We start from the raw sequence: 57,443 nt of genomic DNA, 5'->3' as shown, positions 1-57,443 counted from the left end.
GTCGGGCGGCAGCCAGCTGACAGGCTGCGCGCCGCCCCGGAGCCAGCCCGACGCGCCATGCAGCGTGCCGGGAATGATCGCATGCAGGCTCACGCCGCGCGCGCCATGCCGGCCTTGAACAGCGGCAGCATGTCCCGCCAGTTGTCCACGACGGCGCCATGCGCGCTGGCCAGCATCGCGGGGTCCAGCCGTGCCAGCAGGGCGTCCATTGCGGCATTGCCCTCGGCATTGTCGGTGAAGCGCGGCCAGTGCAGAGCCTTGCTGTTGAAATCCTGCATCAGTGCCACCTCGGGCGCCGCGACCTCGCTGCTGAAATGGTCGCTCTGCCCCGGCGTGTGCGGATGGAAACAGGCGCAGGCGTCGGACAGGAACAGGATCCGCGTCACCGGGTCGAACCCCCACAGCGTATCCGGCAGGTCGCGCCACACCGGCGGCACGAACAGGAAGTGGCGGTCGCCGAGGTCCAGCGTCTCGCCGCCTTCGACATGCCGCATCCGGTCGGTCAGGTGCGGCAGGTACAGCGGCCAGTCGCGCAGATCACCCACCGCCACAGCCTCCGGCCAGCGGGACAGCCAGCGCTCCAGCAGCCCGGAATGGGGCAACTCCGCATGGGTCGGGAAGATGTAGTCGAGCGGCCGACCGGCCAGCGCCGCGACCACATCACGCTCCACCTGTTCGGCATGCGCCGGGTGGCCGGTGTCGATCAGGATGCTGCGCTGCGACCCCATCAGCAGGAAGCAGGAATAGTGCGCCAGCATGCCGCTGACGCTGGCCGCCATGCAGCCACCGGTCCACAGGCAGCCCGGCGCGATCAGCCGCGGCAGCGTCCCCGTTGCCTTATCCATACAGCACCCTCCACACCCGCTCCGGCGTCAGCGGCATGTCGATATGCGCAACGCCCAGCGCATCGCAAGCCGCCGAGACGATGGCCGGCGGCGCACCGCAGGCTCCACCCTCCCCCGCGCCCTTCACACCGAGTTCGTTGATCGGCGTGGGGACGATGTTGAAGCCGATGGCGAGGTCCGGCAGATCCGCCGCGCGCGGCATCGCGTAGTCCTGGAAGGTTGCTGTCAGGAACTGGCCGGAGTCGCGGTCGTACAGCGCATGTTCCAGCACCGCCTGGCCGAGGCCCTGGGCGATGCCGCCATGCGACTGGCCGTGCACCAGCATTGGGTTGATGACGTTGCCGACATCGTCCACCGCGGCGTAGCGGTCCACCGTCAGCAACCCGGTCTCCGGATCGATCTCGACTTCGGCGACGTGGCAGCCATTGGGGAAGTTGCATTCGGTGCTGCGCTTGTAGAGCACGCGCTCATCGAGGCCAGCTTCCTCGCCGGCGGGCAGCTTCGCAGGATCGGAGGCCGCCGCCGCCACCTGCTGCCAGGTCACGCCGAGATCGGTGCCGGCAACGGAGAACCGGCCGGCGTGGAACTCGATATCCGCGACGCCGGCTTCCAGCAGATGCGCAGCGACGCGCTTCGCCTTGGCCAGTACCGCTTCCGAGGCGCGGGAGCTGGCGACGCCGCCCATCTGGGACGACCTGGACCCGCCCGTGCCGAAGCCCTGCTCAACCGTATCGGTGTCGCCCTGCACCAGCTCGATATCCTCGAACGGGATTCCGAGGCGGGCATGGACGATCTGCGCGAAGGCGGTCTCATGCCCCTGGCCGTGGCTGAAGGTGCCGACATGCAGGCGGGCCTTGCCATCTGGGGCGATGTTCAGCCGCGCCCATTCCTGCGGTTGGCCGCCGGAGGCCTCGATGAAATAGCCGATGCCGCGCCCCCGCTTGCGCCCGCGCGCCTCGGAAGCCGCGCGACGTGCGTCGAAGCCGTTCCAATCCGCCAGGTCCAGCGCCATTGCCTGTGTGCCGGCGAAGTCGCCACTGTCGAGTTCGTTGCCGACGCAGTTCACATACGGCATCTGGTCGGGCCGGATGTAGTTGCGCCTGCGGATCTCGTCCTTGCCGATGCCGAACAGACCGGCGCCGACATCCAGCAGGCGTTCGACGGTGTAGGCGATTTCCGGGCGACCTGCGCCGCGATAGGCATCGGTCGAATGGGTGTTGGTGAAGACGCACTGCACCTGCAGGTTCACCGCCTGCAGGTCATAGACGGTGCCGGCGATCCGCGCGCCGGCCACGGTCGGGATGCGCGGGCCGAAGTCGAACAGGTACGCGCCCATCGCCGCCATGGTCTTCGTCCGCATGCCGAGCGCCTTGCCCTGCGCGTCAAAGGCCATCTCGGCTTGCGTCACATGATCGCGGCCATGCGGGTCGGACAGGAATGTCTCCGTCCGGTCCGCCCGCCACTTCACCGGCCGCCCCAGCTTCTTGGCCGCCCACAGCACCATGGCGGATTCCGGGAAGTTCTTGCCGCGCAGGCCGAAGCCGCCGCCGACGTCGGGAGAGACGACGCGCAGCTTGTCCATCGGCACCTTGAAGATGAACTTCGCCAGTGATTCCCGCACGCGGATCACGCCCTGGCTCGGGCTGTGCAGCTCGTAGCGATCGCGCTCCGCGTTCCAGGCGCCGACGGCGACGCGCGGTTCCATCGGGTTGCCGACGAGGCGGTTCTGCACCAGCTCGACCTTGGCGATCCTGTCGGCCTTGGCGAAGGCGGCATCCGTCTCGGTCTCGCGCCCGTTGGACCAGGTGACGCAGAGATTGCTGCCGCGCTCCGGCCAGATCACCGGCGCATCCGCGTCCAGCGCGCGTGCGGTTTCGGTCACCGCTGGCAGCATCTCGTAATCCACGGCGACGAGTTCCGCCGCATCCATCGCCTGGGTCCGCGTCTCCGCGATGATGGCGACGACAGGATCACCGACGAAGCGCACGGCCTCCGTCTGCAGTATGCTGCGCGGCGGGGCGAACAGCGGCGCCGTTCCCGCCATCGGTGGCACCTCCACCATCACCGGGAACAGCCCGAGGCCATCCGCCGCCGCATCATGCCCGGTCAGCACCAGCAGCACGCCGGGCGCGGCGCGGGCGGCCTCGACATCGATCGACAGGATGCGGGCATGCGCGTGCGGGGAGCGCAGGATGGCGAGATGCGTCTGGCCGGGCAGGTCGATGTCGTCGGTGTAGGTGCCGCCGCCCGTCAGCAGGCGCACATCCTCCTTGCGCCGCACGGGCTGGCCGATGCCGAACTGGTCCATCTTGTCGTTCCCTACCCGTTCATCAGAGCCGCAGCCGCCTCGCCCGCAATGCGGCCGAGCGTCACCGCGCTGAGCAACCCATTCCCCGAGAGATAGCCCGAAGCCTCCGGCCCCGATACGCCGCAGGCCGCGCCACCCGCCGCGAAGAGATTCGGGACGATGCCGCCCGCCGCAAGCCGGACCCGTGCATGGTCGTCCACCGCAAGCCCGCCCTGGCTGTGGAACAGCGCGCCGGTGACGCGCACCGCGCGGTAGGGCGGCGCCAGTTGCGCAACACCGGCCCAAACGCGCCCGAAGCCGTCGGTGGCGCCGGCCGCCTTCAGCGCATCCACCTGCGCGACCGTGTCGGCAAGCGGCAGCTTCGTGAGCCGGGCGAGATCTTCGACGCTGTCAGCCGTCAGCACCGCGCCCTGCGCCTCCGCCTCACGGTAGTCCGCGAATTGCCGCGCCACGCCGGCGATGCGTTCATCGAAGATGTCCCAGGCTATGCCGCCGGGCTGGCGCAACACCGCGACGCCGGCCTCCGAATAGCCGCTGGCCTCGTTCCAGAAGCGCGCACCCTGCGCGTTCACCTGGAAGCCGCCCTCCATGATGACGGCCCAGGACACCAGGATGCCCTGCGGGTGCGCGACGGAGCCATGGCCCTGGTGCCCTGTCATGTCGCGCAGCTCCAGCCCCAGCGCCTCCGCCCAGCCCACCGCCTCGCCCTCGTTGCCCGCATGGCCGAAATACACGGCATCGGCGAGGTCCGGGATGTAGCGCCGCACGAGCGCCTTGTTGCCGGCATAGCCGCAGCAGGCCAGCACCACCGCCCCGGCGCCGATGCGCTCCGCGCTGCCATCCGGCCGCCGCACCACCAGGCCGCGCAGCGCGCCGTGCTGGTCCAGCACCAGCGTCGTGGCGCGGGCTTCGGTCAGCAGCGGGATCTCGGCGGCCTCGGCCGCGGCACGCAGGCGGTCGACCAGCTCCGCGCCGCTGCGGCTCGGCAGGCCGTGCATGCGGCGGCGGCTGTGGCCGGGGTAGTCGAAATCATGCACGACGCTGAAATCCAGACCATGCGCGCCTGCCAGCCATTCCAGCGTCGGCCCGGCGGCTGCCGCCACCAGCCGTACCAGCCCGGCGTCAGCCTGCCCGTGCGCCTTGCGCTGGATATCCGCGGCGAAGGCCTCGGCATCATCCGCGATGCCATACGCCGCCTGGAACCGGGTGCCCGCCGCCGGGATCAACCCGGCCGAAAGCGAGGTGCTGCCGCGCGGCACCGCATCCCGCTCGATCACCAGCGGCTCCACCCCCGCGCCACGACAGGCCACCGCCGCGACCAGTCCGGCGGCGCCGGCGCCGATGATGGCGACCGGCACCTCGGCGTCGAAGCGCGGATCGACTTCGCGGCTGACGCTCATCCCAGGCGCGCCAGTTCGTCCGCCACCGTGCTGATCCGCGCCACCGGCGCCAGCGCCGCGATCGCGGTCTCATGCACCTCGATGGAGAAGGCCGCGCAGGCGTCGCGCAGCACGGTCACCTCGAACTCCCGCACATGCGCGCCGCGCACCGTGGACGCCACGCCGCCATTGGTCACGATGCCCGCGACGAGCAGCTTGCGGATGCCCGCCTTGCGGAGGATCCATTCCAGCCGGGTCTGGTAGAACGCGTCATAGCCCACCTTCTCCACGGGCAGGTCCGAGGGCGCCAGCTCATCGACCACCGCATGGCCCCAGCCGCCCTGAACGAAGTCGCCCTTCTTCAGGAAAGGCCGCAGGTGGCGCAGATGCGGGTCGATGAACGGTTCGCCACCCTTGCCGGTGAACAGGGTGAAATGCGTCGACGCGATCCAGCCGCCTCTCGCCCGCACCGCGTCAGCCAGCGGCTTGAGCCGCGCCGGGATTGCCGCGATTGCCGCCGCCCCCTGCCCGGCGCGACCATAGGCGCCGTCCGGATGGAGGAAATCGTTCTGCAGGTCGCACAGCAGCAGCGCGGTATCCGACAGCATCGCCCTACTCCCGCTCGATGATCAGGTTGCCGAACTCGTCGACCCGCGCCACCAGGTCCGGGTCCACCACGACCGTCGCGTCCGGCTGTTCCAGAATGGCGGGCCCATGCACCCGCGCGCCCACCGGCAGGTCCAGCCGCGACCAGACATTGGCGGCGTGCCAGCCGCCATCGAACCAGACCTGCCGGGCCCCGCGCGCGGCCCCCTCCACCGTCGCATCCGCCGGCGGTGCCAGCGCGCGCAGGTCGAAATCCGGCCGCACGCCGATGGCCGCGGTGCGCAGCGAGACGATGCGGATCGGCAGGCCGGGCAGCAGCCGGCTGAAGGCGGTGCGGTAGGCCGCTTCGAAGGCCGTGCGGATGATGGCTTCCGAGACGCCGGTGGTGCCGTCCCGCACATGCACGGGCACTGGCACCGCCACGGTGTGCGTCTGGCCGGCGTAGTGCATGTCCAGCTCGAACCGGATCAGTGTCTGCGAGACCGGCAGACCGGCCTGGTCCACCACCGCCTGTGCGGAGGCTGCCTCCGCCACCATGCGCGCGTCCAGCGCGGCAGCGTCGATGCCGTCCAGCGACAGGTTCAGCGTCCGCACCTGGTCGTGCCGAACATCGGCGATGACGCAGCCGAGCGCGGAGGTCACGCCGGGGAAGCGTGGCACCAGCGCCGCCCGCAGGCCGACCTCCTTGATCAGCGCGCCGACATGCAGCGCGCCGCCGCCGCCGAAAGGCAGGGCCACGAATTTCTGCGGGTCGTGGCCACGCTCGATGGACACCAGCCGGATCGCGCCCGCCATCTTCGCATTCGCGACGCGGACGATGGCTTCGGCCGCTTCCATTGCACCGAGGCCAAGTGGCTGTCCGATATGCTCCGCGATCGCCGCCTTCGCCCCCTCCACATCCAGCCGCGCCAGCGCGCCGCCGATGGGACGTTCCGCGTTGATGCGGCCAAGCACCACATTCGCATCCGTCAGCGTCGGACGCGTGTTGCCCTGGCCGTAGCAGACTGGGCCCGGCCGGCTGCCCGCGCTTTCCGGCCCGACCTGCAACAGCCCACCACGATCGACATGCGCGATGGAGCCACCGCCGGCGCCGATCGTGGTGATCTCGATCATCGGGCTGCGGATCACCAGGCCGAAATCGATGGTGGCCTGCGCCGCCAGTTCCATGCGCCCACGGCTGACCAGCGACACGTCGAAGGAGGTGCCGCCGAGGTCGCAGGTGATCGCGTTCTCGAACCCGGCCGCCTTGGCAATGGCCGCCGCCGCGATGACACCCGCCGCCGGCCCGGACAGCGCCGTCCGTACCGGTACGCCGCGTGCGGTCGCAGTCGACATGATGCCGCCATTCGACTGCACGATGTGGAAGCGGCCGGCAAAGCCATCCTCGCCCAGCGCCCGTTCCAGCTTGCCGAGGTAATTGGCGACCACAGGTTGCAGGTAGGCGTTCAACGCCGTGGTGGAGGCACGCTCGAACTCGCGGATTTCCGGAAGGATCTCGGAGGAGACGGAGACATGCGGGTTGGGCCACATCGCCCGCACCGTCATCGCCGCGGCGCTTTCGTTGCGCGGATTGGCGTAGGCGTTGATGAAGACGATGGCGCAGGCTTCCGCGCCGCGCGCCAGCAACTCCCGCGCCGCGCGCTGCACATCGGCCGCCTGCACCTGGGTATGGATGGTGCCATCGGCGAGCACGCGTTCCGGCACCTCGATCCGCATGTCGCGGTCCGTCACCGGCAGAAACTCGCCCCACAGGCCCCAGGTATGGCGCCGGTCACGCCGGCGCATCTCCAGCACGTCGCGAAAGCCGGCCGTGGTGATCACGCCGAGCTTGGCGCCCTTGCGTTCCAGCAGCGCATTGGTGCCGACCGTGGTACCGTGGACGATCGCCTCGAACCCGGCAGGGCCACCCAGCGAGTGCAGCCCGGCCATGAAGCCCACCGCCTCGTCGCCACGGTTGGACGGCACCTTGGCGACGCGGAAGGTGCCGAGCGTGGGGTCGAACAGGAACAGGTCGGTGAAGGTGCCGCCGACATCGACGCCGACAACCGGCCCGACCAGGGAATCGCCGCTCATGCCTCGTATCCATAATCGCGCTTCGCAGCGGCCGCGCTGACGAAGCCGAGCCGTACGTCGCGCGCCACCGCCTCCCGCGGCCGTTGCATCGGGTCACCCCAGCCGCCACCGCCGGGGCTTTCCAGCCGCAGCCGCTGCCCGCGGTTCAGCTTCACGCCGACGATCTTGCTGGCCATCGGCGGCGACTGCCAGCCGCCCACATCCTGCCAGGCGAAGCGGTTCAAGGCACCCTCCCCACCGCCCGCCACGCCGAACGGCGCGAAGCGGCCGCGTTCGCCGAGCAGCGCCACCTCCGTCAGCGCGGGCGACAGCGCCTCGATCTCGTACACGGCACCGACGCCGCCGCGGTGCAGGCCAACGCCGCCACTGTCCGGACGCAGCGCCCATTGCGTGAACATCACGGGATAGGCGGCCTCCAGGATTTCCGCCGGCGGGATCGTTGCGGTCGAAATGGGATTGTTGGCGTGGTGCAGTCCGTCGCTTTCCGGATTGCCGCCGAGTCCACCCCCGAAGAAGGAGAACATGACCCAGCGCGTGCCGTCCGTACGCTGTCCGGATAGCGACAAGGCGTTAATGGTCCCGAACGGAGCCGCCGTCGCCCGCTCCGGCACCGCCTTGCCCAGCGCGCCGAAGATCACGCCGATCAGGCGAAGGATCGTCTCGGTGTACCCCGCCACCGGTCGCGGCGGTCCCACGCCGAGCAGCGAGGTGTCCGGGATGACGAAGTCGATCGGCCGCAGCACGCCGGCATTGGCCGGCACATCCGGGAAGGCGTGCTTCAGGGCCACGTAGCAGGCGGCCACCGTCGTCGCATGGCTGATGTTGATCGGCCCCAGGCAGGCCGGCGAGGATCGCGAGAAGTCCAGCTTCATGCGGCCGTCGCGCAGCGTCATGTCGAGCGCGATGGTCAGCTTCTCATCCACCACGCCGTCATTGTCGAGGTAGTCCTCGAACGCATAGGCGCCCTCGGGCAGTGCCGCGATTTCCGCTGCCATCAGCGCCGCGGCGCGATCGGCAAGCGCGCCGAAGGCCTCCCGAACAACATCCTCGCCGCTTTCGTCCAGCAGTTCGGACAGGCGCCGGTCGCCGAGGTCGAGCGCGTTCAACTGCCCGTTCAGGTCGCCCCAGTTGGATTGCGGCACGCGCGAATTCGCAGCGAGGATATCGACGATGTCCTGCTGCATGACGCCGGCTCGGATGAGCTTCACGGGCGGGAAGCGCACACCCTCCTGGTGGCTTTCCGTGGCGCGCGGGTTGTAGTTGCCGGGCACGTTGCCGCCGATGTCGAGCCAGTGGCCGACGCTCGCCAGCCAGCAGAACAACGCGCCGCCCCGGAACACCGGCCGCACCAGCCGGAAGTCGTTGAGGTGCGTGCCGCCCTCATAGGGATCGTTGAAGATGAAGGTGTCGCCTGGCTCCAGCCCGGCACCCGCCTCCACGCGACGGATCACCGCCTGCACCGCGAAGGACATGGCGCCGACGAAGATCGGCAGACCCTTGGTCCCCTGCACCAGCGTCGCGCCCGTCTCCGCGTGGTATAGGCCGTGGCAGGCGTCGCGCGCTTCCGCGATGATCGGGTTGAAGGCGCTGCGGTACAGCGTCGCGTCCATCTCATCGGCGATCTGTTCCAGCCGTCCCTTGAGGACGGCCAGCGTGACGGCATCCAGCGTCATGATTTCAGCAGTTCCACCAATGCGAAGGCCTCGTCATGCGGCGCCATGCCCATGACCGCATCCTCGATCGCCGCGGCACGGTCCCGGCCATAGACCGGTCCGGCGAGTTCCTGGAACTTTTCCCGGACCTCAATTTCCGTGTAGGGGTCTTCCGTGTCGCCGCGGTTGGTGCTGGCTGCCGCCTCGTGCCGCGTGCCATCCGCCAGCACCAGCGTGACGCGCGCCGGCCGCAGGCCCGGCAACTGCGCCGTCATCGCCGGATCCTCGTCCACCGTCACGCGCGATGCCAGCGCCAGGATGTCCGGATCCTCCCGCGCCGGTCCGCGGAAGGCCGGCACCGTTGCTGCACCATGCGCCAGGTAGGTCGCCATGGCGAAGGGAATGCTGAACTTCGCAGCCAGCATGTTCGGCGCTGCCGGGCTGTCGAGCTGCGCCGCCCAGACATAGGTCTCGACCCGGATGGAGGCGACATCGGCCGGCCGCAGCGGCCCGGTACGCGCGACGATCGCGGACAGCGCATCCAGCGCGCCATGCGTGTAGCGGCAGGCGGCGTGGCGTTTGAAGTAGTTGCGCGCGATCTCCCACCTCGATCCCAGGTCGCGCACCATCTCCGCCGGCTGCCAATCGGTCGCCGAGACCTGGCCGAAGATGGTGGCGACGCCGTCACGCTCGCCGATGAAGCCGGCGCGCACCAGGTCCCACACCGTCAGGCCCAGCATGTTGGAGACGCCGGCATAGGTGTTCCGCACCGTCCCGCCCTCCAGCATCGTGCGGCGGGAGGTCGCGAGTCCGAGCGTGCTCGCCATGTTGATGGCGCCGGCGAACTCCTCCGCGCTCGCGCCGTGCAGCTTGGCGATGCCCACCGCGGCGCCGAGGGTGCCCCAGGTTCCGTGCGGGTGCATGGCGACGTTCAGCTTGCTGGCGATGCCGACGCGCGCCCCCATCTCGTAGCCCAGCGCCAGTGCCACCAGCAGTGCCGCACCATCGCCACGCGGCGCGGCCAGCAGCGCTGGCACCACATGGATGGCGGGGTGGCCGCGGGCGTACTGGTTGCCCTCGTCGAGTTCCAGCATCGTGCCCGCGGTGCCGTTCAGGAAGGCCGCCGTGCCGGGCCGGGCGCCGGAGGCATGGCCAATGACGGCGGCGTCGCCGTTGCCCTCCCGCGCAATCATCCGCCCAGCCAGCGTCTGCGCCTCCGCCTCCTGCGCCCCGGCCGCGATGGCGCCGATGCAATCCAGCAGCACCAGCCGCGCCCGCTGCGCCACCTCCGCCGGCAGGTCGGCGAAGCGCGTGCCGGCGGCGAAGCGCGCCCATTCGCCGAGCCAGCGCGGCGGCGGTGCCGCCAGCAGTGCCGAGGCGGGTTCGACCCCCTGCGTCACGATGCCCATGCTTCCGTTTCCTTCCCTAGAGACCGAGATAGGCGCGCTTCAGCTCCGGGTTCTCCCGCACCTCCGCAGCGCGCCCGGACAGGGCGAAGCCGCCATGTTCCAGCACATAGGCACGATCCGCCAGGTCGAGGGACTGCGCGACATTCTGTTCCACCAGCATGATGGCAAGCCCCTCGCCATGCAGTCGCCGCACCAGGCCGAACATCTCCTCCACCAGCAGCGGTGAGAGGCCGAGCGAGGGCTCGTCCAGGATCAGCAGCTTCGGCTCCGCCATCATGCCGCGCCCGATGGCGAGCATCTGCTGTTCGCCACCCGAGAGCGTTCCGGCCGCCTGCGCCACCCGCTCCCGCAGGCGGGGGAAGACGGAAAAAACCCTCTCCAGGTTCCGCGCCCGGTTCACCTTGGCGCGGCGGTAGGAGCCGAGTTCGAGGTTCTCCCGCACATCCAGGTTGGGGAAGATCTTGCGGCCTTCCGGCACCTGGATGAGCCCGCGCGCCATCACCTGTGCCGGCGACAGGCCGGTGATCCGCTCGCCCTCGAAGCGCACCTCGCCGGACCGCGGCTTCACCAGGCCGCTGATGGCCATGTTCAAGGTGGTCTTGCCGGCGCCGTTCGAGCCGAGCACGGCGACGATCTCGCCACCCGTCACGTCCAGCGAGACGCCTTCCAACACCCGCGTCAGCCCATAGCCCGCAACCAGGTCCCGAACCTCAAGCATGCGCGTTGCCCGAAAGCCGCGCGGCCGCGCCATGCCCGAGATAGGCCTCCACCACCGCCGGGTTCGCCACCACTTGCGCGGGCGTGCCGCCGGCGATGATGCGGCCCTGCGCCAGCACATGCACCGATTCGCACAGGTTCATCACCGCCTGCATGACATGCTCGATCATCAGTACCGTCACACCGCTGTCGCGGATGGCGCGCACCACCGGCACGATGTCACGCACCTCGGAGGGGTTGAGCCCGGCCAGCACCTCGTCCAGCAGCAGCAGCTTCGGCTGCGTCGCCAGCGCCTTGCCGAGCTCCACGCGCTTGCGGCCAGACACGGTCAGCGCCGCGGCGGGCTTGTCGAGTTCGCCACGCAGCCCGACCTGCTCCGCCACCTGTTCCGCCGCCGCGATCGCATCGGCACGCCGGCGGTGCCGCAGGAAGGCGCCCACCGCGATATTTTCCCGCACGCTGAGCCCGGCGAAGGGCTGCACAATCTGGAAGGTGCGCGACAGCCCCTCGGCCGCCAGCAGATGCGGCGCGCGGCCGGTGATGTCGGCACCCCGCCACAGCACCTGGCCGCTGGTCGGCTTCTGGAAGCCAGAGGCAATGGCGAACAGTGTCGTCTTGCCGGCGCCGTTCGGCCCGATAAGTCCGGTGATGCTGCCCTCCGCAACGGCGAAGCTGGCGTCGTTCACCGCCAGCAGGCCGCCGAAGCGCATGGAGACGTTGCGGACCTCCAGGAAGGCACTCATCGCCGCCACCGCACGAAGCGCAGCAGGTGGCGCGGCGGGAACCGCACCACCAGGATCAGGAGCACGCCGAAGATCACCAGGTCGATGCCGGGGATGCGGCCGACCAGGGTGCGGGTGAACTCCGCCAGCGTGTGAAGGATGACCGCGCCGATCACCGGCCCGAACACCGTGCCCGCGCCACCGATGATCGGCGCCAGCAGCGCTTCCACGCTGATCCAGGTGCCGTAGGCAATGGTGCTGTCGAGGTACAGGAAGTACTGCGCATACAGCCCGCCCGCAGCGCCCGTGATGCCGGCGGACAGCGTGATAGCGGAGAGCTTCACGCGCAGAACATCTACGCCGACGGCCCGCGCCGCCTCCTCATTTTCCCGCACCGCCACAAGCTGCGCGCCGAGGCGTGACTTCTCCAGCGCTCGCGTCAGCAGCAGCGCGAGGGTCACCAACGCCAGCACCGCCAGGTAGAACCAGCCACGCGATTCGAATTGGAAATTCGCCGCGCGCTGGTCCAGCGGGATCAGGATGCCCGCCGCGCCGCCGGTGACCGGCATGGCATTGGCCAACACGCGGAACACCTCGGCGAAGGCCAGGGTGACAAGCGCGAAATAGCTGCCGCGCAGGCCGGAGCGGAAGGACAGGGCGCCGATGACCCAGCCCACCAGCGCCGCCACGGCGATGCCGGCGAGGAAGGTCACATACGCATTCACCCCATAGCGCACCTGCAACACCGCGGTCAGGTAGGCGCCCGTGCCGAAGAACGCGGCATGCCCGAAGGAGTACTGCCCGCCGAACCCGCCCAGGATGTTCCATCCCTGCGCCGCCAGCGCCAGGATCAGCGTGAAGATCGCAAAGTTCAGCAGCGTCCCGGCGGTGACGAACACGGGCAGCAGCGCCGCAACGGCGCCGAACAGCAGGATGGGCCAGACATCGCGCGGGCTCACGCCTTCGCCCCGAACAGGCCGGTCGGCTTGAACAGCAGCACCAGGATGAAGATGACGAAGATGCCCAACTGGCCGAGGCTGTCGCCGAGATACAGCCCGGACAGGCTCTCCACCACGCCGATCACCAGCCCGCCCAGCAGCGCCCCCGGCACGCTGCCCATGCCGCCGAGCACCACGATGGTGAAGGCGACCAGCACGAAGGCGTTGCCGACGCGCGGGTTCACGTAGAACGAAGGCAGCAGCAGGCAGGCCGCCACCGCCAGGCAGGCCGTGCCAATACCGAATGTCACCGCGTAGACATGGCCGACATCGATGCCGACCAGCGCCGCCCCGGTGCGTTCCTTCGCCACCGCCCGGATCGCCCGCCCGGTATCCGTCATGCGCAGCAGCACGAACAGCACGCCGGCCACCAGGAACGCCACGCCGAAGCCGACCAGCCGCGGGAAGGACAGCAGCATCGGGCCGAGTTCCACCACCTCCATCGCGTAGTCCAGTTGCACCGACAGCGTGTCGGACCGGAAGATCGCCAGCATGGCGTTCTCCAGCACGATGGAAAGCCCCAGCGTCACCAGCAGGATGTTCTGGTCGTCGCCGCGGCTCGCCGGGCCGATCACCAGGCGCTGCACGGCGTAGCCGAGTGCGAAGAAGATCGGCACCAGCGGCAGGATCGCGACGTAGGGGTCAAGCCCGAAGGCCGCCCAGGCCACCCAGGCTGCGTACATGGCCAGCGTCAGCAGCGCGCCATGTGCGAAGTTGATGATGTGCAGCACGCCGTAGACCAGCGTCAGGCCCAGCGCGACCAGCCCGTAGACCGCACCGGTGAGAAGGCCGTTCGCCACGGCCTCCATCACGATCTCTGGCGGAAATTTCAGCATGCGGCGCGCCTAGTTCAGGCGCGCCGGGCGGCCGAATGGCCGCCGCCGCGCATGCGGCGAAGCCAAGGCGGCCGCATGGCCGCCGCCCGGCGTCCGAGCGTTGGGCAAGATATCAGGCCGGCCAGGGGAAGACGGCCTGCGCATCCGCGAAGTCGCGCGGGAAGATCACCTTGATGTCGTTGTCCTGCACCTGCGTGTTCACCGCCTGGCCGGCCTGGTTCTGGCCGTTGACGAAGCGGGTGGGGCCATAGGGCATGATGTGGCGCGTGAATTTTTCGTCTGTTGCCGCCAGCGCCTCGATCACCTTGTTGCGGTCGGCCGCACCCGCGCGTTCCAGCGCATCGGCCACCAGCATTACCGCGGAATAGTTCATCGGCGTGTTGTACAGCCAGAAGCGTCCCTGCGCCTCAACCTGCCGGCGCAGTTCCGCCGTCTTCGGCTTGCGCGGGTCGGCCCAGTGGTTGACGTCCATGACCAGGTTCGCCGCTTCCGGGAATTCGCGCACGAACCGGTGGTTGGACGCGGCGCCGTTCAGAACGCAGTAGATGCCCTTCGGCCGGATGCGGCGCTGCTGCAGGGTACGCGACAGCAGCACGAACTCCGCATAGTAGCCGGATGGGATGATCAGGTCCGGGTTTAGCGCGCGGATGCGCAGCGCGATGTTGGACATGTCGCGCGCCGGCGTCGGGTGGCTGATCGTCTCCAGCACCTCGAAGCCGCGCTTCGGCAGTTCCGCGCCCATCAGCCGCGCCATGCCGGACCCGAACAGGCCATCCTCATGCACCACGACCACGGTCTTCGCCGGCTTGCCGGCCGCGTCGTTGATCGTGACCAGGTTGTCCAGCGCCGCGGCCGTGATGCTGCCGAAGCCCGGGCTGAAGCGGAAGGTGTTGCGCAGCCCGCGCGTCACGATGGCATCGGAGACGCCGACATCCGCCACATAGGGCAGGTCGTAGCGCGACGCCGCCTGGGACGACGCCAGGCAGATGGGGCTGGCGAAACCGCCGACGACGGCCACCACGCCCTCCCCGTTCATGCGCTCCACCTCGGCGGTGCCACCCTCGGGCGAGGACCGCGCATCGCCGAACACCATCTGGATCTGCGCGCCGCCGAGCGCCTTGATGCCGCCGGTCGCGTTGATCTCCGCAATCGCCAGTTCGGCGCCGAGGCGGCCATACTCGCCGTCCTGCGCCAGCGCGCCGGTCACCGGCTGCAGGATGCCGAGCTTGATGGCGGCCGGCTGCGCCCGCAGCACTCCGGGCGCGGCCAGCGCGCCCAAGGATGCGCCCGCGGCGCCCAGCAGCACCGCGCGGCGGGAAGCCGTGGCGGAGGTTATGAATGCGTTCGGCATTGTTCTCGTTCCCCGTTCGTCGTCCCAGCCCGCGGTGGCCCGCGCAGGCGGAATATCTGCGCCTGACCGGTGCCGGAGGCAAGCGGCCGCGCCTGTGCAAACCCGCAGCAAAGGCGCATCCTGATGCCCCGAGAGGCACAGTGCCGCCCGGTTGGGCAGTCCGGGCGCCGCGCGTTGACGCCCGCCGCGCCTGCCCCTAACCCATGCCCTCAACAACAGCCCTGGGAAGGTCACGCCGATGCGCTCGCATGAGGGCCAGTTCTCCGACAACCGCCCGATCCGTCGCTCGCCACAGGAGAAGCGCCGCCTGCTGGCCGAGCTCAAGGAAACCCTGGCGGGAATCAAGCCGCACAACTCCCCGGCGCTCCGCACCACGCTGCTGGCGCGTATCAAGGAACTGGAGGCGGAACTCGCCCCCGAACGCAAATAGGCGTGCCGGCGGCGTCTCCATCCTCGGCGGAGGGGCGCCGCGCCCTGGCGGGCATGGGCCTGATGCTGGCCTGCTGCCTGGTCTTCGCCGTGATGGGCGCCTGCTTCCGCGCCGCGATGCAGGATGGCCTGCCGGTGCCGCTGGTGCCCTTCGCCCGCGGCGTCTTCACCATCCTGATCCTGCTGCCCTGGCTGCTGCGCGCTGGCCCCTCCGCCCTCGCCACCCGTCGCCCCGGCGCCCATCTGGCGCGCTGCGCTGCCGGGTCGCTGAGCTTCATCCTGTCGATGTACGCGCTGCTTTGGCTGCCGCTGGCGGATGCGGTGGCGATCCTGCACGCCAAGCCGCTCTGGGCGCTGCCCTTGGCCTTCCTGCTACTGGGGGAGCGGATTGGCTGGGACCGCGCCGCGGCCGGGGCGGTCGGCTTCGCCGGCGTGCTTGTGATCGTCGGGCCGCAGGATGCGCTGACCTCGGCGCCCTCGGCTGGCACGCTCGCAGCCCTCGCGGGCGGGGCGTCCGGGGCCATGGTGCTGGTCGCGGTGAAGAACCTGTCCTCCAGCGAGCCACCCTCCCGCGTCGTTGCCTGGTATGCGATCGCCTCCGTACTGGTCTGGGCGCCGGTCTCGGCCTTCGTGTGGGAAACGCCTTCGCTCCGCGCGCTGCTGCTGCTGGCCGCCGGATCCGTCTGCGCCGTGCTGGGCGATTTCCTGGCCTCCTGGTCGGCGCGCCGGGCGCCGGTCGGCGTGCTGGCGCCGATGGAGTACGTGCAGATCCCGGCCGCTGCCCTGATCGGGCTGTTGGTGTTCTCCGAAGTGCCGGGCTGGAGCCTGTTGTGGGGCACCCTGATCATGGTCGCCGCCACACTGTACATCGCGCATCGCACGCATCGCGGCGGTTGATGTTGCCCAGATTTTAGGCCTAAAGCCTATCCCGAAGGCAGACCGCTGCCTGCCGGGGCGCTGCGACTTTGCCTCGGACGATGACAGTCGTGGATTCCAGGTTATGTTGCGCCCGACCCCCCGGAGGACGCCCGCCCCATGCTGAACCGTCGCACCCTGCTCGCCACCGCCGCCGGCGCTGGCCTAGCCCTGCCTGCCATCCGCACCGCCCAGGCGCAGACCGCGGTGCGGTTCACGCTGGATTGGGCACTCCAGGGCAACCACGGCATGTGGGCGCTGGCCGAGGATCGCGGCATCTTCCGCCGCGAACAGCTCGCTGTACGCATGGACCGCGGCTTCGGCTCCGGCGATGCGCTGGTGAAGGTGGGCTCCGGCGCCTACGACATCGGCTTCGCGGACTTCTCCGGCGCGGTGAAGTTCAACGCGGAAAACCCGGCCAGCCGCCTCGTCATGCTGTATCCGGTGTTCGACCGCACGGCGGCCGCCATCGTTACCATGAAGGGGCGCGGCATCGAGAAGCCGCAGGACGTGGCGGGCAAAAGCCTCGGCGCGCCCGAGGGCGAAGGCTCCCGCCTGCTGTTCCCGGCCTTCGCCAAGGTCGCCGGCATCGATGCCTCCCGCGTCCGCTGGACCTCGATGGCAGCCAATCTGCGCGACACCATGCTGCGCACCGGGCAGGTGGATGCCGTGACCGGCTTCCTGTTCACTGTCCACTTCAACCTGGTCGGCCTCGGCATCCCCGAGGACAACATCCTGTCCTGGCCCTATGCCGAGAACGGCCTCGACCTGTACGGCTCCGGCGTCTTCGCCCGCGCGGACTGGATCGAGCGGAACCCTGAAGTCGCCGCCCGCTTCGTCAAGGCCTCGATCGATGGCCTGAAGCTGCTGCTGAACGACGTGCCCGGCGGCATGGCGGCGCTGAAGCGGCGCGAGGCGCTGTTCGACGAGGCGTTGGAATCCCGCCGCTTCGCCATGACGCGCGACCGCTCCATCATCACGCCGAACAGCCGGGCCGGCGGCATGGGCCATCTGGACATGGCGCGCGCCCGGCAGCTGGTGCAGGTGAATGCGGAGGCGCTGGGCGTCGCCACCCCGCCGACGGCCGAGAGCATGTTCACCGACCGCTTCCTGCCGCCGCAGTCCGAGCGGATGTTCTGATCCGTGGCCAGGACCCTTCTGACCGGCGCGCGGGTCCTGGCCCCGGATGCGCTGTCCTCCAGCTTTTCCGAGATCCTGGTCGAGGATGGCCGCATCGCCGCCCTGCTGCCGCCCGGCAGCACGGTGGAATCCGCGCGGCCCTACGACGCCAGCAACCGCCTGGTGATCCCCGGCTTGGTCAACGGCCACAGCCACAGCCATGGCGGGCTCTCCAAGGGTGCGGGGGACAAGTGGGACCTGGCGCTGCTGCTGGTGCACGGCGCCTGGATCAGCGGCGGCCGCCTGTTGCAGGACAAGTACCTGTCCAGCGCGCTGAATGCGGTGGAAAACCTGAAGAAGGGCTGCACGGCCGTCTACGATCTGCCGGCCGAACTGCCCTGCCCGACCGTGGATGGGCTGGACGCGATGGCGGAGGCCTATGCCGCCGTCGGCCTGCGCGCCGTGCTGGCGCCGATGCTGGGCGACCTCACCTTCTTCCAGGCCACGCCGGGCCTCATCGAGGCGCTTCCGGAGCCGCACCGCGCCCGCGCCGCCGGCCTTGCCACGGCACCAATGGCACAGACCGTGCAGGCTGTGGAGGAGATTGCGCGCGGCTGGTCGCATGATGCACGCGGCATCCGCTTCGGCTGCGCGCCGACCATCCCGCTGCACGGCACGGACGAGTTTCTGCGCGAGTGCCGCAGGCTGTCCGCGGAATACGGGCTGCCGATGCAGTCGCATGTCGCCGAATCGCGATACCAAGCCGCAGGCGGCGCGCTGCGGTATGAGGGCGCGACGCTGCTGGAACACATGGACCGGCTCGGCCTGGTTGGGCCCTGGTTCAGTGTCGCGCATGGCGTCTGGCTGACGGGTGGCGACCTGGCGCTGCTGGCGGAACGCGGTGCCGGCATCTCGCATAACCCCGGCGCCAACATGCGGCTTGCCAGTGGCATCGCCCCGGCGCGGCGGGCATTGGCGGCGGGCGTCACGCTCGGCATCGGCACCGATGGCTCATCTTCCTCCGACAACCAGAACATGTTCGAGGCGATGCGCCTGGCGGCCTTCGCCTCCCGGCTGTGGGAGGATGCAGAGGAGGCCGAGTGGCTCGGCACGGCCGAGACCTTCCGGCTGGCAACGCAGGGCTCCTCGAAGCTGATGGGCCTCGATGGCGGCACGATCGAGGCCGGGCGCAACGCCGACCTGGTGCTGCTCGACCTGCACCACATCAACTGGGCGCCGCTGAACGATGCGGCGAACCAGTTGGTCTGGACCGAGGATGGCAGCGCCGTGACCGATGTGATGGTCGGCGGCGAGTGGAAGCTGCGCAACCGCATCGTGCTCGGCATCGACGAGGCGAAGCTGGCGCAGGAAGCCAATGCGGCGGCGGAACGCCTGCGCGAGGTCAATTCCGAGACACGGCAGTGGTGCGAGGCGGTGGCGCCGCATGTCGCCTGCCATTGCCGGTCCATGGCGAAGGGCTGGACTCGTTCAAGGCGCCTGCTGAAGGCCGACTGATCATGTTGCTCAAGGACCGCGTCGCTGTCGTCACCGGCCCCGCCAAGGGCATGGGCGCCGCCTGCACGCTGTTGCTGGCGGAACACGGCGCCGACCTGGCGCTGGCGGGCCGCGACACCGCCGCCATCGAGCCCGTCGCCGAACAGGTGCGCGCCATGGGCCGCCGCGCCGAGGTCTTCGCCTGCGACGTCACCGATGCCGCCAGCGTCGACACCATGGCCGCCGGTGCGCTGGCCGCCTTCGGCCGCTGCGATATCCTGGTGAACATCGCCGGTGGCCGCGGCCCCCTGGGCAAGACGTTCTGGGAGACGACGCCAGAGGAGTTCGACGCCATCCTGCGGCTGAACGTCACCGGTTGCTTCCTCACTATGCGCGCCTTTGCGCCTGGCATGATCGCCGCCAAATACGGCAAGGTGGTCAACGTCGGTGGCACCTTCGGGCTGCGCGGCCGCGCCGGCCGGGCCGCCTATTCCGCCAGCAAATGGGGCCTGCGCGGCATCACCAAATCCGCCGCGCTGGAACTCGGACCGCACAACATCAACGTGAACTGCTGCTGCCCCGGTATGGTCGAAGGCCCGCGCTTCGAGGCGGTGCGCGCCACCATGGCCACGCAGCAGGGCATTTCGGCGGAGGAAGCACGCGTGAAGCACGCCGGCGAATACGCGCTGCGACGGATCAGCACGGACCAGGATGTGGCCAATGCCGTGCTGTTCCTGGCCTCGGACCTGTCGCGCCAGACCACGGGGCAGGATCTGGCGGTCGATGGCGGGTGGGTGATCTGATGATTTGCGACCTGCTCATCGCCGGCGGCACCGTCGTCAACGAAACGGGGCGCTTCGTCGCGGATGTCGCGGTGAAGGACGGGATCATCGTCTTCGTCGGCCGTCCCGATTTCGCCCCGCGCGCCACCCGCACGCTGGACGCCGTGGGAAGATACGTCATCCCCGGCGCCATCGACGTGCACACGCATATCCGCGAACCCGGCATGACGCAGAAGGAGGACTGGACCACCGGCACCCGCGCCGCCGCGGCCGGTGGCGTCACCACCATCTTCGACATGCCGAACACCGACCCGCCGGTCTGGTCGCTCGAGGCCCTGGCGACGAAGCGGGAGGCGGCGGAGCGTCAGGCGCATGTCAATTTCGGCCTGTATGGCCTGCTCGATGAACGCTCGCTGGATGTTCTGCCGGCGCTGGCCGAGGCGGGGGTCATCGGCTTCAAGCTTTTCCTCGGCAACACCACCGGCAACCTGCCGGCACCGAATGACGGCGCGGTGCTGGAAGGGTTCGAGATCCTGGCCGAACTCGGCCTGCGCTGTTCCATCCATGCGGAGAACTCGCCCATGCTGTTCTGGCGCGAGAACCGCATGAAGGCTGCCGGGCGCGACGATGCCTTCGCGCATCTGGCGGCGCGGGCCGACATCGTGGCGCTGGAATCGCTGAACCGCTCCATCGTGCTGTCCGAGTGGACCGGCGCGCGCATCCACATCGTCCACGAATCCTGCATGCGCTCCATCCCCATCATCCGCGACGCCAAGGCGCGCGGCGTGCCGATGACGGTGGAGACCGGCCCGCAATACTTCCTGCTGGCCGCCGAAGACCTCACCGGCGACAAGGCGCGCATCGCCCGGCTGAACCCGCCGATCCGGGAAGGCGCGCAGCGGGAGCCGATTTTCAAGGCGCTGGTCGACGGCACCATCGACATGCTCGGCACCGACCACGCGCCGCATGCGATGGCGGAGAAGCAGCACGCCAGCTTCTGGGACAATGCCTGCGGTTTCCCGGGCGTCGAGACTTCCATGCGCCTGATGCTGACCCAGGTGCATCAGGGCCGCATGACGATGGAACACTATGTCCGCATGGCCAGCGCCGCCCCTGCCCGTTCCTTCGGCCTGTACCCGCGAAAGGGCGTGATCCAGCCCGGCGCGGACGCCGACATCGCCGTGGTGGACCCTGGCCAGGAAGGCACCATCCGCGGCGCGGACCTCCACAGCATCCGCAGCCGCTTTACGCCCTATGAGGGCATGGAGACGATCGGCGCGCCGGTCGCCACCATCGTCCGTGGTCGCATCGTGATGCAAGGCGGCACGGTGCTCGACGCGCCCGGCTGGGGCCGGATGGAGCGGCCGCAGATGCCGAAGCCCGAGCCGCGCAACCTGGCCACCACCACCAAGGCGATCCTGCGGCCGGGCGCGCAATCCTGGTGATTTGTCGCCGCGGTCACGCTAGCGTCCCCGAGCTATCACGGAGACTTCCGCCGATGTCCGTCACCCGCCGCGCCCTCCTCGCCGCCGCCGCCCTGACGCCCCTCGCCGCGCAGGCGCAAGCACCAGCCATGCCCGCCAAGGGCCGCCGGCCCTGGGCAGAGCAGCTCGGTCAGATCCGCATCGGCATCCTGGGCGGGGAGAACGAGGCCGACCGCATCGGCCGCTACGGCGCCTATGGCCGCCTGATCGAGGAGACCTTCGGAGTCCCGGTCCGCCTGTTCCAGGCCTCCGACTATTCCGGCGTGGTCCAGGCCTTCGCAGGTCGGCACATCGAGATGGCGAGCATGTCGCCCGCCGCCTACGCCGCCTCCTGGATGGATTCCAATGGCAATGTCGAACCCATCCTGGTGACGCAGGAAGCCGATGGCAGCACCAGCTATGTCGCCGTGATGTACACCCGCACCGACACCGGCATCACCAGCCTGGAGCAGATGCGCGGCAAGTCGATGGCCTGGGCCGATCCCAACAGCGCCAGCGGCTACCTGATCCCTCGCGCGGAGCTCCGCGCCGCCGGCATCGTGCCGGAACAGTTCTTTGGCCGCACCGGCTTCGCCGGCGGGCATGAACAGGCGATCGTCGCCGTCATGAACCGCCAGTTCGATGCCGGCGTCACCTGGGCGTCGGGCGTCGGCGAGGCCTCCGAGGGCTTCACCCGCGGCATGCTCCGCTCCACCGCCGAAAAGGGCCTGCTGAACCTGCGCGAGCTGCGCATCATCTGGCAGTCGCGCCCGATCAAGAACGGGCCGATCGTGGTGCGCAAGGACCTGCCAGATGCCTTCAAGGCGGACATCACCGCCTTCCATCTGGCGCTGCCCGCCGCACACCCGGAGATCCACCGCGCCGTTGAACGGGGCACCGTCACCGGCTGGGTACCGACGCAGCATTCGGACTACGAGGTGTTCATCACCATGCGGCAGGAGGAAGCCGCGGCCAGGCGCCGGCGCAACTAGGTCACGCTCCCACACCCAACCCTCTCCCCCCTGCGGGAAAGAAGGCTTTGCTGATTACCGCTTCCAGCGGCCCGGAAACGGGATCGGCCGCGTGCTGGCGCCCGCCGGCGCCGCCGGCACCGACTGCGGCCGGAACACCGTCTTCTTGAAGCTCGGCCCGGTCTTCGGCGGTGGCGCCTTGGGCGCGGGCGGCTTCGGCGGCGGCGGGGCGGATTTCGGCACCCGGCCCTGCGCCACCTCCGCCAGCGTCGCCAGCAATTCGCGCGCGGTGCGGATGCGCGCCTCGTAGGGCATCTCCTGCGCGTAGGCCAGCTTGTGGTCCGGCCTCAGCTTCACCGCGCCATGCTGCGCCGCCACCCAGTCAATCAGGCCCGGCGGGTTGGCGAAGCGGTTGCCGCGGAAGCCGAGCACGATGCCCTTCGGCCCGACATCCAGCTTCTCCACGCCGACCTGCCGGCACAGCGCCTTTAGCCAGACAACCTGCAACAGCGTTTCCGCTTCCGGCGGCAACTGGCCGAAGCGGTCCGCCAGTTCGGCGGCCATCGCCTCGATCTCCGGCTCCGTCTGCAGGCTGCCGATGCGGCGATACAGGCCGAGGCGCACCGGCAGGTCGCGGACATAGGTCTCGGGCAGCATCACCGGCAGGCCAAGGTTGATCTGCGGCGTCCAGTCGCGATCATCCGAGGCATCGCGCTCCCGGTCGCCCGATTTCAGGTTCTGGACCGCATCCTCCAGCATCTGCTGGTACAGCTCGATGCCCACTTCGCGGATGTGGCCGGACTGCTCATCGCCCAGCAGGTTGCCGGCACCCCGGATATCGAGGTCGTGGGAGGCCAGGGTGAAGCCGGCGCCGAGGTTGTCCAGCGTCTGCATCACCTCCAACCGCTTCTCGGCGGCCGCCGAAAGCCGGTGGGTCTGCGGCCAGGTGAGGTAGGCGTAGCCGCGCAGCTTGCCGCGCCCGACGCGGCCACGAAGCTGGTACAGCCCCGCCAGGCCGAACATGTCCGCACGGTGGATGATCAGCGTGTTCACCGCTGGCATGTCGAGGCCGGATTCGACGATGTTGGTGGACAGCAGGATGTCGTATTTCTGGTCGCCGAACTCCGTCATCACCCGCTCCAGCTCGGTCGGCGCCAGGCGGCCATGCGCCTCCGCGATGCGGGCTTCCGGCACGATGTCGGTCAGGCGCTCCCGCAGCTTCGGCAGATCCTCCAACCGCGGGCAGACGCAGAACACCTGGCCGCCACGGAACCGCTCGCGCAGGATCGCCTCGCGGATCACCACGCTGTCCCAGGGCGTGATGAAGGTGCGCACCGCCAGCCGGTCCACCGGCGGGGTTGCGATCACGCTCATCTCCCGCACGCCGGTCAATGCCAGTTGCAAGGTGCGAGGGATGGGCGTCGCGGTCAGCGTCAACACATGCACGTCGGCCTTGAACTGCTTGAGGCGTTCCTTGTGCGCGACGCCGAAATGCTGCTCCTCATCGACGATGACCATGCCGAGGTCGGCGAACTCGATGGACTTCGCCAGCAGCGCATGGGTGCCGACGACGATGTTGATGGTGCCGTCCTTCACGCCATCCCGCACCGCCTGCGCGTCCTTGGCGTTCACCATGCGGGAGAGCTGCGCGACCTTGATCGGCAGGCCCTCGAACCGCGTCGAGAAGACGCGGAAATGCTGGCGCGCGAGCAGCGTCGTCGGCACCACCACGGCGACCTGGGTGCCGGACATGGCAACCGCGAAGGCGGCACGCAGCGCCACCTCCGTCTTGCCGAAGCCGACATCGCCGCAGATCAGGCGGTCCATCGGACGGCCGGCGGCCAGATCCTCCAGCACGTCCGCAATGGCACGCTGCTGGTCCTCGGTCTCGGCGAAGGGGAAACGCGCGCAGAACTCGTCCCAGGCGCCTTCGGGCGGAATGGCGGCGGGGGCGTTGCGGGTCTGGCGTTCGGCGGCGATGCGGATCAGGGCTGCCGCCATGTCCTGGATGCGGTTCTTCGCCTTGGCTTTCCGGGCCTGCCAGGTGGAACCACCCAACTTGTCCAGCGCCACGCCGGCGGCGTCCGATCCAAACCGCGAAAGCACCTCGATGTTCTCGACCGGCAGAAACAGCTTGTCCCCGCCATCGTAGATCAGCCGCAGGCATTCATGCGGCGCATCACCGATGCGGATGGTCTCCAGCCCGTCATAGCGGCCGATGCCGTGGTCCTGGTGCACCACCAGGTCGCCCTGCGCGATCTCCGTCGCATCCGCGATGAACTGGTCGGCGCGCTTGCGACGGCGCGGCGGGCGGGCGATGCGCTCGCCCAGCAGGTCCTGCTCGCCGACCAGCACCAGGCCATCGGCATGGCGATCGGCGGGGGCGACGAAGCCGCGCTCGACGCCGACGATCGCCAGCGCCACCGTACCCATCGGCAGCTTCTGGACGCCGAGGAAATCCTCCACCGGCTCGGCGCGGACGTTGTTCTCCCGCAGCAGGTTCGCCAGGCGCTCGCGCGACCCATTGGTCCAGGCGGCCAGCACCGGCCGCAGGTTGCGCTTGGTCAATGCCGCGGCGTGTTCGCCGTAGGCCTGGAAGACGTTGCGGCCCTCGGCACGCACGTCGTTGAACATCCGGCCGAGCCGGCCGCCGGCATCGATCCCCGGCGCGTGCTCCGGCTGGTCGAAGGGGGAGAAGCGGAACACCCGCGCCTCCTCCAGCATCTCGATCCAGCCGTCATGGTCGATGTACAGCCGGTCCGGCGGTGCCGGGCGGTAGGGCACCTCGCCCTCGCGGGCCGGCATCCGGCGAGCCTCGTAATGGTCCACGACCATCTCCAGCCGCGCCGCCAGCGCATCCTCCGTCTGGTGGTCGAGGGACACCGAAGGCCCCTCGCCCAGATGGTCGATCAGAGTCTCCATATGCTCGTGGAACAGCCCGGCCCAATGTTCCATGCCAGGATGCCGGCGACCGGCCGAAACGCTGACATACAGCGGATCCTCCCCCGCCGCGGCGCCGAACAATTCGCGGTAGCCGGTGCGGAAGCGGCTGATGGACGGCGCGTCCAGGAACACCTCGCCCACCGGGCGCAGCACCAGCTCGTTCACCTTGTCGCCGCTGCGCTGGGTCGCGGTGTCGAAACGCCGGAAATCCTCGATCTCGTCGCCGAAGAAATCCAGGCGCACCGGTTCGGCATGGCCGGAGGGAAACAGGTCCACGATGCCGCCGCGCACCGCGTATTCGCCGTGTTCCATGACGGATCCGGTGCGGTGGTAGCCATTGGCTTCCAGGAACTCGGTCAGCTTCTCCGGCTTCACCCGGCCGCCGCGCTTCAGCGCCAGCGTCGCGCCGGTGAAGGCGGCGCGTGGCGGCACCTTCTGCACCAGGGCGTTGATGGTGGTCAGCAGGATGCGCGGGACGCGGGCGGGCTCGGCCAGCCGCGTCAGCGTCGCGACGCGTTCCGAGACGATCTCCGGGTTGGGCGAGACACGGTCGTAGGGCAGGCAGTCCCAGGCCGGGAAGCGCAGGATCTCGACATGCGGGGCGAAGAAGGCCAGCGCCTCCGCCATCCGGGCCATGCGGGCGTCGTCGCGGCAGACGTGCAGCACGGGCCCGGTCGATTCGGCCCGGCGCCGGGCGAGCAGCAGGGCGTCGAAGCCCTCCGGCGCGCCGTGGACCGTCAGGATGTTCACGGCCTGAGGTCCGGCGGCAGGCCCGCGCCCGATTGCGTGCATTCGACCGTCATGCGGGTCAGCAGGGGCGACACAACCTCGGCGGGAATCGGCCGGCGGCCCATCAGCCAGTCGGCCAGGTCCACGTCCGGCAGTTCCAGGATCTGCTCGAGCTCCAGCAGCTCCGCCTCGGTGAAGGCAGCGATGTTGCGGGCGACGAAGGCGCCGACCATCAGGTCGGTCTCCTTGGTACCACGGTGCCAGGCGCGGAAGTTCAGGCGGCGCCGGCGTGCGTCCAAGGTCGGTTCGGGATCTGTCAGCTTGAGGCTCTCGGCGTTCTGGGACATGTCGTCGCGTGTCATATAGAGGCCCATGGGAATCCTGTCAGCAAGCGCCCCGGAAGATGCCCAAGCGCATGTGACGCCCCTGCTGGCGCCGCTCGCAGAGTTGCCGGGCGTCGGCCCGACGCTGGCCGCGCTGCTGGCGGAGGCGGCGGGCGGGGCGCGGGTGTTCGACCTGCTGCTGCACCTGCCCGAGCGCGTGGTGATCCGCAGGCGCGCCGCCAGCCCGGCGGAGGCGCCGCTGGACCAGGATTGCGTGCTGGAGGTGGTGGCCCAGTCCGCCCGCGCCGCCCGGTCCGGCCGCAGCCAGCGATCCTATGTGGAAGTCCGCGCGACGTCGGCCGGCAAGCCGCTGGTGCTGCGCTTCATGAATGGCCGGCTGCCCTGGATCCTGAAGCTGCTGCCGCCCGGCGAGGTCCGCTACCTGGCCGGCCGGGTGCAGACGGAAGGCTCCAACGGCTTCGCCATGATGAACCCGACGGTGGCGGAACAGGAATCGGCCCTCCCGCTGGTGGAGCCGGTCTGGCCCATGGTGCGCGGCCTGACCCCCCGGCGCATCGCCGCCGCCATGGGTGAAGCGCTGGCCCTTCTGCCGGACTTTCCCGAATGGGCCGATGTGTCGCTGCTGAAGCAGGAAGGCTGGCCGGGCTTCGCCGCCGCCATCCGCCTGCTGCAACGGCCTGCCGGCCCGCTGCCCGCTTTGCCCCGCCGGCGCCTCGCCTATGACGAGCTTCTGGCCCACCAGGTTGCCATCGCCCTGGTCCGCCGCCGCCAGCGGGACAGGCCCGGCCGAGCCATGCCTGGCACCGGCGCACTGGCCCACAAGGCGCTGGCCGCATTCGGCCACCCGCCCACGCCCGGCCAGGCGCAGGCGCTGGCGGAAATCGGCGCCGACATGGCCAGCCCGCGCCGGATGCTGCGGCTGCTGCAGGGCGATGTCGGGTCCGGCAAGACGCTGGTGGCCGTGCTGGCCATGCTGCGCGCCGTCGAATCCGGCGCCCAGGCGGCGCTCATGGCGCCCACCGAACTGCTGGCCCGCCAGCATCTGCGCACGCTGGAGAAGCTCTGCGTGCCGGCCGGCGTGCAGGTGGAATTGCTGACCGGCAGCGTGAAGGGCGCGGCCCGCAAGCGGGTGCTGCGCGGCCTGGCGGATGGCATGGTGCAGGTCGTTGTCGGCACCCACGCCCTGTTCCAGGAGGCGGTGGTGTTCCGCAACCTCGGCCTTTCGGTGGTGGATGAGCAGCACCGCTTCGGCATCGGCCAGCGCCTGATGCTGGCGCAGAAGGGCCAGGACGCGGACATGCTGGTGATGACCGCCACGCCCATCCCGCGCACGCTGCTGCTGACCCAATGGGGCGAGATGTCCGTCTCCCGCCTGGAGGACAAGCCCGCCGGCCGCCAGCCGATCGCCACCCGCATCGTCAGCCAGGACCGCCTGCCGGACGTGATAGACCGGCTCGGCGAGGCCATCAGGCGCGGGGAGCGCGCGTATTGGGTGGTGCGTGCCATCTCCGGCGGCGAGCACGACGATTCGGTGGCCGCAGAGGACCGCTTCGCCGAATTGTCGGCCCGCTTCCCCGGCAAGGTCGGCATGGCGCATGGCGTGCAGGATTTGGCGGTGCGGGAGGCGGCGCTGGCCGATTTCGCCTCCGGCGCCACCCAGTTGCTGGTCGCCACCACCGTCATCGAGGTCGGCGTGGACGTGCCCGACGCCACCATCATGCTGATCGAGCAGGCCGAGCGCTTCGGCCTTGCTGCCCTGCACCAGCTGCGCGGCCGGGTCGGACGCGGCTCCAAGCCCTCCTCCTGCCTGCTGGTGCACTCCCCCGCACTGGGGGAGGCCGAGAAGCGCCGCCTGCTGGTGCTGCGCGATACCGAGGACGGCTTCCGGATCGCCGAGGAAGACCTGTTCACCCGCGGCGGCGGCGAGGCGCTCGGCGCCCGGCAATCCGGCCTGCCCGGCGCCCGGCTGCTCGACCCGAAGGAGGAGGCTGAGGAGGTCGCCCGCCTCACCCACCTCGCCCACCAGGACGCGGCGCTACTGCTGCACCGCGACCCGGACCTGGCCGGACCACGCGGGCGGGCGGCGCTCGGCCTGCTGGCGCTGTTCGGGCATGATCCGACGCTGGCGCGGCTCGATGCCGGTTAGGTTCCACAGGCTCACGGGGGGTTGCGCGCGGGGCCGCCCCTCCTTAATCGCCGCAGCGTCCGGGATCACCTTGGGGGATGCTGCGTGAGTGGGCTGATCGAGATCGAGCGCCTGACGAAACGCTTCGGCGCCTTCACCGCCGTGGATGATGTGAGTTTCAGCGTGGCGAAGGGCGAGGTGCTGGGCTTCCTCGGCCCGAACGGCGCCGGCAAATCCACCACCATGCGGATGCTCGCCGGCTTCATGACGCCGACCTCCGGCACCGCGCGCATCTGCGGCCAGGATGTGGTGGACCATCCGGTGGCGGCGAAGCGCCAGCTCGGTTTCCTGCCGGAAGGCGCGCCGACCTACCCCGAGATGAGCGTCTTCGCCTTCCTGCAATTCTGCGGCCGCGCCCGCGGCTTCCATCGCTCCGAACTGACGGACCGCGTCATGCGTGCCATCGGCCTGACCCAGTTGGAGGGCGTGCGCCTGCAGCCGGTCGAGACGCTGTCGAAGGGCTTCAAGCGCCGCGTCGGCCTGGCTGCCGCCCTGCTGCACGACCCCGCCGTGCTGGTACTGGACGAACCCACGGATGGCCTGGACCCGAACCAGAAGCATGAGGTGCGCAACCTGATCCGCGCCATGGCACCGGACAAGGCCATCGTCATCTCGACGCATATCCTGGAAGAAGTCGCCGCCGTCTGCACCCGTGCCGTGGTCATCGCGCGCGGCCGGATGGTGGCGGATGCGACGCCGGCGGAACTCGCCGGGATGGGACCATCGATGGATGCGGTGTTCCGTTCGCTGACGCTCGCGGAGGCCGCGTGATGGGTGGCATGGTCACCGTCTTCCGGCGCGAACTCGCCGGCTATTTCGCCACGCCCGTCGCCTATGTCTTCATCGTCATCTTCCTGGTGACGGCCGGCGCGCTGACCTTCACGCTGGGCAATTTCTTCGCCCGCGGCCAGGCGGACATGCAGCCCTTCTTCACCTTCGTGCCCTGGCTGTTCCTGTTCCTGGTGCCGGCGCTGACCATGCGGCTCTGGGCCGAGGAACGCCGCCTTGGCACCATCGAGTTGCTGCTGACGCTGCCGATCGCGCAGTGGGAGGCGGTGGTCGGCAAGTTCCTGGCGGCCTGGGCCTTCTGCGGCATCGCGCTGGCGCTCACCTTTCCGCTGGTCATCACGGTGAATGTCCTCGGCAACCCGGACAACGGCGTGATCCTGACGGGCTACCTCGGCTGCATGATGGTGGCGGGTGCGTTCCTTGCGGTCGGCGCGGCGATCTCGGCGATGACGAAGAACCAGGTCATCGCCTTCGTCCTCGCCGTCGCCGCCTGCTTCTTCCTGACCGCCGCCGGCAGCCCTGTCGTGACGGAGTTCCTCTCGCAGCGCGTTCCGGCGCTGGCGGAAACCGCGCGGTCCATCAGCATCACGGACCGGCTCGGCGGCTTCACCCGTGGCGTGATCTCGCTGCGGGATGTCGTGTTCTTCTTGTCCTTCATGGCCTTCTTCCTGTTCGCGAACACCGTCGCGATCGACCAGCGGAAGGCGGATTGACCGCATGAGCGCCACCACCTCCCCTGGCACAACTCCTCCCGCGACGCCGCGCGGCAAGCGCGGCTTCTCCGCAATCCTGGCGCTGATCCTCGGCGCCGTGCTGCTGATCGGCATCAACATGCTGGCGGACCGGCTGCTGTCCCGCGCCCGCATCGACCTGACCGAGAACCGCCTCTACACGCTGTCCGACGGCACACGGCAGGTGCTGCAGGGGCTGGCGGACCCGATCACCTTCCGCGTCTTCTATTCCCGCCGGCTCGGCGCCGCGATCCCGCTGTACGGCGCCTATGCGGAACGCGTGCGCGCGATGCTGGAGGAATACGCAGCGGTCTCCGGCGGCAAGGTGCGGCTGGAGTTCTTCGACCCCGAGCCGTTCTCCGAGACGGAGGACCGCGCCATGGCGCTCGGCATCCAGGGCGTGCCGGTCGACCAGTCCGGCGAGCAGGTCTATTTCGGCCTGGCCGGCGTCAACCTGCTGGACGATGAACGCACCATCCCGTTCTTCCAGCCGGATCGTGAGCGCTTCCTGGAATACGACCTGACGCGGATGGTTTGGGAATTGTCCAATCCCACCCGCCCGGTGCTCGGCGTGATCTCCTCCCTGCCGCTGAACGGCGACCCGCGCGCGATGATGATGCGCCAGCCCGGCGTCGGGCAGCCCTTCGTGGTGATGAACCAGCTTCGCAACTTCTACACCGTGCGCGACATCGCGCCCGACGCGCAGGTCGTCGCGCCGGATGTGCAGGTGCTGCTGGTGGCGCATGCGCAGAACCTGTCCGACGCCACGCTGTATGCGATCGACCAGTTCGTCATGCGCGGCGGCCGCCTGATCGCGCTGACGGACCCGCACAGCGAAAGCCAGGCCTCCCGCCCCTCCCCCGGCCAGCCGCCTTCCGCCAACACCGCCTCCAGCCTCGACCGCCTGCTGAACGCCTGGGGCGTCGAGGCGCCGTCGGACAAGGTGGTGCTGGATCTGCGCGGCGCCTGGCGCGTGCGGGCCGACCCGCGGGACCGGGTTCAGGCGGTGGACTACCTCGCCTGGTTCAACGTGCCGACCGAGGGGCTGAACCGCACCGAGGTCGCGACCGCCGAATTGCAGCAGGTGACGGTCGGCTCGGCTGGCGCGGTGCGCCGGCGCGAGGGTGCGACGGTGGAGTTCACGCCTCTGGTCACCTCCAGCGCGCGCTCCATGCTGGTCGATGCCACCGCCGTGCGCCAGGACCCGAGCCCGACGAAACTGCTCGCGGATTTCCGCCCGGACGACCAGCAGCACGTCATCGTGGCCCGCATCCGCGGCGCGCTGACCAGCGCTTTCGAGGCGGCGCCTGCCGTGCCGGAGGGCAGCGAGCGTCCCGCCGATTTCCCCGCCCACCTGGCGCGCAGCACCGGCCCCGCCAACCTCATCGTCGGCAACGATGCCGACATCCTGGAGGACCGCTTCTGGGTCCGCACCCAGGACTTCTTCGGCCAGCAGGTGGCGACGCCGATCAGCGACAATGGCAGCTTCCTGATCAACCTTGCAGACAGCATGGCGGGTGGCGAGGCGCTGGTCTCGCTGCGCTCCCGCGGCGAATCGCTGCGCCCCTTCGCGCTGGTCGAGGACATCCGCCGCGACGCGGAGGCGCAGTTCCGGCAGACCGAGCGCGGGCTGACCGAACGGCTGGAGGCCACGGAGCGCCGCCTGCGCGAACTGCGCCAGGGCGGTGGCCAGCCCGGCGCGGCACCTGCCAACACCGTCATCACCCCCGAACAGCGCGCCGAGATCGACGCGGCCCGCGCCGAGATCGTCCGCACGCGCGGCCAGCTTCGCCAGGTCCAGCTCGAACTTCGCCGCGACATCGAGCGGCTGGAGACTTGGCTGCGGCTGGCGAACATCGCGCTGGTGCCGACGCTGCTGGTGCTGTTTGCCATCGGCCTCGGCATCATGCGAAGCCGCCGTCGCGCGGGGGCACGCGCATGAGGCGCCGCACCCTGCTAGGTCTCGGCACCGCCGCCGCGGCCGCGGTGGGTGGCGCCATCCTGCTGACGCCGGACCGCGCCGCGCCGCCGCCGCCCTCCTCCAGCGACTTGGCCTTCCCGGCGCTGCCGCAGCGGCTCAACAACGCGGCCTCGATCGAGGTGACGCGCCATGACGGCACGCTGGTGGTGCGCCGCGCCGCGCCGGATCGCTGGGTGCTGCCGGCCAAGGCCGGCTACCCGGTGCGGCCGGAACGGGTGCGGGAATTGCTGGTCGGCCTGACCGAGCTGCGCCTGACCGAACCCCGCACCGCGAACCCCGAGATGCTGGACCGCCTCGGCCTGGACGATCCCTCCCGCCCCGCCGCAACCTCCTCCCTGCTCCGCGTGCTGGATGCGGAGGGCGCGGCGCTGGCGGAATTGGTGGTGGGTCGCCGCCGCGTCCGCGTGCAGGGCAACGTGCCAGAATCGGTCTATGTCCGACGCCCCGCGGAATCCCAGGCCTGGCTGGCCGAAGGCCGCCTGCCGCTCGATTCCGACCCGAACCTGTGGATCGACCGCGACCTGGCGAACCTGCCGCGCGACCGCGTCCGCGCGGCCACCATCGACCGGGTCGGCGAACCGCCGCTGGTGCTGCGCCGCGGCGCGGACACCGACAGCCCCCTTTCCGTGGTGGAACCCGCCGAGACGCCGGAGCTCGACGAGATCAGCCTGGACGAGGTGGCGCGCGGCTTCGAGTTCCTGACCTTCCTCGACGTCCGCGAAGCCGCCGCCATGCCCGGCGAGCGCATCGGCACCGGCCGCTTCGAACTGACCGACAACCTCCGCATCATCGTCACCGCGCACAAGGATGGCGAGACGCTGTGGGCGCTGCTGGCGGCGGAGGGCGATGAGGAAGCCGCGCGGCTGCAAGCGCGCTGGCAGGGCTGGGCCTATCAGCTCGGCCAATGGAAGGAGAAGGCCTTCGTGCCGCGCCTCGCCGACTTGCGGAAGCAGGAGGCGGCGGCAGCCGCCGAGCCGGAGGCGGCCCAGGAGGCTGCCCCGGAGACGCCCGCCGCGCCGCAATGATCGCGGCGCCAAACCCGCGCGAATATCCGACCCGCCCCTGGGTCGGCATCAGTGCGGTGGTGCTGCGCGGCGAGGAGGTCCTGCTGATCCGCCGCGGCCGCCCGCCGCGCCTCGGCGAATGGTCGTTGCCCGGCGGCGGCCAGCGCCTGGGCGAAACAGCCGAGGCCTGCGCCCGCCGCGAATTGCTGGAGGAAGCCGGAATCGAGGCCGGGCCGCTCCGGCTGCTCGCGGTGGTGGATGCCATCACCCCGGGCGATGAAGGCCGGGGACCGCGTTTCCACTATACCATCATCGACTTCGCCGGCGAATGGACCGCCGGAACCGCCCGACCCGGCGGCGACGTGACGGAGGTGGCCTGGGTCAGCCTGGACCGCCTGGCGCCCTACGCGCTTTGGCCGGAGGCGCTGCGCGTCATCGCCCTGGCTCGCCACAACCGGGCCGTGTGATGACCGGGCCATTGCAAGTATCGCGAATGTGCGATGCACCGCTGGTGGAACCGTGTCAGGACCGCAGCGGATGCGGATCGCCCTGAACCCCGACCGCCCCGGACTGCGCCCCGGCACCCCCGGATCGAAGCGCCCCTCCCGTCCGCGTGGCTTTGTCCTGCTGTGGCTCGCAGCCTTGCTGTTGCCGGCTTTCGGCGTCATCGGCACCGGCCTGACCACCTGGCGCGACGTGCGCCGCGAAGCCGAGGCCAGGCTTGAGCGGAATGCCGAGATGCTGCGCCAGCATGCCCTCCGCGCCTTCGCGACGCAGGAGGCGATCCTCGCCGCCATCGGCCGCGCCAGCACCGGGCGCGACTGGGAGGCGATGCGCCAGGATGCCCAATTGCACGGCCTGCTCGCGGAACTCACTGCCGCCGGGCAGCCGGTGGTGCGGGGCGTGCTGGTGGCGGATGACCAGGACCGGGTCGTCTCGGCCTCCTACGAATTTCCGGCCCGGCCCACGGACCTGTCCGATCGCAGCTACCTGCGCGAACTCCGCGCCGGGGCCGGGCAGACGGTGGGCGAGGTCCTGGTGTCCCGGCCGATGGGCTGGCCCGCCTTCGGCATCGCCCGCAGCGCCCCGCCCCGCCCGGGTGCGGAGGGTCCGCGCGGCACCCTGGTGACGTCCTTCAACCCGGATGCCCTGGCCAGCTTCTATGCCTCGGTGGTGGAGGGACCGCAGGATGTCGTGTCGCTGGTGCGGCTGGATGGCGCGATCCTGGCCCGGCACCCCAAACTGCCGCCCGATGCACCCACAGGACCGCGACCCGAGGCGGAAGCGCAGATCGCGCATGCCCTGGCCCTGCCGCGCGGCGCGCCACTGCCCGCGGTGGCCTCACGCTTCGACGGCATGAAGCGCCTTTTCGTGGCGAAGCGTGTCGGCGAGTGGCCGGTGGCCATCCTGTACGGGCTGGAACAACGGGCATTGGTGGCGGCCTGGCAGCGCCGGATGGCGGCGCCGCTGGCCAGTGGCCTGGCTGCCGCCGGGCTCCTGCTGTTGCTGACGGCCATCGCCGCACGCGGTGCACGGGAGCAGCAACTGGCGGCGGAGCGGCGGACGGAGGCGGAGGCGAGGCTGGCCGGCGCCAGCCGCGCCGCCGCCATCGGCCTGCTGGCGGCCGGCCTGGCGCATGACGTGAAGAACCTGGTGCAGGCCGTGCGCAGCGGCACCCGGCTGATGGAAAGCCGTGCGGAGGACCCGGCGGAGGTGCGCCGTTGCGCCGGACTGCTGGCGGCCTCCGCCGAACGCGGACGGCAGTTGGTGGATGGCATGCTGGCCTTTGCCCATGGCGGCGCGGAGCCGGAGGCGACCGACCTCGATGTCGCCCCGGCGCTGCGCGAACTGGCGGAACTGCTGAACCGGACCCTCGGCAGCGGTTGGCAGGTGAAGGCGGAGATTCCGGACGCCCTGCCGCGTGCGCGCGGGGACCGCGCGGGCTTCGAGGCCGCGGTGGTCAATCTCGCGGCCAATGCGCGGGACGCGATGCCGCGCGGCGGCCGCGTCGACATCTCCGCCTGGGTGGCCACGGTGCCGGAGGCGCCGGATGGGGAGGATCTGCAACCTGGCAGCTACGTCGTGGCGGCGGTCCGTGACCGCGGCATTGGGATGGACGCCGCGACACTGGCGCGAATCGGCGAGCCCTTCTTCACCACAAAGGGCGCCGGGCTCGGCACCGGCCTTGGCCTCGCCTCGGTGCGCGGCTTCTGCGAGCGCGCCGGCGGCGTGCTGCGGGTGGACAGCGAACCGGGGCGCGGCACCACCGCCACGATCTGGCTACCCACCGTCGGCTGAAGCCTCAGCGCCGCCGCAGGCCCAGCAGCAGGAACAGCGCGCCCAGCACGGCCGGCACCACCCAGACCGGCGCTTCCAGCACCGGTAGGATCGCGACATCCCACAATTCCGGCAGCAGCCGTCGCTGCACGCCCGCCTGAAAGGTGTTCAGGAACTCCGGCCAGATATGGAAGATGGCAGCGCCCAGCGGCGTCGCCCAGCCGAACCAGCCGCCGAGCGCGGCAGCCGCGCCCAGCAGCAGGACCCCGAGGATCTTCAGGCCCAGAGCCTTTCATTCTGCAGGTTGGTGTACATCCCGGCGACGAAATCGCCGTAGCCGTTGAACAGCCGCGTCGGCACGCGCTCGTTGCTGCCGATCAGACGCTCGCTCGCCTGCGACCAGCGCGGGTGCGGCACCTCCGGGTTCACGTTGGCCCAGAAGCCGTATTCGCTGGCCTGCAGGGTCTCCCAGAACGAAACCGGCCGCTGATCGGTCAGCGTGATCCTGGCGATCGACTTGCCGGACTTGAAGCCATACTTCCAAGGGAACACCACGCGGAACGGCCCACCATTCTGCGGCGGCAGCGGCTTGCCGAACAGGCCGACGGGCATGAAGGTCAGCTCATTGGCGGCTTCCTCGATGGTGCAGCCCTCGATATGCGGCCAGGGGTACCAGGATTGCCTGAGGCCGGTCATCACCTCGGGCTTCCGCGCCGTCTCGAAGCGGACGAACTTCGCCGATCCCTGCGGCTTCACGATGTCGAGCAGCTTGGAAAGCTGGAAGCCGGACCACGGCACGGTCATGCCCCAGGCCTCGACGCAGCGCAGGCGATAGACGCGCTCCTCGATGCCGATGCGGCGGATGATGTCGTCCACGTCGAACTCGCCGGGATTCTCAACCATCCCGTCGACCTGGATGGTCCAGGGCCGCGTCGGCATCTTCAGCGCGGTGGACCAGATGCCCTTGTCGCTGCCGAATTCGTAGAAGTTGTTGAAGGTGACGGCATCCCGCTCCGGCGACAGGTCGCGGCCGGCCGGGTAGCGCGTGTTGCGCATGGCGGGTGGCAGGTCCGGCACCTCCGCGGGCAGCCGCGTCCAGGGGTCAGCGGGCTCGCTGCGGCGCCAGAACTGCGCCTGGGCCACGGCGGGTGCCAGCATCGCACCGGCGCCTGCGGCGGCCATCAGGGCGCGGCGACCCAGCACCAGGTGTTCCGGAGTGGCCTGGCTTTCGGGGATTTCCCAGCCGCGCGGTCGCTTGATGAGCATGGTGGTCTCCGAATACGTGCCGTCGGTAGAGGTTCGGTCGCCGATGCCGCCCGTCAAGGCGCCACCCCGTCACGGCCGGGGCAGCACCGCGGCGGGCGGCAGGCCCGGCGTGGTTTCGACAGTGAACAGCCGGTAGCGCTCCGCCTCGATCCCACCACGCGCGCGGGACAGGGTGACATCAAGCGGCACGGCGCCCGGCCATTGGGGCGTGGTGCTGCGTCTTTCGCTCTGGACCAGCAGTCCGGTTACGCCCGAGATGGGGCGCGGCAGGTTAAAAAGCCTCCATCGGGGGTCCAGCGCCACCACGGGGATGCCGGGCGGCATCCGCAGCGCCAGTTGCGCGGCCAAGCCGTACTCCTCGGCCGCGACGAAGCCCGCGCCGAGCCGCTGCCGTTCCTGCTCCGCTGCTTCCGCCAGTTCCGGCCAGCCGCCGAGCCGCGCCAGGGTCGGGTCAAGCCGGCGCGGCAACGGCAGCGGGGCGAAGGCCGCCTGGATGTAGACCGCCAGCGCCAGCACCGCGCCGAGCGCCACCGCCGGCCGCGGCCAGCGCGCGAGGCGGGGTGGCAGGAAGGCGGCGGCGGCGATGCAGGCGGCGGGGTAAAGGATGCCCGGCCAGTTGCCCTGCACCCGGCTGCCCGTCGCCTGCCACAGGAACAGCGCGGCGCCCGGCAGCACCATGGCCGCCAGCAGCCCGGCCGCCGCATCGCCGCGCCACCAGGCCCGGGTCGCCAGCGCCACCCCCGTGACGCACAGCACGAAGACCAGCGGCGTCGCCAGCCCGGCCTGGCCAGCGACCAGTTCCCCAAGGTAGCGCAGCGCGGACCCGGGCTCGATGGCGCCGGCCCGGCCGCCCTGCCGGACGAAGGAGGCCCACCCATTCCCGGCGTTCCAGAGCAGCACCGGCAGGAACACCAGCAGGGCCAGTGCACCGCCGGCCCACAGGCGCCAGTCCCGCCACCAACGCCACGCTGGCCGGCTGGCCAGCAGCCAGAGCACGGCGCCGATCCCGAGCAGTCCGGCGGTGTATTTGGACAGCAGCGAAAGCCCCGCCAGCACGCCGAAGGCCAGCCACCAGCGCCCGTCCTGCGTCGCATGCACCCGCGCCAGCGCCCACAGCGCCGCGGTCCAGAACACCAGCAGTGGCAGGTCCGGCGTCACCAGGATGCCGCCGACGCCGACCAGCAGGGTTGCGTTGAAAAGGACCGCCGCCAGCAGGCCGGGGCGCCGGTCCGGGAACAGCGCATCCGCCGCACGCGCCAGCAGCAGGCTGGCCAGCGCGATGGAGATTGGCCCCATCAGCCGGATGCCGAAGGCGCCCTCGCCGGCCAGCAGCGTGCCAGCCCGGATGAACCAGGCGATCATGGGCGGGTGGTCGAGGTAGCCGGCCTGCAGGGTGCGCGACCATGTCCAGTAATACGCCTCGTCGGGCGCCAGCGGCACCAGCGCCGCCACCGCCAGCCGCAGCAGCGTCACCGCCGCCAGCAGGGACACCATCGCCAGCAGGGACCGGGCGTTCATCGGGCGCGCCACACCAGGGTGGAGGACACCGCGTAGTTCCACACCACCGTGATCAGCGCCCCGGCGAGCCCGGCGGCGCCCCAGGCCAGCATCCCGTCGCGCAGCAGCAGCCCGGCGATGCCGACATTGGCGGCGGCGCCGATGCCGCAGACCAGGTAGAACACCACCAGCCCCCGCCACAGCGCCGCTCCGCGCAGCCGCACGTCACGATAGGTGATGCGGTTGTTCAGCACGAAATTCGCCGTCATCGCCACCAGCGTCGCAGCCCACTGCGCGGCGCCGAAGGACAGCGGCCCGATCAGCAGCGCCAGCGCCGCCATGTGCACCAGCAGGCCGATTGCGCCGACCGCGGCGAAGGCCAGGAATCGCAGCGGCACCGTGCCGCCGGTCGCCTTGTCCAGCAGCAGCCCGGCGAATTCCAGCAGCACCGTCGCGTCCAGCTTGCTTTCGCCGGCCTGGCGGGACCGGAAGCTGTAGGGCACCTCCGCCACCACCAGGCGGCGCGGCGCGGACAGCAGGATGTCCAGCAGGATCTTGAAGCCGCGCGCGGCCAGCCGCGGCGCCACCTCCTCCACCAGTTCGCGCCGCAGCAGGAAGAAGCCGCTCATCGGGTCCGCCACCGGCACCGGCAGCAGCATCCGCGCCAGGGTGGCGCCGGCATCGGACAGGGCACCACGCGCGGCGGAAAACCCACCCTCCGCCCCGCCACCTGCCACATGGCGGCTGCCGATGGCGATGTCGGCACCGCCTTCCACCGCCGCCAGCAGCGCTGGCAGGATCGCCTCGTCATGCTGCAGGTCGCCATCCATCACCGCGACGAAGGGTGCCGAGACGGACAGGAACCCCTCCATGCAGGCGGAGGCCAGCCCGCGCCGGCCGATGCGGCGGATGCAGCGGATGCGCGGGTCCGCCGCGGCAATGGCGCGGGCCGCGGCGGCGGTGCCGTCCGGGCTGTCGTCGTCGACGAACACCGCCTCCCACGCCAGGCCGGCCAGCGCGGCATCCAGCCGCGCGACAAGGGGGGCGACATTGGCCGCCTCGCCATAGACCGGGATGATGACCGCTAGGCGGGCTGGCAGGTTCGGTTGCACCTGCGCGGTCTAGAGCATTTGCCGCCGGGGGGAAATTCGGCTGCGGCATCCGTCTTTTCCCGACGAATTCCACTGGCGAGGCCGGCCCCGCCGGGCGACAAGGGCGCAATGTTCCCGTGGCGGCGGTTCCTTTGCACTTGTAAGTCCCACGCGTGAAGCCTCCCCGGCCGCTCCCGCGCCGCGGTGGCCCGCGCGGCCTGATGCTGCTGCGCGCCGTCGCCGTGGTGCTGCCCCTGCTGGCGCTCGGCGCGCTTGGGCTCGGCGCGCATGCGACGGTGGACAGCGATGCGCGCGGCCGGGCGCAGCGGGCCGTGGACATGCTGCACGAACACGCGCTGCGCGCCTTCGAGGCGCAGGAATTGGCCATCGCCGCGATCGAGGCGCGGATGGCCGGCATCGCCTGGGAAGACGTGCCCCACGACCGCGAGCTCTACAATTTCATCCTTCGGGTCGATGCCGTGAACCTGTCCTCGGCCGGCCTGGCGCTGATCGATCCCCGCAACCTGCTGGTCATGTCGAGCGCCTTGCCGTTCGGCGCCACGCCGCGTGACGTGTCCAACCGGGACTACGTCGCGGCGCAGCCGGCCGGCCTGCCGATCCCCGACCAGCCCTTCATCGGGCAGGTGGTACGCTCCGTCGGCAACGCCGCCCTGGTCTTCCCGATGGTCCGCCCGCGGCAACGGCCGCAGGGCGACGGGCTGAGCGACGGAGGATCCATCCTGGCCGGCCTGTGGCTCAGCACCTTCCAGGATTTCTACCGCAGCATCCTGGAGACACCCGAGGATGCCATCACGCTGTTCCGCATGGACGGCGCCGTGCTGGCCGCGGTCCCAGCCCCGGCGCAGGCCGAGGGTGCCGCGCTGCCACGCACGGCGGGCGATGTCCTGACGGGCCTTCGGCGGGCACCCTTCGCCATCCTGCGCGGCCCCTCCCCGATCGACGGCGTGCCGCGGATGACCGCGTTCCGGCGACTTGCGCGACACGATATCGGGATCGCCTACGGCATCTCGGAGGCGGCGCTGAACCGCGACTGGCGGCGCCGGATGGTGGGGCCGCTGCTCGGCGCCGGTCTCGGCATGCTGCTGCTGCTGGCCGCGATCCGGCAGGCCGAACATGCGCTCCGCGCCCGCGCCGCCGCCGAGGCGCGTTCGCGGGATGCCGAGCGGCAGGCGACACTGGGGCTGCTGGCCGGCGGGCTGGCGCATGATTTCGGCAACATCACGCAATCCGTGGTCGCCGCCGCAACCCTGCTCGGGCGCCATGCGGAGGATGCGGAGCGCGTCCGCAAGATCGCCGGGCATCTGGCACGCCACGCGCAACGCGCCACCACGCTGTCGCGCCGGCTGCTCGCGACCACGCGCCGGACCACGCTGCCCGAGGCCAATTCTGAAATCGTCGACGTCTCGACCTCGCTCCGCGAAGTCTGCGAATTGCTGGACGCGACGCTTGGGGCCGGGCTGCGGGTGCGCTGCGACGTGCCGGCCGGGCTCCGCAGCGCCCCTGGCCTGGACCGGGCGGAGCTGGAGACCGCCGTGATCAACCTCGCGGCCAATTCCCGCGACGCGATGCCCCACGGCGGGGAGGTGTGGGTGGAGGCCACGGTTCTGGAAGTGCCGCCCCGCCTGGCCGGCGCGCCGGACCTGCCGCCCGGTCGCTATCTCCGCATCTCGGTCCGCGACCAGGGCGAGGGCATGGCGCCGGAAGCCCTCGCCCGGCTCGGCGAGCCGTTCTTCACCACGAAGCCGGCGGGCCGCGGAACCGGACTCGGCCTTGCCATGGTCGCCGCCTTCCTGCGTCGTGCCGGCGGCGCGCTGACCGCGGAGAGCACGCCCGGACAGGGCACCACCATTCACATGGTGCTGCCCGCCGGCTGAGCGTGGGGTTTGGGTCACACCCGTGTGTTGCCAGTATATTCGGAAGAATTTTAACTTCTGCTGCTACCGTGAGTTGTCTATGGTTAAGGAGTTCCCTCCACCATAGAAGCGAGAAACGCTTTGCCTCCCGCTGCGCTTCCCGCCAACGAGGCCGACCGCCTGGCGGCGCTGCACGCCACCGGCATCCTCGACACCCCGCCGGATGCGCGCTTCGATGCCTTCGCCCGCCTCGCGGCGCATCTGTCCGGCGCGCCGATGGCGCTGGTGTCGCTGATCGACGGGGACCGGCAGTGGTTCAAGGCAGCCATCGGCATCGACCTGCGGGAGACACCCCGCGACACCTCCTTCTGCGCCCACGCGATCCTGAGCCCGGAGCGAGTGACCGTGGTGGAGGACGTCACCACCGACATGCGCTTCAACGACAACCCGCTGGTCAACGGCGCCCCGCACATCCGCTTCTACGCCGGCGCGCCGATCATCGACCGCGCCGGCCACGCCCTCGGCACGCTCTGCGTCGTGGACAGCGAGCCGCGGCGGATGTCGGAGGCCGCGACGCACGCGCTGGCCGATATCGCCCAGGGCGTCGCCGCCGCCATCGAGTTGCGGACCAGCCTGGAGACGGCGCAGTCGGCGGCGCTGCGCGACCCGCTGACCCGCCTTGGCAACCGCCCGCTGTTCGAGAAGCGGCTGGCCGAGGCGATCGAACTGGCGCGGGGGCCGGAGGAGCATGGCTTCGCCGTGTTCTGCCTCGACCTCGACCGCTTCAAGGCCGTGAACGACCTGCTCGGCCATGCCGGTGGCGACGCCCTGCTGAAGGAAGCGGCGCGACGGCTGATGGCCTCGGTCCGTGGTGCCGACACGGTGGCGCGCCTTGGCGGCGACGAATTCGCCGTCATCCTGTCCGGACCCGTCACCCCGGCCGAGGCCGATGCCCTGGCGGTGCGGCTGATCGAGGCACTGAGCGCGCCCTTCGAGTATGAAGGCCAGCCGGTGCCGATCCGCACCTCCGTCGGCTACGCCCTGGCACCGGCCGATGGGCTTGACGCTGACGCCCTGCTGCGTCGCGCCGACAACGCCCTTTATGCCGCGAAGCACCAGGGCCGCGGCCGGCAGATGCGCTTCGACCCGGCGATGGAGGGCCAACTCGCCGGCCGCCAGGCGCTGGAGCGTGATCTGCGCAAGGCGCTGGCGCAGGGCGCCTTTCGCTTCGAATGGCAGCCGGTGGCCGATGCCAACACCGGCAAGGTCGTCAGCTGCGAGGCGTTGCTGCGCTGGGACCGGCCAGGGCATGGCCCGGTCTCGCCCGCCGTCTTCGTGCCGATCGCGGAATCCTGCGGCCTCGGCGGCATGCTGGATGAATGGGTGCTGCGCGAAGGCTGCCGACAGGCGGCCGCCTGGCCGCACCCGCTGAAGGTCGCGCTGAACGTCTCGGCGTCCCGCTTCCACCTCGGCGGGCTCGCCGGGCTGGTCGCCAGCATGCTGCGCGACTCCGGCTTGGCGGCCGACCGGCTGGAACTGGAGGTCACCGAGGGCACGCTGATCAAGGACGAGGCCGCCGCGGCGGTGACGATCGAGGAACTGCACGTCCTCGGCGTGCGGGTCGCGCTGGACGATTTCGGCACCGGCTACTCCTCGCTCGGCTACCTGCACGCCCTGCCGCTGGACAAGGTGAAGCTGGACCGGTCCTTCATCCGCGACATCGACGGCAGCGAACGCGCCCGCAACGTCATCCGCGCCGTGCTGCAACTGTGCCGCGGCCTTGGCATCAAGGCCTGCGCCGAGGGCGTGGAGACGCAGTCGCAGCTGGATTTCCTGCGCGTCGAGGGCTGCGACCTGATCCAGGGCTACCTCATCGGCCGCCCCAGCCCGACCCCGCCGCTGCCGGGTGCCGCCTCGCAGGGCGGCACCCCCTGGTTGCTGGCGCCGCGGCCGGAAATCCAGGCGGCGGCGCCAGCGGTGGCCCCGCGCAGTGGCTGGGGTCGGGGCGTCCGGCGCCGCTGGGCCGGCTTCGCGCTGCTGGCGATGCTTCCCATGGTCGCCTCCTCCGCCTGGCTGTTCGAGACCGAGACGCGCGACCGCATCGCGGCCGCGGAAACCGAGGCGGCGGCTGTCGCGGCGCGCGGGGCGCGCGAGGTCGATGCGCTGGTGGATCAGGCGCGGACCCTGCTGGCGGCGCTGGCGCGGGTGCCGGAGGTGCGCGAAGCGTTTGGCTCGAGCAATGCGCCGGCCCGTACCGAAGCCTGCCGATCAGTGATGCAGGAGGTCGCCGCCACGGTGCCGTGGCAACGCTCGCTGACGGTCATCGCGCCAAACGGACAGGTTCGCTGCTCCAGCCTCGGCGGCACCTACGGCAGCGTGGCGGAGCGGCCGCATTTCCAGCAGGTGATGGCGACGAGCACGGAGGTCCTGTCCGACCTGACGGTGCCACGTTCCAACGGCACCCCATCGTTGTTCCTGCTGGTGCCGGTGCTGGGGGAGGATGGCCGCATCGCCGCCGTGCTCAGCGCCGGGCTCGACACCGGCTGGCTGATACGGTCGGTGATCGCCACCGCGCCGGCCGGCTTCCGCGTTGCCGTGGTGGACCGTAACGCCCGCCTGGTGGCGCTGCACGTGCCGGACGCCGATCCCGCAAGCGCGGCGAACTGGCAACCCGGCCTCGATGTCACCAGCCATCCGGCGGTGCGCGCGGCTCTGGCCAGCGCGGAGGCCGGGACGCTGCGGGCGGGCATGGATGGTGGCGTCGCCGGCATCTATGCCTTCGCGCCGCTCGGCACCGGGAGCGCCCGGGTCGTCGTCGGCATCCCCGAATCGGTGCTGCTGGCCTCGGTCGAGGCGCGGCGGCTGCTGTCCTACGTGCTGCTGGCGGTGGGCGGCGGCGCGTTGATGCTGCTGGTGCTGGCGCTGGGCGAGGTGATGGTGCTGCGCCCGATCCGCCGCCTGGGCCAGACCGTGGACCTGCTGGCGGACGGCGACCTGTCCGCCCGCGTCGGCCTGACCTCGCGCGCCGCGACGCCGGAGTTGGCGGCGCTGGCGCACCGGGTCGACCACATGGCGGCGCGGCTGGCCTCGGCGCTGGAGACGGCACGTGCCGCGAGCGCGGTGAAGACCCGCTTCCTGTCGGCCGCCAGCCATGAGTTGCGCACGCCCCTGAACGGCATCCTCGGCTGGGCACAGTTGATGCTGCGCGACAGGTCGCTGGCACCCGACCACCGGGAGCAGGTGAAGACCATCGCCGAGGCCGGCGAGCACCTGGCCGGCGTGGTCGGCCGCCTGCTGGAGATCAGCACCATCGAGGCCGGACGCGCCGAGGCGCCGCGGCTCGAGCCGACGGATGCGGGCGCCCTGGCGCGGTCCTGCGTCGAGCTTCTGCGCCCGGCCGCCGACCATAAGGGCCTGGTGCTGCGCATCGAGGTCGCGGCGGACGTGCCGCGCGCGGTGCTGATGGATCAGGCCCGCGTGCGGCAGGTGCTGCTGAATCTGGTCGGCAATGCGGTGAAGTTCACCGAGGCCGGCGGCGTGACGCTGCGGCTGTACAAGCCACTGGAAGGCCGGCTGCGCTTCGATGTCAGCGACACCGGGCCCGGCGTTTCGCCGCTGCTGAACGGCAGGCTGTTCCAGGACTTCGTGCGCTACGACCCGCGCGGGTCCGGCACGGCGGGGTCCGGGCTTGGACTTGCGGTTTCCGCCCGCTTCGCGGCGCTGCTTGGCGGCCAGATCGAATACGAGCCTGGGCCCGGCGGCCGCGGCAGCCTGTTCTGGTTCGAGCTTCCGGCGCCCGCCGCGACCCGGCCCGATGCTGCCGCCCCGGCGGCCGTGGCCGAGGCCGCGCTGCCGTCCGCGCTGACGCCCCTGCCGGTGCCGCTGGCCATCGCCGCCAATGCCGAGCCGCCGCCGCCGCGCGCGCCGCTGCCCGCCGCCCGCGGCGGGCGGCGCGCGTTGCGCATCCTGGCCGCCGACGACGTCTCCGCCAATCGCCTGCTGCTGCGGGCGACGCTGGAGGCGGTGGGCCACAAGGTCACGCTGGTGGCCGACGGTGCCTCGGCGGTCGAGGCCGTGGCCGCCGATCCCGACGGCTTCGATGCGGTACTGATGGATGTGCAGATGCCCGGCATGGACGGGCTCGAGGCCACCCGCCGCATCCGGGCCCTGCCCGGCCATGGCCGCCACCTTCCCATCCTTGCGGTGACGGCCGGCGCCTTCCGCGAGGATATCGAGGCCTGCCACGAGGCCGGCATGGACGGCCATGTGGAAAAGCCGATCCGCGTCGCCCGGCTGGAACAGGCGCTGGAGGAACTGGTGGGCGCCCCCGCGATCGGCCTTGCAATGGCGCGGGAGGCCGAGTTGGCGGCCGCAGGGCGGCGCGCCACCGCCTGAACCGGTGGGCCAGGTCAGGCGGTGCGCGGCGCCTTGATGCGGCGCGGCGCGATGCGCAACAGCAGCCAGCCGGCGAGCCCCGCCGTCACCGATCCCATCAGGATGCCGATCTTCACCGCATCCTGAAGCATCGGATCGTTGGCGAAGGCCAGCAGGCCGATGAACAGGCTCATCGTGAAGCCGATGCCGCACAGCAGCGAGATGCCCAGCAATTGCGCCCAGCTGGCCCCCATCGGCAGTTCCGCCAGCCCGGTGCGGATCGTCAGCGCGGCGAAGCCGAACACGCCCACCAGCTTGCCGAGGAACAGGCCCAGCGCCACGCCCAGCGTCAGGTCGTTGCCGAGGCTGGCCAGGGTGACGCCGGCGAAGCTGACGCCGGCATTGGCGAAGCCGAAGATCGGAATGATCAGGAAGGCCACCAGGCCGTGCAGCCTGTGTTCCAGCTGGTGCAGCGGCGACTGCGCCAGGTCGTCCGGCCGGCCCGGCGCCGGCCGCAACGGGATGGTGAAGGCAAGCAGCACGCCGGCGACCGTCGCATGCACGCCGGAACGCAGCACCAGAACCCACAGGATGGCCCCGCCCAGCAGGTACAGCCACAGCCGCATCACCCCCATGCGGTTCATCAGCACCAGGCCTGCGATCACCAGCGCCGCCAGGCCGAGGTCGATGGTCGAGATCGAGCCGGTGTAGAACACTGCGATGATGGCGACGGCGCCGAGGTCGTCGATGATCGCCAGCGCCGTCAGGAACACCTTGAGCGAGGTCGGCACCCGCGAGCCCAGCAGGGACAGCACGCCGAGCGCGAAGGCGATGTCGGTGGCCGCCGGAATCGCCCAGCCGCGCGACGCCGCCGGATCATCGTAGTTGAAGGCCAGGAAGATCAGCGCCGGCACCACCATGCCGCCCAGCGCCGCGATGCCCGGCAGGGCCCGGTTCGACCAGCTCGCCAGCTGCCCGTCCAGGACCTCACGCTTGATTTCAAGGCCAACGAGCAGGAAGAATACCGCCATCAGGGCGTCGTTGATCCAGTGCAGCAGCGACAGCGGCCCGAGATAGGTGCCGAGCGCGGCGAAATAGACCGGCGCCAGCGCCGAATTCGCCACCACCAGCGCCAGCACCGCCGCCGCCATCAGGATGAGGCCGCCCGAGGCCTCGCTGGCCATGAACTCGCGCAGGATGGAGACCGGTCGGCGATTGGGGCTGGTGCTGGCCATGCGTGTCGGCAATCTCGTGATGTTGCGTCGTGACAGGCGCTGGTTACCGCATTATGGCCCGAAAGTAATCACAGCAGTCCGCGCGCGATGCCGCCATCAACGTTCACCGTCTGGCCGGTGACATAGCCGGCCAGAGGGCTGCCGAGCCAGGCAACCATCACCGCCACCTCCTCCGCCGCGGCAAACCGGCCCAGCGGCACCTCATGGGCGAATTCGGCGATGATGGCGGCCACGTTGGTTCCACGCTCGGTCGCCAGTTTCTCGGCGCGCTGCTGCCACAGCCGGGTCAAGGTGCGGCCGGGGGCCACGCAGTTCACCCGGATGCCCTCCGCCGCATATTCGCCGGCCAGCGTCTTGGTCAGGCCGAGCAGCCCGGCCTTGTGGACGTTGGAGACGATCTGGTTCGGGTAGGGCATTCGCGACGCCGCGGCGCCGAGCAGTACGATGGAGGGCGCCGTGCCCCTGCGCAGCAGCGGCAGCGCGGCCCGCACGGCGCGGACCGCCGACAGCACGTTGAAGCTGTAGTTGCTGAGCCAATCCTCGTCGGTCAGCGCCTCGAAGCCGGAGCGGATCGAGCCGCCGACGGCATCGACCAGCAGATCCAGCGCCCCCCAGCGAGCCTCGGCGTCGCCCAGCAGGCGGTCGGCGGCGCCGGCCTGGGTGATGTCCGCCACCACCGTCGCGGGGATCCGCCCGGTCTCGGCGCCGATGCGGGCGGCGGCCGCGGCAATGGCGGCCGGGTCGCGGGAGGCGATCATAACCTCCGCCCCTTCCGCGGCCAGCATCCGCGCCGTGGCGAAGCCGATTCCGGCGGACGCCCCCACCACCAGAACCCGCCGTCCCTGATACCCGAGGTCCATGACCCGCTTCCGCCTTCGCCGTTGACTGTCTGCAATAGCGTGTCTAACTGGTCCAACGAAATGCAGGAAACGGTCCCATCAAGGGGCGCCGCGAAGGGAGAGGTCGGGCCATGAACGACATCATCAAGGCGATTCCGCGCCGGCAGGCACTGCTGCTGGCCACCGGTGGCCTGCTGGCCGCCCCCGGCATCGCGCGCGCGCAGACTTTCCCGGAACGGCCAATCACGCTGCTCGTGCCCTTCGCCACGGGTGGCTACAACGACCGCCTGGCGCGCGCCATGGCGCCCTTCCTGCAGAAGCACATCGGCCAACCGGTGACGGTGATGAACCGCCCGGGCGGCGGCACGGTGCTCGGCAACACCTTCTACATGCAGCAGCCGGATGACGGCTACATGGTGATGGTGCACTCGGCCGGCCCCTACATCCCGCTGTCGATCGTGACGCGCAACGCGCGCTACAAGGCCGACGACTTCCACATGATCAATCTGCCCTCGCGCGACCTGACGCTGGCGGCCTGCGCGACCTCGAAGAACATCAATTCGATCGACGATGCGGTGGCCAGCCTGAAGCGCGACCCGCGCAGCCTGTCCATCGGCGTGCAGCCGGCCTCGGCCGACCTCATCAACATGGCGCTGTTTCTGCAGGCGCATGGCATCGACCGGTCCCGCGTCCGCGTCGTCACCTATGATGGCGGCGGCCCGGCCCGCACGGCGACGGCCGGCGGCCATGTCGACATCGGCTTCGTCGGCGGCGAGGGCTTCCTGCCGATCAAGGACCGCATCCGCCCGCTGCTGCTGTTCAGCGACGAGAAGTCGACGGACTACCCGGACGCGCCGCTGCTGACCGACCACGCGCGGGCCGCGGGCTTCGAGCCGCAGTCCGTCGATGGATCGCAGCGCGGCTTCGTGGTGCTGAAGCGCTTCGTGGAAGCGCAGCCGGACCGCTACCGCATCCTGCTGCGCGCCATCGAGGCGGCGACCAAGGACCCGGAATGCGTCGCCTCGCTGACCAACCAGCAGCTGGCGACCACCTGGTACGGCCCGGAAGCCTCGAACCGTGCCTACCTCACCAGCGCGGCCCTGATGGAACGCTATGCCGACCTGCTGAAGCAGGCCTGACGTCACGAGGGGGACGCCGCGCATGCCACAGATCCGGCGCCGCGTCGCCTGGGCGCCGCTGACCCTCGTCACCGCGCTGGCGGGGATTGCGGTCGCCTATCTTCTGAACGCGCGCGGCGTATCGCTCAGCCCGCAGAACCTGCTGCTGCTGCAACCGACCGCCTGGCTGGTGCTGGTGCTGTGGGCGGTAATGGCCTGGGGTTTTCTGCGCGAGCCGGTCGTGGCGGAGGGTGAGGCGGCTGGCGAAAGCTGGCCAGATTTCGGCCGGGTCGTCGCCATGGTCGCGGCCTTCGGCATCTTCATCCTGAGCCTGGAGACCGCCGGCTACGACATCGCCATCTGGGCCTTCGCCCTGGTTGCGCTGTGGATCGGTGGCGAGCGCAACTGGATCGCCCTGGGCCTGTTCCCGCCGGTCTTCGCGCTGGCCGTTGTCTATGGCTTCCGCCTGCTGGTGCCCTACCCCTTCCCGACCACGCTGCTGTAGGGCCGCCGGATGATCGACTTCCCCGCCTTCGGCTCCGCGGTCGCGATGCTGGCCGGTTCGCCGGAGGCCTGGGTCTGGGTTGTTCCAGGCCTTCTGATCGGCCTGGTGTTCGGCGCCCTGCCCGGCATCTCCGTCTCCATGGCGATGGCGCTGGTGCTGCCGGCCTCGCTCTACATGGACTTCCTGCCGGCGATCATCTTCCTGACCTCGGTCTATACCGGTGCGGGGTTCGGCGGCTCGATCCCCGCGGTGCTGATCAACATTCCCGGCACCTCCTCCGCCGTCGCCACCACCTTCGACGGCTACCCGATGGCGCGGAAGGGCCAGCACAACGAGGCGCTGGGCGCCGCGCTGTTTGCCTCCTGCATCGGGGTGCTGATCTCCTACATCGTGCTGTTCGTGCTGGTGCAGCCGCTGGCCGAGATCGTCTTGCGGATCGGGCCGTATGAAATGGCGGCGATTGGCATCTGGGGGCTGGTGCTGCTGGGCTCGATCGGCGGGTCCTCGGTCGCCAAGGGCCTGTTCGCCGCGGCGATCGGCGTGCTGTGCGGCACCGTCGGCATGAACACCGCCGGCTACATGCGCGGCGACATGGGCATTCCCTGGCTCCTGGACGGCGTGCCGACGATTCCGGCCATGGTCGGGCTGCTGGCGGCGAGCCAGTTGTTCGCGCTGGTGAACGCCAAGTTCATCGTCGAATCCAAGGAAAACCGCACCATCAGCCTGCGGCGCATCCTGGATGGCGGCGTGATGGTGATGCGCAACCCAGTGACGCTGCTGCGCGGCACCGCCATCGGCATCTTCGTCGGCGCGGTGCCCGGCATCGGCTCCTCCATCGCCAACCTGATCTCCTATGGCGAGGCGCGGCGTGCCTCGAAGGACCCGGCGAGCTTCGGCAAGGGCAATCCGGAGGGTGTCATCGCCGCGGAATCCGCCAACAGCAGTTCGGAAGGCGGGTCGATGGCGACCATGCTGGCGCTCGGCATCCCCGGTGGCGGCGCCACGGCGATCCTGCTGGCGGCCTTCGCGATGCACAACGTCATCGGCGGCCCGCGCTTCATGGAGCAGAACCGGGACATCGTCTACGCGATTATCCTGTCCAACTTCGCCCAGGCCTTCGTGCTGCTGCTGGTGGGCGGTGCCTTCGTGTTCGTGGCCAGCACGGTGGTGCGGCTGCCGCTGCGTTACCTGATCCCGTCCGTGCTGGTCATGTCCACCATGGGCGCCTTCGCCATCGAGGGCTCGATCGCCGGGCCGCTGACGTTGTTCGCCTTCGCCGTCCTCGGCTGGCTGATGTCGCGCTACGGCTTTCCCGTGGCCGCCATCGTCGTCGGCCTGCTGCTCGGAAAGCTGATCGAGACGGAAATGCTCCGCGCCTGGCAGTTGGCCGGCGGCGACCTGATGTATGTCTTCGAACACCCGGTCGCGGTCGGCATCATCGTGCTCATGCTGGTCTCGCTCGGGCTTTCGGTGCGTCGCGACATGCGGCGGCGGCGGGCGCTGCGGGCGCAGGCCGTCGCGGCCTGATGCGTTGACACCCGAGGCGTGCGGACGAAGATGACGCCGTGAGGCGGCCGTCGCCGCCCATCCAGGAGGAGGTCGCAACGATGGCTCTGACGCTTGAGGGTTTCACCGCCAAATGCCGCGCCGCCCTGGCCGCCGATGATGGCCCGGCCGGGCGGCAGAAGGTCTGCGAACTGGTGCGGGAAGCGCTGCACGACCCCGACTTCGTCGCCGCCACCATCCCCGAGGGCACGCCGGAGAGGCATGTGCTGTTCGAGGACCCGACGCTCGGCTTCACCGTGCTGGCGCATGCCTACAGCGACGCAAAGACCAGCGGCCCGCACGACCATGGCCCGTCCTGGGCGATCTACGGCCAGGCAGCCGGCGAGACGGTGATGAGCGATTTCGAATGCCTGTCCCGCCCGGATGCGAGCAAGCCCGGCGAGGCACGCCGCCTGCGCGACTACACGCTGAGGCCCGGTGATGCCTATCTGTACGAACCGGGCGACGTGCATGCCCCCCGCCGCGACGGCCCGACCCGGCTGCTGCGGATCGAGGGGATGAACATGGACCGCGTGAAGCGCCTGCCTTATCGCGAAGTGGCGTCCGCGGCAGGCTGAGACGATCGCAACAGCGCGGTCTCGCCCTCGGGCGACGCGCCAACGACTGCTAGCGCCGGCGCGTCCTCTTCCTCCGGGCTGACCAGAAGCTGCAGCGTCTGGCCAGCCAGCGCTGCGGCAAGAACGGCGGCGGCCAAGAACAAGGCAATGCCGGGTACATGCCAGGGCGGCACCAGCGCCTCGCCATTCGGCCCGACGTACCACCAGATGGAAAGGGCGCGCGCCAGAAGGGCCGCGCACAGGCCGGGCACGAGGCCGAACAGCAGCGCCGCCACCAGCACGCCCAGCAACAGCAGGTCGCGACCCGCGCCAAGTGGATCGGACGTCGCCACCACCCGCACCACGAAGGCGACAATTACGATCAAGGCGGCCAGCGCGATGCGCACGAGCAACGGTCGCTTGCGTTCCGCGCCATGCCAGCGCAGCGCGGCGGCCAGGGGCCATGACAGGGTCAAGCGACGGGCGCGCGGCCGTGTGGCAGCGCTGGGGTTCTCGGCAGGGGCAACAAGGAGGACGCCTCCGGAAGTCGCGCGATTCCTTGGTGCGCGAAACTATTCTTGGTAGAAAAACCTACCGGAGACTCGCCTTAACGGCAATGGTGCAAGACCATATCGGCCAGCGGACGGAAAGAATTGGCGCACCCGGAGGGATTCGAACCCCCGACCAACGGAGTAGAAATCCGATGCTCTATCCAGCTGAGCTACGGGTGCGGAACCGGGATCAGTGGGACCAGTTCTCGGTCCGGCCGAACTTGAAGTTGTCCGCATAGGCTTTCGGCTTGATGTCGGCCTTCACCAGGGGCGGCTGCGCGACCTCATAGCGCCAGCCGCGGCTTTCGGCATAGGCGATGGCGGCCTCGGCGCTCGGGAAACGCAGCGTCACCTGGCCCTGCGTGTCGCCGGAGCCGGACCAGCCGGTCAAGGGGTCCAGCCGCTTCGGCTCGCCCGGCGCGAAGTCCAGCACCCATGCCCCGGCACCGGCACGGCCGGACTGCATGGCGGATTTCGGCTGGCGGTGGATACGGGCGGTCTGGCTGTCGCGCGTCATGCCGGCGGTGATCCTTCGGTAGCCTGCTCGGATCGCTATAGCCTCGGCGGGCGGTGGTCGCCAACTGCCGCATTTACCTGGAAGCAAGGCCAGTCCGGCATACTGGAACCGCAGCAAACGCAGGCCCCGCATGCGCCCATGCCCCGAGATCGCGCCGTGAGTCACCTGATGGCGCTGTACGACCTGCCGGACCTGATGGTCTACGCCGTCTTCATGCTCGGCGCGGCCGGGCTTGCCGCGTCCGTCTGCCTCGGCGCCTGGCGTCTCTCGCCGGTGACGGCCACGAAGGACCAACTCGACCTGGCGATGCGGACCAGCGCAGCGGTGGTTTCCGCGCTGACCCTCACCCTTGCCTTCTGCGCCATCCAGGCCCGCAGCCAGACCAGCGAGGCCAGCCGCGTCGTCGCGATGGAGGTTGCCGCGATCAGCGGTCTCGCCCGGCTGGCCGACCGGCTAGGAGAACCCGGGCTCCGGCTGCATGCCGACATCACGGCCTACCTCTATGCGGTCGTGCATGCCGAGTTCCCGGCGCTGGCCGAACGCGGCCGCGACCCGGCGACGCAGCACGCGGCGGAGGCGCTGGAACACGCCGCCTACGCCGCCGCCGCGCAGGCCAGCGATGCGCTGGCGCAGGACCTGATCCAGCAGACCGATGGCGTCGACGAAGCACGGGAGAACCGGCTGATGGCGGCCGAGGCCGGGCTGCCGGCGGCGTTCTGGCTGCTCATACTGCTGCTGATGGCGCTGCTGGTCTCGACTGGCCCACTGTACCCGCCGCGGCGCCATGTCGCGGCGATGCTGGCGATGCAGGCGGCCGGCGTCGGCGCGCTGATCGCCTTCGTCTTCCTGATGGACCAGCCCTTCCGCGGCCACCTCTCGGTCAGTCCGGAGCCCTACAACACGTTGCAGCGCAGCCTGGCCCACCGCGCCGCGATCGCCACCGCCGCGCGCAGCGGCCTGCTTGCGGCTTCGCCGGCACCGCAGGATGTGACCAGGCGCGTGCAGGACGCCAGCGCCCCCTGATGCTAGGACCCGCGCCGTTCGGCGGAGGTTGTCGGGATGGCGTGGATCTACCTGATCGGGGCGGGGCTGCTGGAAATCGGCTGGGCGATGGGGCTGAAGCAGACCCAGGGCTTCACCCGGCTGGTGCCATCGGTCCTGACCGTCGCGGCCATGGCGGCCAGCTTCTGGCTGCTGGCCCTGGCGCTGAAGACGCTGCCGATCGGCACCGCCTATGCGATCTGGACCGGCATCGGCGCCGTCGGCACCGCGATTCTCGGGATCTGGCTGCTCGGCGAACCGGCGACGGCGGGGCGGCTGGCCGGCATCGCGCTGATCGTCGGCGGGATCATCACGCTGAAGGTGGCGACGTGAGGCCCAGCAACGCCGCGTAGTCCGGCGGCGGGAAGGCGAAGGGCGGCGGGCGGCGCAGCGCGGGATCGGCCTTGATCCGGCGCAGGGCCGCGGCCGCGGCGCCGGCATTGGCCTCCGCCCATTCGGCGCCGGCGACGGCATAGGTCGCCTGGCTGTCGGTGGCGGGCACCAGGCGATAGGGCACCGCGTGGGCGCCCGGCGCATGCATGAAGTCCAGGTTGCCCGACCAGCCGGTGCCCACGACAGGCCGGCCGAGCGCCAGCGCTTCAGCAAGGGTGAAGCCGAAGCCCTCCGCCCGGTGCAGCGAGATCAGCACGTCGCAGCACAGGATCAGCGCCGACATCTCGGCATCGGACAGGGTACGGTCGAGCACGCGGATGTTGGGGTGACTGGCCGCCAGCGCCGCGACTTCCTGCCAGGCGGCACCGGCGCGCGCGGTGTTGTGGACCTTCAGCACCAGGATGCGGCCAGGATCGTCGCCGAAGGCGGCGTGGTGGGCCGCAATACTGGCCGCTGGGTTCTTGCGGGAGATGGAGGAGGCGGCGTCGAAGATCGCCAGCGTGACGAAGGCGTCCTCAGGCAGGCCGAAATCGGCACGCGTTCGCGGCGCGGCGGCCGCGGGTTCCACCGGATAGGGCACCACCCGCACCTTGGCGCCCCTTCCGCCGAAAGCCTCCGCGGTGAAGCGGGAGCCGGCCCAGATCTCGTGGCAGGCGGCAAATCCCCGATGCCAATCCGCAGGCAGCACCGGCAATTCCCAGTTCCACACGCCGATGACGCGCTTGCCCGCCACCGCGCGCCGGCCCAGCACCGCCAGCGCCCAGGGCAGCATCGGCCCGTTCACATGCACCAGCAGCGTGCCCGGTCCCAGCGGCACCCGGGCGGGCGGATGCGGCGGCCCCTGGCGCAGCGGCCCGGTGATATCGGCGGCAAGGGGGTCCAGCCCCCTGGCCCGCAACCCCGCCTCCAGCCGTCGCGTGCCGGCGCCGAGGCCGCTCATCGCGCTGTGGTAGCCGGCCAGCACCAACGGCCCCACCCCATCCGGCGCCGGGCGCGTGATGCGGGGGGCGCGGAGTGCCATCAGGCTGAACAGCGCCTCCCGCCGCAGGTCGCGCGGCAGCAGGCTCCAGGCGCGGTGGATCAGGCTCAAGCAGCGTCGTCCGATGTCATAGCCGCCCGCGTAGCGTCCCGAAACCTGGGACGCCAGGGTGCGGCGCTGTCACAAGGCCCGGATTGACGGGCGCCGCTTCGAATCCGACCTTGGCCTGCCGAAGGAGGATGCCATGACCGAACCCCTTGAGAAGCTGGAGAAGTGGCGCGGCTTCGTGCCCGATGAGGAGCTGGAGACCTACCGCAAGGGCGGCTTCGCGCGCCGCATCGGCATCGGCCGCCGCCCGGCCCTGCTGAACATCGACACCACCTACATGTTCGTCGACCCCGCCTATTCGCAATGCGGGCGGGAAGACCCGGCGCTGGTCGCGGCGCTGACGCGGCTGACGGCGCTGTTCCGCCGCCTCGGCCTGCCGATCTACTACAGCCGGCGCGACGACCGCACGCACCCTAGCTACCGCGGCATCTGGAACCTGAAGCTCGGCACCGCCGGTGATTTCCAGTACAGCCGCGACAAGCGGGCCGACGAATGGCCCGAGGCCTACGCCCCGCGCGAGGAGGATCGCGTGGTGATGAAGAACAAGCCCTCCTGCTTCTTCGCCACGCCGCTGGAGGCGTTTCTCCGGTACGACGAGGTGGATACGGTCATTGTCTGCGGCGTCTCCACCTCCGGCTGCGTCAGGGCGGGCGCGATGGATGCCTTCTCGCACAATTTCCGCGTCGTACTGGTCGAGGAAGCCTGCGGCGACCGCAGCCCGAGCGCGCATCGGGCGAACCTGTTCGACCTGGACATGAAGTTCGCCGATGTCGAAAGCCTGGACTACGTCGAGCGCGAGCTTCAGGCGAAATTCGGCCTTTCGCACGCAGCCGAGTGATCAGGGGCTGCGCGCGAGGGTGACGCCGATCATCGAATCGCGCGTCACCAGATTCGCAAGGCGGGACGCATCCCAGCCTTCGGTGCCGGCGGGCCGCGCCGGCACCACCAGGTAGCGCAGTTCCGCATTGCTGTCGTGCACGCGGAGTTCCGTGCCCGGCGGCAGGGTGGTGCCGAATTCGGCCAGGATGCCGCGCGGGTCGCGTACGGCGCGGGCGCGATAGGCGCGGCTTTTGTACCAGGCCGGCGGACGGCCGAGGATGCTGCGCGGGTAGCAGGAACACAGCGTGCAGACGACGAGGTGATGCCGCGACGGCGTATTGAACAGTGCCGCCAGCTTCGTCCCCGCCGCATCCAGGCCGAGCTCCGCGGCAGCGGCCACCGCATCCTCCGCCAGCCGCGCGGCGAAATCCGCGTCCGTCCAGGCGCGGGTCACCAGGGCCGCACCGTTGTGCGGGCCGCGCGCATCCATGCGCTCGATCTCGGCGCGGATCTCCGCCGCCGTCAGCACGCCCTTCGCCAGCAGCAGGTTGCGCACGGCGAGGCCGCGCAGGCGCAGCGGTGACAGGGTTTCGTCGGTGGCGTCGTGGTCGGCCTGATAGGGATGGTCGTCATGGTCGTGATCATGGTCATGGTCATGGTCATGGTCATGGTCATGGTGATGCTGATGCGCGCCGGCCGGCTCGCCCTCGACGCGGTCCAGTCCCTCGGCGCGCAGCCGCGATTCCTCCTCCAGCAGCGTGTCCTCCGGCAGCAGCCCCTTCTCCATCACCAGGCTGGAGAAGGCGAGGATCCAGCGTTCGTAGTACGGCATCGCCCAGTAGGTCGCGTCGTCGAGTTGTTCCTGCACGCGGCGGCTCTCATCCGTGGTGAACAGGCGGCGCTTGCCATCCGACAGCAGCATGCGGATCGCATCCGCCTCCTTCTCCCAATGCGCCGCGTCATGCTCCTCGCGCTGCACCGGGCCATCGAAGCGGCCGCCGGCATCGTGTGGCGGATGGGCGTGCGGCAGGTGGGTCATGGCGGCGTATCCCTTGGTATCGGGCGAAGGCTAGCGGCCGCCGCGCGGGCCCGGAAGCCTCGACAGGTCCGGCCGGCTGCGCAAAGCTTCGCGCAACACAGGGAGCACAACGGCATGACGAACCCCTCCGCCGCCTTCGGGCGCCGCATCCTGCTCGGCGCCGCCGCGGCCTCCCTCGCCGCCCCCGCACTGGCCCAGGCGCCCTGGCCATCACGGGACCTGCGGCTGATCGTGCCCTTCCCGCCTGGCGGCACCACGGATGTGGTGGCGCGGCTGGTCGCGCTGGCGATGCGGGAGCGGATCGGCCGGCCGGTGGTGGTGGAGAACCAGCCCGGCGCCGGCAGCACCACGGCCGCCGGCCGCTTCGCGCGGGAGCCGGATGACCATGCGCTGTTCCTGTCGCAGATCGCCTCCCACGCCATCGGCCCCGCGCTGTACCCGACGCTGCCCTACGACCCCGAGGCGGATTTCCGCGCGGTGACGCTGCTGGTGACGGTGCCCAATGTCTGGGTCGCCAATCCGCGCAACGTGCCGGATGGCGATGTGCGCGTGCTGCTGCGCGACGCCCGCGCGCGGCCCGGCATCCGCACCTTCGCCTCCGCCGGCAACGGCACCTCCACCCACCTGACCGGGGAGTTGATCGCGCAGTTGGCCCGCGCGCCGATGCAGCATGTGCCCTACCGCGGCGCCGGCCCCGGCATGGTCGCGGTGATGGGCGGGGAGGTCGACACCTTCATCGACAACCTGCCGACTGCGCTGCCGCAGATCCGCGCTGGCACGGTGAAGGCCCTGGCGGTGACCTCCCCCGCCCGGCTGCCGGACCTGCCGGATGTGCCGGCGATGTCCGAACTCGGCGCGGAATTCGGCATGGCGGGCTTCGCGGCGGAGGCCTGGTTCGGCCTGCACGCGCACCGCACGGCGCCCGACGCGGTGGTGGCGCGGATGGCGGAGGCGGCGCGCGCGGCGCTGGCCGACCCGGCCGTGCAGGCGCAACTGGCGGAACGCGGCACCCAGCCGAAGGGTGGCCCCTCGGCGGAATATGC

The 57,443-nt window shown here is 70.5% G+C and carries 49 protein-coding genes and 1 tRNA gene (2 of these 50 only partly in view); 24 read left to right on the top strand and 26 right to left on the bottom strand.

What is annotated here, in order from left to right:
* From ACLF3G_RS21015 to ACLF3G_RS20955, 13 genes are all read right to left on the bottom strand, one after another.
* Nucleotides 1-93, bottom strand: the 5' end (the start) of a protein-coding gene (locus tag ACLF3G_RS21015) for a hypothetical protein (RefSeq protein WP_430671365.1). Its footprint begins 774 nt before the window's first position; the window shows 93 of its 867 coding nt (coding positions 1-93); its start codon is at nt 91-93; the stop codon falls past the left edge of the window.
* Nucleotides 90-845: an MBL fold metallo-hydrolase gene (locus ACLF3G_RS21010; RefSeq protein ID WP_430671364.1), complete on the bottom strand. Its 756-nt coding sequence runs from the start codon at nt 843-845 to the stop codon at nt 90-92. Before ACLF3G_RS21010 ends, ACLF3G_RS21015 begins: the two co-directional genes overlap by 4 nt.
* A complete protein-coding gene (locus tag ACLF3G_RS21005; protein ID WP_430671363.1) occupies nt 838-3,153 on the bottom strand; it encodes a xanthine dehydrogenase family protein molybdopterin-binding subunit in 2,316 nt (771 codons plus the stop codon). The genes ACLF3G_RS21010 and ACLF3G_RS21005 overlap by 8 nt, the downstream gene beginning before the upstream one ends.
* A gap of 11 nt (nt 3,154-3,164) precedes the next feature.
* A complete protein-coding gene (locus ACLF3G_RS21000) occupies nt 3,165-4,553 on the bottom strand; it encodes an FAD-dependent oxidoreductase (RefSeq protein ID WP_430671362.1) in 1,389 nt (462 codons plus the stop codon).
* The gene (locus ACLF3G_RS20995) at nt 4,550-5,140 is read right to left on the bottom strand and encodes a cysteine hydrolase family protein (RefSeq protein WP_430671361.1); all 591 of its coding nucleotides are present in this window, start codon (nt 5,138-5,140) and stop codon (nt 4,550-4,552) included. The genes ACLF3G_RS21000 and ACLF3G_RS20995 overlap by 4 nt, the downstream gene beginning before the upstream one ends.
* Nucleotides 5,141-5,144: 4 nt before the next feature.
* Nucleotides 5,145-7,211, bottom strand: coding sequence for a hydantoinase/oxoprolinase family protein (locus ACLF3G_RS20990; protein ID WP_430671360.1), 2,067 nt, complete (start codon nt 7,209-7,211; stop codon nt 5,145-5,147).
* Nucleotides 7,208-8,884 carry a hydantoinase B/oxoprolinase family protein gene (locus ACLF3G_RS20985; RefSeq protein WP_430671359.1) on the bottom strand — a complete coding sequence of 559 codons (1,677 nt, stop codon included), beginning with the start codon at nt 8,882-8,884 and terminating at the stop codon, nt 7,208-7,210. Before ACLF3G_RS20985 ends, ACLF3G_RS20990 begins: the two co-directional genes overlap by 4 nt.
* Nucleotides 8,881-10,272, bottom strand: a complete 1,392-nt coding sequence (locus ACLF3G_RS20980; RefSeq protein WP_430671358.1) for an MmgE/PrpD family protein — start codon at nt 10,270-10,272, stop codon at nt 8,881-8,883. The genes ACLF3G_RS20985 and ACLF3G_RS20980 overlap by 4 nt, the downstream gene beginning before the upstream one ends.
* 16 nt (nt 10,273-10,288) lie before the next feature.
* A complete protein-coding gene (locus ACLF3G_RS20975) occupies nt 10,289-10,990 on the bottom strand; it encodes an ABC transporter ATP-binding protein (RefSeq protein ID WP_430671357.1) in 702 nt (233 codons plus the stop codon).
* Entirely contained in the window at nt 10,983-11,732 is a 750-nt protein-coding gene (locus tag ACLF3G_RS20970; protein ID WP_430671356.1) for an ABC transporter ATP-binding protein, read from the bottom strand. The genes ACLF3G_RS20975 and ACLF3G_RS20970 overlap by 8 nt, the downstream gene beginning before the upstream one ends.
* Nucleotides 11,729-12,670, bottom strand: a complete 942-nt coding sequence (locus tag ACLF3G_RS20965; RefSeq protein WP_430671355.1) for a branched-chain amino acid ABC transporter permease — start codon at nt 12,668-12,670, stop codon at nt 11,729-11,731. The genes ACLF3G_RS20970 and ACLF3G_RS20965 overlap by 4 nt, the downstream gene beginning before the upstream one ends.
* Nucleotides 12,667-13,545: a branched-chain amino acid ABC transporter permease gene (locus ACLF3G_RS20960; protein WP_430671354.1), complete on the bottom strand. Its 879-nt coding sequence runs from the start codon at nt 13,543-13,545 to the stop codon at nt 12,667-12,669. The genes ACLF3G_RS20965 and ACLF3G_RS20960 overlap by 4 nt, the downstream gene beginning before the upstream one ends.
* A 112-nt stretch (nt 13,546-13,657) precedes the next feature.
* Nucleotides 13,658-14,896, bottom strand: coding sequence for an ABC transporter substrate-binding protein (locus ACLF3G_RS20955; protein ID WP_430671353.1), 1,239 nt, complete (start codon nt 14,894-14,896; stop codon nt 13,658-13,660).
* A 238-nt stretch (nt 14,897-15,134) separates the two neighbouring features.
* Here ACLF3G_RS20955 and ACLF3G_RS20950 point away from each other — a divergent pair, with 238 nt between their 5' ends.
* From ACLF3G_RS20950 to phnD, 7 genes are all read left to right on the top strand, one after another.
* Nucleotides 15,135-15,326, top strand: coding sequence for a hypothetical protein (locus ACLF3G_RS20950; protein ID WP_430671352.1), 192 nt, complete (start codon nt 15,135-15,137; stop codon nt 15,324-15,326).
* 2 nt (nt 15,327-15,328) lie between these two features.
* Nucleotides 15,329-16,222, top strand: a complete 894-nt coding sequence (locus ACLF3G_RS20945; protein WP_430671351.1) for a DMT family transporter — start codon at nt 15,329-15,331, stop codon at nt 16,220-16,222.
* A 138-nt stretch (nt 16,223-16,360) separates the two neighbouring features.
* The gene (locus ACLF3G_RS20940) at nt 16,361-17,380 is read left to right on the top strand and encodes an ABC transporter substrate-binding protein (RefSeq protein ID WP_430671350.1); all 1,020 of its coding nucleotides are present in this window, start codon (nt 16,361-16,363) and stop codon (nt 17,378-17,380) included.
* A gap of 3 nt (nt 17,381-17,383) precedes the next feature.
* Complete coding sequence (locus tag ACLF3G_RS20935) at nt 17,384-18,874, top strand: amidohydrolase family protein (protein WP_430671349.1); 1,491 nt, start codon at nt 17,384-17,386, stop codon at nt 18,872-18,874.
* A 2-nt stretch (nt 18,875-18,876) separates the two neighbouring features.
* Entirely contained in the window at nt 18,877-19,656 is a 780-nt protein-coding gene (locus tag ACLF3G_RS20930; protein ID WP_430671348.1) for an SDR family NAD(P)-dependent oxidoreductase, read from the top strand.
* Nucleotides 19,656-21,080 (top strand): dihydroorotase, encoded by a 1,425-nt coding sequence (locus tag ACLF3G_RS20925; RefSeq protein WP_430671347.1) that lies wholly within the window; start codon nt 19,656-19,658, stop codon nt 21,078-21,080. The genes ACLF3G_RS20930 and ACLF3G_RS20925 overlap by 1 nt, the downstream gene beginning before the upstream one ends.
* A 53-nt stretch (nt 21,081-21,133) precedes the next feature.
* On the top strand, nt 21,134-22,090 hold the full coding sequence (phnD, locus tag ACLF3G_RS20920; protein ID WP_430671346.1) for a phosphate/phosphite/phosphonate ABC transporter substrate-binding protein: 957 nt from the start codon (nt 21,134-21,136) through the stop codon (nt 22,088-22,090).
* 54 nt (nt 22,091-22,144) lie between these two features.
* On the opposite strand, the gene mfd is transcribed toward phnD, so the two are convergent.
* Together mfd and ACLF3G_RS20910 are read right to left on the bottom strand one after the other, a co-directional pair.
* Entirely contained in the window at nt 22,145-25,804 is a 3,660-nt protein-coding gene (gene mfd, locus ACLF3G_RS20915) for a transcription-repair coupling factor (protein WP_430671345.1), read from the bottom strand.
* Entirely contained in the window at nt 25,759-26,103 is a 345-nt protein-coding gene (locus tag ACLF3G_RS20910) for a succinate dehydrogenase assembly factor 2 (protein ID WP_430671344.1), read from the bottom strand. The genes mfd and ACLF3G_RS20910 overlap by 46 nt, the downstream gene beginning before the upstream one ends.
* A gap of 55 nt (nt 26,104-26,158) precedes the next feature.
* Between ACLF3G_RS20910 and recG the strand changes: the two genes are divergently transcribed.
* The 7 genes from recG (at nt 26,159) to ACLF3G_RS20875 (ending at nt 35,073) form a co-directional block, all read left to right on the top strand.
* On the top strand, nt 26,159-28,231 hold the full coding sequence (gene recG / locus ACLF3G_RS20905) for an ATP-dependent DNA helicase RecG (RefSeq protein WP_430671343.1): 2,073 nt from the start codon (nt 26,159-26,161) through the stop codon (nt 28,229-28,231).
* Between the two features lie 84 nt (nt 28,232-28,315).
* The gene (locus tag ACLF3G_RS20900; RefSeq protein ID WP_430671342.1) at nt 28,316-29,041 is read left to right on the top strand and encodes an ABC transporter ATP-binding protein; all 726 of its coding nucleotides are present in this window, start codon (nt 28,316-28,318) and stop codon (nt 29,039-29,041) included.
* Complete coding sequence (locus ACLF3G_RS20895; RefSeq protein ID WP_430671341.1) at nt 29,041-29,772, top strand: ABC transporter permease subunit; 732 nt, start codon at nt 29,041-29,043, stop codon at nt 29,770-29,772. The genes ACLF3G_RS20900 and ACLF3G_RS20895 overlap by 1 nt, the downstream gene beginning before the upstream one ends.
* Nucleotides 29,773-29,776: 4 nt before the next feature.
* On the top strand, nt 29,777-31,732 hold the full coding sequence (locus tag ACLF3G_RS20890) for a GldG family protein (protein ID WP_430671340.1): 1,956 nt from the start codon (nt 29,777-29,779) through the stop codon (nt 31,730-31,732).
* The gene (locus ACLF3G_RS20885; protein ID WP_430671339.1) at nt 31,729-32,796 is read left to right on the top strand and encodes a DUF4340 domain-containing protein; all 1,068 of its coding nucleotides are present in this window, start codon (nt 31,729-31,731) and stop codon (nt 32,794-32,796) included. The genes ACLF3G_RS20890 and ACLF3G_RS20885 overlap by 4 nt, the downstream gene beginning before the upstream one ends.
* Nucleotides 32,793-33,242, top strand: coding sequence for an NUDIX hydrolase (locus tag ACLF3G_RS20880; RefSeq protein ID WP_430671338.1), 450 nt, complete (start codon nt 32,793-32,795; stop codon nt 33,240-33,242). Before ACLF3G_RS20885 ends, ACLF3G_RS20880 begins: the two co-directional genes overlap by 4 nt.
* Nucleotides 33,243-33,312: 70 nt before the next feature.
* Nucleotides 33,313-35,073, top strand: a complete 1,761-nt coding sequence (locus tag ACLF3G_RS20875; RefSeq protein ID WP_430671337.1) for an ATP-binding protein — start codon at nt 33,313-33,315, stop codon at nt 35,071-35,073.
* Between the two features lie 4 nt (nt 35,074-35,077).
* Here ACLF3G_RS20875 and ACLF3G_RS20870 read toward each other — a convergent pair whose 3' ends face one another.
* The 4 genes from ACLF3G_RS20870 to ACLF3G_RS20855 form a co-directional block, all read right to left on the bottom strand.
* A complete protein-coding gene (locus tag ACLF3G_RS20870; RefSeq protein WP_430671336.1) occupies nt 35,078-35,203 on the bottom strand; it encodes a hypothetical protein in 126 nt (41 codons plus the stop codon).
* Between the two features lie 125 nt (nt 35,204-35,328).
* Nucleotides 35,329-36,318: a protein-methionine-sulfoxide reductase catalytic subunit MsrP gene (gene msrP, locus ACLF3G_RS20865; protein ID WP_430671335.1), complete on the bottom strand. Its 990-nt coding sequence runs from the start codon at nt 36,316-36,318 to the stop codon at nt 35,329-35,331.
* 69 nt (nt 36,319-36,387) lie between these two features.
* On the bottom strand, nt 36,388-37,836 hold the full coding sequence (locus ACLF3G_RS20860) for a glycosyltransferase family 39 protein (RefSeq protein ID WP_430671334.1): 1,449 nt from the start codon (nt 37,834-37,836) through the stop codon (nt 36,388-36,390).
* Nucleotides 37,833-38,927 carry a glycosyltransferase gene (locus ACLF3G_RS20855; RefSeq protein WP_430671333.1) on the bottom strand — a complete coding sequence of 365 codons (1,095 nt, stop codon included), beginning with the start codon at nt 38,925-38,927 and terminating at the stop codon, nt 37,833-37,835. The genes ACLF3G_RS20860 and ACLF3G_RS20855 overlap by 4 nt, the downstream gene beginning before the upstream one ends.
* Nucleotides 38,928-39,079: 152 nt before the next feature.
* Here ACLF3G_RS20855 and ACLF3G_RS20850 point away from each other — a divergent pair, with 152 nt between their 5' ends.
* Entirely contained in the window at nt 39,080-40,801 is a 1,722-nt protein-coding gene (locus ACLF3G_RS20850; protein WP_430671332.1) for an ATP-binding protein, read from the top strand.
* A 120-nt stretch (nt 40,802-40,921) separates the two neighbouring features.
* The gene (locus ACLF3G_RS20845) at nt 40,922-45,175 is read left to right on the top strand and encodes an EAL domain-containing protein (protein WP_430671331.1); all 4,254 of its coding nucleotides are present in this window, start codon (nt 40,922-40,924) and stop codon (nt 45,173-45,175) included.
* 14 nt (nt 45,176-45,189) lie between these two features.
* On the opposite strand, the gene nhaA is transcribed toward ACLF3G_RS20845, so the two are convergent.
* Together nhaA and ACLF3G_RS20835 are read right to left on the bottom strand one after the other, a co-directional pair.
* Complete coding sequence (gene nhaA / locus ACLF3G_RS20840) at nt 45,190-46,389, bottom strand: Na+/H+ antiporter NhaA (protein WP_430671330.1); 1,200 nt, start codon at nt 46,387-46,389, stop codon at nt 45,190-45,192.
* A gap of 68 nt (nt 46,390-46,457) precedes the next feature.
* Complete coding sequence (locus tag ACLF3G_RS20835; protein ID WP_430671329.1) at nt 46,458-47,249, bottom strand: SDR family oxidoreductase; 792 nt, start codon at nt 47,247-47,249, stop codon at nt 46,458-46,460.
* Between the two features lie 110 nt (nt 47,250-47,359).
* Between ACLF3G_RS20835 and ACLF3G_RS20830 the strand changes: the two genes are divergently transcribed.
* From ACLF3G_RS20830 to ACLF3G_RS20815, 4 genes are all read left to right on the top strand, one after another.
* Complete coding sequence (locus ACLF3G_RS20830) at nt 47,360-48,367, top strand: Bug family tripartite tricarboxylate transporter substrate binding protein (protein WP_430671328.1); 1,008 nt, start codon at nt 47,360-47,362, stop codon at nt 48,365-48,367.
* A 22-nt stretch (nt 48,368-48,389) separates the two neighbouring features.
* A complete protein-coding gene (locus tag ACLF3G_RS20825; protein ID WP_430671327.1) occupies nt 48,390-48,851 on the top strand; it encodes a hypothetical protein in 462 nt (153 codons plus the stop codon).
* Between the two features lie 9 nt (nt 48,852-48,860).
* A complete protein-coding gene (locus ACLF3G_RS20820) occupies nt 48,861-50,378 on the top strand; it encodes a tripartite tricarboxylate transporter permease (RefSeq protein ID WP_430671326.1) in 1,518 nt (505 codons plus the stop codon).
* Nucleotides 50,379-50,458: 80 nt separating this feature from the next.
* A complete protein-coding gene (locus ACLF3G_RS20815) occupies nt 50,459-50,974 on the top strand; it encodes a hypothetical protein (RefSeq protein WP_430671325.1) in 516 nt (171 codons plus the stop codon).
* Here the strand turns inward: ACLF3G_RS20815 and ACLF3G_RS20810 are convergent.
* The 3 genes from ACLF3G_RS20810 to ACLF3G_RS20800 form a co-directional block, all read right to left on the bottom strand.
* Nucleotides 50,944-51,429: a hypothetical protein gene (locus ACLF3G_RS20810; protein ID WP_430671324.1), complete on the bottom strand. Its 486-nt coding sequence runs from the start codon at nt 51,427-51,429 to the stop codon at nt 50,944-50,946. The genes ACLF3G_RS20815 and ACLF3G_RS20810 overlap by 31 nt on opposite strands.
* 178 nt (nt 51,430-51,607) lie before the next feature.
* Nucleotides 51,608-51,684, bottom strand: a tRNA-Arg gene (locus ACLF3G_RS20805).
* A gap of 10 nt (nt 51,685-51,694) precedes the next feature.
* Complete coding sequence (locus ACLF3G_RS20800) at nt 51,695-52,021, bottom strand: ETC complex I subunit (RefSeq protein WP_430671323.1); 327 nt, start codon at nt 52,019-52,021, stop codon at nt 51,695-51,697.
* A gap of 138 nt (nt 52,022-52,159) precedes the next feature.
* Here ACLF3G_RS20800 and ACLF3G_RS20795 point away from each other — a divergent pair, with 138 nt between their 5' ends.
* A complete protein-coding gene (locus tag ACLF3G_RS20795) occupies nt 52,160-53,044 on the top strand; it encodes a hypothetical protein (protein ID WP_430671322.1) in 885 nt (294 codons plus the stop codon).
* A gap of 36 nt (nt 53,045-53,080) precedes the next feature.
* Complete coding sequence (sugE, locus tag ACLF3G_RS20790; protein ID WP_430671321.1) at nt 53,081-53,395, top strand: quaternary ammonium compound efflux SMR transporter SugE; 315 nt, start codon at nt 53,081-53,083, stop codon at nt 53,393-53,395.
* Here sugE and ACLF3G_RS20785 read toward each other — a convergent pair.
* The gene (locus tag ACLF3G_RS20785) at nt 53,373-54,545 is read right to left on the bottom strand and encodes a glycosyltransferase (RefSeq protein WP_430671320.1); all 1,173 of its coding nucleotides are present in this window, start codon (nt 54,543-54,545) and stop codon (nt 53,373-53,375) included. The two genes, sugE and ACLF3G_RS20785, sit on opposite strands and share 23 nt — an antisense overlap.
* Nucleotides 54,546-54,678: 133 nt before the next feature.
* Here ACLF3G_RS20785 and ACLF3G_RS20780 point away from each other — a divergent pair, with 133 nt between their 5' ends.
* Nucleotides 54,679-55,380, top strand: coding sequence for an isochorismatase family protein (locus ACLF3G_RS20780; protein WP_430671319.1), 702 nt, complete (start codon nt 54,679-54,681; stop codon nt 55,378-55,380).
* Here ACLF3G_RS20780 and ACLF3G_RS20775 read toward each other — a convergent pair whose 3' ends face one another.
* A complete protein-coding gene (locus ACLF3G_RS20775; RefSeq protein WP_430671318.1) occupies nt 55,381-56,400 on the bottom strand; it encodes a nitrile hydratase subunit alpha in 1,020 nt (339 codons plus the stop codon). It abuts the gene before it with no gap.
* 114 nt (nt 56,401-56,514) lie between these two features.
* On the opposite strand from ACLF3G_RS20775, the gene ACLF3G_RS20770 reads away from it, so the two are divergent.
* A protein-coding gene (locus tag ACLF3G_RS20770) for a Bug family tripartite tricarboxylate transporter substrate binding protein (RefSeq protein WP_430671317.1) crosses the window boundary here: on the top strand, nt 56,515-57,443 show its 5' portion. It continues 70 nt past the right edge of the window; the window shows 929 of its 999 coding nt (coding positions 1-929); the start codon lies at nt 56,515-56,517; its stop codon lies off the right edge, out of view.

It is taken from the genome of Falsiroseomonas sp. HC035 (genome assembly GCF_050563525.1).
Taxonomy (GTDB): domain Bacteria; phylum Pseudomonadota; class Alphaproteobacteria; order Acetobacterales; family Acetobacteraceae; genus Falsiroseomonas.
The sequence above is the reverse complement of the archived record's forward strand: the minus strand, read 5'-3'. Positions and strand labels throughout refer to the sequence as shown.

Coding starts and splice junctions, on each gene's coding strand:
- ACLF3G_RS20930 (WP_430671348.1), top strand. CDS start 18,877: ATGTTGCTCAAGGACCGCGTCGCTGTCGTCACCGGCCCCGCCAAGGGC.
- ACLF3G_RS20800 (WP_430671323.1), bottom strand. CDS start 52,021: ATGACGCGCGACAGCCAGACCGCCCGTATCCACCGCCAGCCGAAATCC.
- ACLF3G_RS21010 (WP_430671364.1), bottom strand. CDS start 845: ATGGATAAGGCAACGGGGACGCTGCCGCGGCTGATCGCGCCGGGCTGC.
- ACLF3G_RS20895 (WP_430671341.1), top strand. CDS start 29,041: ATGGGTGGCATGGTCACCGTCTTCCGGCGCGAACTCGCCGGCTATTTC.
- ACLF3G_RS20885 (WP_430671339.1), top strand. CDS start 31,729: ATGAGGCGCCGCACCCTGCTAGGTCTCGGCACCGCCGCCGCGGCCGCG.
- ACLF3G_RS20890 (WP_430671340.1), top strand. CDS start 29,777: ATGAGCGCCACCACCTCCCCTGGCACAACTCCTCCCGCGACGCCGCGC.
- sugE (WP_430671321.1), top strand. CDS start 53,081: ATGGCGTGGATCTACCTGATCGGGGCGGGGCTGCTGGAAATCGGCTGG.
- ACLF3G_RS20910 (WP_430671344.1), bottom strand. CDS start 26,103: ATGACACGCGACGACATGTCCCAGAACGCCGAGAGCCTCAAGCTGACA.
- ACLF3G_RS20825 (WP_430671327.1), top strand. CDS start 48,390: ATGCCACAGATCCGGCGCCGCGTCGCCTGGGCGCCGCTGACCCTCGTC.
- ACLF3G_RS20955 (WP_430671353.1), bottom strand. CDS start 14,896: ATGCCGAACGCATTCATAACCTCCGCCACGGCTTCCCGCCGCGCGGTG.
- ACLF3G_RS20875 (WP_430671337.1), top strand. CDS start 33,313: ATGCGGATCGCCCTGAACCCCGACCGCCCCGGACTGCGCCCCGGCACC.
- ACLF3G_RS20815 (WP_430671325.1), top strand. CDS start 50,459: ATGGCTCTGACGCTTGAGGGTTTCACCGCCAAATGCCGCGCCGCCCTG.
- ACLF3G_RS20775 (WP_430671318.1), bottom strand. CDS start 56,400: ATGACCCACCTGCCGCACGCCCATCCGCCACACGATGCCGGCGGCCGC.
- ACLF3G_RS20980 (WP_430671358.1), bottom strand. CDS start 10,272: ATGGGCATCGTGACGCAGGGGGTCGAACCCGCCTCGGCACTGCTGGCG.
- ACLF3G_RS20970 (WP_430671356.1), bottom strand. CDS start 11,732: ATGAGTGCCTTCCTGGAGGTCCGCAACGTCTCCATGCGCTTCGGCGGC.
- ACLF3G_RS21005 (WP_430671363.1), bottom strand. CDS start 3,153: ATGGACCAGTTCGGCATCGGCCAGCCCGTGCGGCGCAAGGAGGATGTG.
- ACLF3G_RS20830 (WP_430671328.1), top strand. CDS start 47,360: ATGAACGACATCATCAAGGCGATTCCGCGCCGGCAGGCACTGCTGCTG.
- ACLF3G_RS20820 (WP_430671326.1), top strand. CDS start 48,861: ATGATCGACTTCCCCGCCTTCGGCTCCGCGGTCGCGATGCTGGCCGGT.
- msrP (WP_430671335.1), bottom strand. CDS start 36,318: ATGCTCATCAAGCGACCGCGCGGCTGGGAAATCCCCGAAAGCCAGGCC.
- ACLF3G_RS20950 (WP_430671352.1), top strand. CDS start 15,135: ATGCGCTCGCATGAGGGCCAGTTCTCCGACAACCGCCCGATCCGTCGC.
- ACLF3G_RS20985 (WP_430671359.1), bottom strand. CDS start 8,884: ATGACGCTGGATGCCGTCACGCTGGCCGTCCTCAAGGGACGGCTGGAA.
- ACLF3G_RS20835 (WP_430671329.1), bottom strand. CDS start 47,249: ATGGACCTCGGGTATCAGGGACGGCGGGTTCTGGTGGTGGGGGCGTCC.
- ACLF3G_RS21000 (WP_430671362.1), bottom strand. CDS start 4,553: ATGAGCGTCAGCCGCGAAGTCGATCCGCGCTTCGACGCCGAGGTGCCG.
- ACLF3G_RS20975 (WP_430671357.1), bottom strand. CDS start 10,990: ATGCTTGAGGTTCGGGACCTGGTTGCGGGCTATGGGCTGACGCGGGTG.
- ACLF3G_RS20990 (WP_430671360.1), bottom strand. CDS start 7,211: ATGAGCGGCGATTCCCTGGTCGGGCCGGTTGTCGGCGTCGATGTCGGC.
- ACLF3G_RS20925 (WP_430671347.1), top strand. CDS start 19,656: ATGATTTGCGACCTGCTCATCGCCGGCGGCACCGTCGTCAACGAAACG.
- ACLF3G_RS20780 (WP_430671319.1), top strand. CDS start 54,679: ATGACCGAACCCCTTGAGAAGCTGGAGAAGTGGCGCGGCTTCGTGCCC.
- mfd (WP_430671345.1), bottom strand. CDS start 25,804: ATGCACGCAATCGGGCGCGGGCCTGCCGCCGGACCTCAGGCCGTGAAC.
- ACLF3G_RS20960 (WP_430671354.1), bottom strand. CDS start 13,545: ATGCTGAAATTTCCGCCAGAGATCGTGATGGAGGCCGTGGCGAACGGC.
- ACLF3G_RS20860 (WP_430671334.1), bottom strand. CDS start 37,836: ATGAACGCCCGGTCCCTGCTGGCGATGGTGTCCCTGCTGGCGGCGGTG.
- ACLF3G_RS20995 (WP_430671361.1), bottom strand. CDS start 5,140: ATGCTGTCGGATACCGCGCTGCTGCTGTGCGACCTGCAGAACGATTTC.
- ACLF3G_RS20940 (WP_430671350.1), top strand. CDS start 16,361: ATGCTGAACCGTCGCACCCTGCTCGCCACCGCCGCCGGCGCTGGCCTA.
- ACLF3G_RS20795 (WP_430671322.1), top strand. CDS start 52,160: ATGCCCCGAGATCGCGCCGTGAGTCACCTGATGGCGCTGTACGACCTG.
- nhaA (WP_430671330.1), bottom strand. CDS start 46,389: ATGGCCAGCACCAGCCCCAATCGCCGACCGGTCTCCATCCTGCGCGAG.
- ACLF3G_RS20880 (WP_430671338.1), top strand. CDS start 32,793: ATGATCGCGGCGCCAAACCCGCGCGAATATCCGACCCGCCCCTGGGTC.
- phnD (WP_430671346.1), top strand. CDS start 21,134: ATGTCCGTCACCCGCCGCGCCCTCCTCGCCGCCGCCGCCCTGACGCCC.